This is a genomic window from Paraburkholderia strydomiana (genome assembly GCF_031456815.1).
In the GTDB taxonomy this organism is placed as follows: domain Bacteria; phylum Pseudomonadota; class Gammaproteobacteria; order Burkholderiales; family Burkholderiaceae; genus Paraburkholderia; species Paraburkholderia caledonica.
In genome coordinates this window covers 344,908-402,578 of record NZ_JAVDVL010000004.1, presented here as the reverse complement: position 1 = coordinate 402,578, position 57,671 = coordinate 344,908, and the positions used below count along the sequence as shown (strand labels likewise).

The window sequence follows — 57,671 nt, the reverse complement described above, 5'->3', positions numbered from 1 at the left end:
CGATTCCGTGGGGTTTCTCGTGGGGCCAATGCCGGCTGTTGCTGACCGGCTGGTACGGTTTCGGCACGGCGGTGGCCGCTTATCTCGACGACGCGCCGAGCGATGCCGAGCGCGGACGCCGTCTCGCGCAACTGAAGAAAATGCACAAGACCTGGCCGTTCTTCTCGACGCTGCTCTCGAACATGGACATGGTGCTCGCGAAGACCGACCTTGCGGTGGCCTCGCGCTACGCGGCGCTCGTCACCGACAAGAAGCTGCGCAAGCATGTGTTCGAGCGGATCGTCGCGGAATGGGAGCGTACGTCCAAAGTGTTGTCGGAGATCACCGGCAAGAGCGAACGGCTCGCGGAAAATCCGCTGCTCGCGCGCTCGATCAAGAACCGCTTTCCGTACCTCGATCCGCTTAATCACCTGCAGGTCGAATTGCTCAAGCGTTACCGCGCGGGCGACACCAACGCGCGCGTGCGGCGCGGGATTCATCTGAGCATCAACGGTATCGCGGCGGGGTTGCGCAATACCGGTTGACGGTTCGACCGGTTGACGATTCGGAATGGCAGTGGCGCTTGCAAGCGCCGCTGCCATCTCCGCATGCCTTCTCAAACCGCTTCGACCATCAACGCGTCCAGCTTGAAAGAGCCGTCTTCCTTTACGTCGAAATACTGCCGCACTTCATCCGGCGAATTGCGCCACAGCGACTGGATCGCCACCACGCGCTCCTCAGGCGTGCGCATGCGCGCCACCCACGAACTGAATTCGATGTCGATGCGCCAGCGCTCGCGAATCGAGGCCTTGAACCCCGCGGCTTCGAAGAGCGCGATCCATTCGTCAGCGCGGTAATCGCGAATATGTGAGCCGTCGCGCAGGAGTTCGATTGCCTGGATATGCGTGTCCAGCAACGGATGGTCGATACCGGCGATGTCGATGAACAGCACCCGGCCGCCCGGCTTCAGCACGCGCCGCACTTCGGCGAGCGCCAGCGCCACGTCGTGCCAATGATGCGCGCTCATCCGGCTGATGACCCAGTCGAACGCGTGATCGGCGAACGGTAATTTCTCGGCCGCGCCCTGCTGCGTGCGAATGTTCGCGAGGCCGCGATCCTTCGCGGCGCCTTCCACCGTGGCGAGCATCGGCGCGGCGATGTCGTAGGCGACCACTTCTTTGGCATGCGGCGCGACCGCGAAACTCGCGTGGCCCGCGCCGCAGCCCATGTCGAGCACCGTCGCGTCCGGCGTCGCCGCGATCGACTCGGCAAGCGTCCCCAGATCCGCGCCGGTTGCGTGGGTCGGACTCGTCAAATAGGCGGCGGCCGTCGACCCGAAGGCGTCGGCGACCTGATCGTGATGCTTCATGAGTAGCTCCGGTTGTCTGCGTGGGACTGTGTCGTGTGGGTCCGCGTTTCTGGTGCTGGCAGCGCGGCCTGCCGTTCGAGCCGCTACGCCGCTACAATAGAGCCCGCCGTGTACCAGTACAAGTTAAGCAATTATTCTGGTATCTATACCACCCTCCTCACGCCGTACCAAACGAATGACCACGCGAACGAGCACGCCCTCTTCCGCCGACAACCCGCCGCCGCTCGATGCCACGCCCGCCCGCGCGCTGGGCGACTTCATCCGCGCGCACCGCGAGCGGCTGTCGCCGCAAGCGGTCGGCCTGCCGCCCGGCCCACGCCGCCGCACGCCCGGCTTGCGGCGCGAGGAAGTCGCGCAGCTGTGCGGCGTGAGTCCGACCTGGTACACATGGATCGAGCAAGGGCGTCCGGTTTCTGCTTCCGCGGACGCGCTCGCACGTATCGCCGTCGCGCTGCAACTGTCGCGGGCCGAGCGGGCGTATCTGTTCGAGCTCGCCGCCCAGCGCGATCCGGCCGAGCCCGACCCGGCCGCCGCCGATGCGCCCGCGACACTGCTCGAAACCGTGCAACTCGTAGACGCGCCCGCCTATGTGCTGGACCGTCAATGGAATGCGCTCGCCTGGAACGAACGCGCGGCCGATCTTTTCGTCGGCTGGCTCGACGGTTCGCATGACCGCAATCTGCTGCGCTACACGTTCACGGAACCGGCGGCGCGCGGGTTGATCGTCGACTGGGACACGCGCGCGCGGCGTCTCGCCGCCGAGTTTCGGGCGGATTCGATCCGCCATCTGAACGACGCGCCAACGCGTGCGCTGATCGATTCGCTCACCGCGGCGAGCGACGCGTTTGCGCGCTTCTGGGCTTCGCAAGACGTCGGAGGCCGCGAAGGCGGACGGCGCGAATTCAATCATCCGCGAGACGGGCGGCTCGTCTACGATCAGATTACGTTCAAGCCCGCGCATCGCGAAGATCTCAAGCTGGTGGTGCTGGTGCGCGAATAGGCCGTGGCACGAGCCGCCATGCAGGCCGCAGGCCAGCGCGTCGTATGAGCAGGCGTGCGAGCCGCGATGAGCCGGCGGCCGCGGGTCCGTCGTCGGCGCGGCGTTGCGCCAGTGTTAAAATCCCTGTCTTTCCATGCTTCGACGGTGCGCTTGCAGACATGCCAGGCGCATCCGCGTCGGCAGCTTTTTACCGCTCGCCCGATCGCCATTTAACTGCTGCATAACTGCCGCTTAATTGCCCAAAACCATGACGTCCCAACTGCACAAAAAAGGCGAAGCCTGGTCGGCTCGCTTCTCGGAGCCGATGTCGGAGCTCGTCAAACGCTATACGTCGTCGGTTTTCTTCGACAAGCGTCTCGCGCTCGTCGACATTGAAGGGTCGCTTGCGCACGCCTCGATGCTGGGCGCGCAAAAGATCATCGCCGCCGAAGACCTCGCCGCGATCCAACGCGGCATGGCGCAGATCAAGGGCGAAATCGAGCGAGGCGAGTTCGAGTGGCAACTCGACCTGGAAGACGTTCACCTGAACATCGAAGCGCGCCTCACCGCGCTGATCGGCGACGCCGGCAAGCGTCTGCACACGGGCCGCTCGCGTAACGACCAGGTCGCGACCGACATCCGCCTGTGGCTGCGCGGCGAGATCGACCGCATCGGCGGGTTGCTGAAGGAACTGCGCACGGCGCTGCTCGACATGGCGGAGAAGAACGCGTCGACCATCATGCCCGGCTTCACGCACTTGCAGGTCGCGCAGCCGGTCACGTTCGGTCATCACCTGCTCGCCTACGTCGAAATGTTTTCTCGCGACGCCGAGCGCATGCTCGATTGCCGCAAGCGCGTGAACCGTCTGCCGCTGGGCGCGGCGGCACTCGCCGGCACGAGCTATCCGATCGACCGTCACGCGGTGGCAAAGACGCTCGGTTTCGACGGCATCTGCGCAAACTCGCTCGACGCTGTGTCCGACCGCGACTTCGCAATCGAATTCACGGCGGCGTCGGCGCTCGTCATGACGCACATCTCGCGCTTCTCCGAAGAACTCGTACTGTGGATGAGCCCGCGCGTCGGCTTTATCGACCTGGCCGACCGCTTCTGCACGGGTTCGTCGATCATGCCGCAGAAGAAGAACCCCGACGTGCCCGAACTCGCGCGCGGCAAGACCGGCCGTGTGAACGGTCATCTGATGGCGCTGCTCACGTTGATGAAAGGCCAGCCGCTCGCGTACAACAAGGACAATCAGGAAGACAAGGAACCGCTGTTCGACACGGTGGACACCGTCGCCGATACGCTGCGCATCTTCGCTGAAATGGTCGCGGGCATTTCGGTGAAGCCGCAAGCCATGCGCGACGCCGCATTGCAAGGATTCTCGACGGCAACCGATCTCGCCGACTACCTCGTCAAGCGCGGCCTCGCGTTTCGCGACGCGCACGAAGCCGTCGCGCTGGCCGTGCGGATCTGCGCGGATCGCGGCTGCGATCTCGCGGACCTCACGCTCGATGAAATGCGCGCGGAATTGCCGAACGTCGCGCATCTGATCGGCGACGACGTGTTCTCGTACCTCACGCTCGAAGGCTCGGTTGCAAGCCGCAATCATCCTGGCGGCACCGCGCCCGAGCAGGTGCTGGCCGCGGTCAAAGCGGCACGGCAAGCGTTGAACTGACACGCGTCGAGTTGCGCGAACGCGCCGGCATGGGCGCCTTCATGCACGGCGGATTGCGAAGGCGAACTCGTTGGCGAGTTCGCCTTTTTTGCTGGCGCCTAAGTCGAGATACCGGGGCGAACGCGGATTGAAACGCGGCGGTTTTTGACTACGATCTAAACAGGTTCTGCCCTCTTTAGTGGTTCATCATGCTTACCCGCACGCGCCTCCTTCGCCCCATGACTGAATGCCGCGCTCGCCGCGGCTGCGCATGGTCACTGTCTCTACGCGGCACCGCATACACTGCGTTGCTCGCACTTGCCGTCGCCGGTTGCACGTTCACCCCGCCGCCGCCACGCGCGGCCGTCGCAACGCCGCCCGCCGCAGTCAACAGCGCGACACTCGATCAATATCGCGAGGCGGTCGCGCAGCGCATCGTCGAGCGCAATCCTTCGTATGTACTGCGCGGCAAGCCGCAAGCGATGCTGCGCTCGCTCGTCGTGGTGTCGTTCACCGTCGATCGCAACGGGCACGTGGTGGCGTCGTCGGTGTATCGCACGAACGGCGACGACGAAGCGGAAAGCACCGCGCTCGCCACGTTGCGACGTGCATCACCGCTGCCATTGCCGCCGGGCAAATTGCTGAACGGCCGCGGCCAGCTCGAACTGTTCGAAGATTGGCTCTTCAACGACGACGGCAAGTTCCAGTTGCGCGAACTGGCTTCGCCGCAATCGCTGACCATCGACTGAACGCGGCCTGGCCGATCGGCCAGCCGCCTTGCTGCGCGCTCGCCGCGCTCGCTATAATTTTCCGATTCCCTCGCCGGAGCCTCCGGCACGGTGCAGGCCGCCCGCTCATCCGCCGGCGCGGCTTGCAGCCACCTGTCGCGGCGCCGCGTCATCCACGCGCGCCACGCAAACGCCTTCGCTGCGTGGCGGCGTGATCGCCATGCACGCGCACAAGGCCGCATTCGCGCGCGAGTCCTCACGACCAACGCTGTATGCTGCGGGTTCGTCGCCCGTCAGCGTGATGGCCGACGCGAGTTCGACTCAAGCGCACGAACCTGAACAAAGATGCCGATTGACCGCGCCGCTGCGCAGCCACACTGCGCCCCTATCGAGCGAGGCAACGCGGCATCACGATACATGGAGACCCTGCATGTCCACATCGCCGATTTCCGCGGCCGAGCCCAATGCGGCCGGCCACACCAACAGCGCGCGGATCATCTTCGCGAGCTTCATCGGCACCGCGATCGAGTTCTATGATTTCTACGTCTACGCGACCGCCGCGGCGCTCGTCATCGGCCCGGTGTTTTTTCCGCATGGCTCGGCGACGGCTCAGGCCCTGTCGGCCTTCGTCACGTTCGGCATTGCGTTCGTCGCGCGGCCGATCGGCTCGTTCCTGTTCGGCCATTTCGGCGACCGCATCGGCCGTAAATCGACGCTCGTCGCGTCTTTGCTCGTGATGGGCGTCTCGACCACGCTGATCGGCTTCGTGCCGGGCTACGACTCCATTGGCAGTCTTGCACCGATCCTTCTGTGCATCTTGCGTTTCGGCCAGGGCATTGGCTTGGGCGGTGAATGGGGCGGTGCGGCGCTGCTCGCCACCGAAAACGCGCCTGCCGGCAAGCGCGGCTGGTTCGGCATGTTCCCGCAACTCGGACCGTCGATCGGCTTTCTCGCGTCGAACGGCCTCTTCTTCGCGCTTGCGATGTCGTTGAGCGACGCGCAGTTCCGGAGCTGGGGCTGGCGCGTGCCGTTCCTCGTAAGCGCGGTGCTGGTCGCGCTCGGGCTTTACGTGCGGCTCAAGATCGCGGAGACGCCGGCCTTCCAGGCCGCCATTGAGCGTCAGGAGCGCGTGAAGGTGCCCATCGCGACGCTGCTGTCGCGGCATTGGGTGCCCACGCTGCTGGGCGCGCTCGCGATGGTGGTCTGCTACACGTTGTTTTATAACGCGACCACGTTCTCGCTGTCGTATGGCGTGTCGGTGCTGCACATTCCGCGGCAAACCTTCCTCGGGCTGCTGTGCATCGCCGTGGTGTTCATGGCGCTTGCCACGCCGCTGTCCGCGTGGGCAAGCGACCGCTATGGCCGCAAGCCGGTGCTGATCGTGGGCATCGTCGCAGCGGTCCTGTCGGGCTTCACCATGGCGCCGCTCCTCGGCAGCGGACAAACGCCGCTGGTGCTGCTGTTCCTCGTCATAGAGCTGTTCCTGATGGGCGTGACCTTTGCGCCGATGGGCGCGCTGCTGCCCGAACTGTTTCCGACCAACGTCCGTTATACCGGCGCGGGTGTGTCGTACAACCTGGGCGGGATTCTCGGCGCATCGGTTGCGCCGTACATCGCGCAAATGCTGGCTGCGCGCGGCGGGCTGCCGTGGGTGGGCGCGTATGTGTCGATCGCCGCGGCCGTCAGCATGATCGGCGTGCTGTGCATGCGCGAGACGCGCGACTCGCGCTTGATGTGACGCGGCGATAGACAGGGAGGGGACCTCGGCGGGTTGATCGCTGAAGCCCCCGCCTGGCGGCGGTTTCGCTGAGTGAATCCCCTGCCTTGCGCGCCTTTTTGACTTGCCTATACTCGACCTGAATGACCCTATGGCAAGCAGGGAGGCCCGGATGAACCTTCACTTACATAATGCCGACGTCGTGACGATCATCGCGCTCGCGTTGTTGTGTTCGCTGCTGCTGGCGCTGCGCTTTCGTCCCGCCACCTGGAAAGGCATTGTCGTCGAGGCGCTGGCGGCGAACGCGGCAGCCATTACCGCTGTGATCGCGTTCGAGATGCTGGTGGCCTGACGCCCGCACCGTCAGTTGCGGACGGGCTTTGCGCCGGCCGCGAGCTTAACGGTAGTAATAGCCGTGATGGTGGTAATAGCCTCCACCGCCGTAGTAGTAGCCCGGCGCCGGCGCGACAACGCAGCCGCCAAGCAGGGTTGCGAGTACGGTGCCGGCGATCATGGTCAGGAGCAGGCGTTTCATGTTGTTCTCCATCGAGTCAGGTTCGTTCGAGAAATCTCGAATGACTCGATTGAACACGACGTGCGGCTGCCAGAACGTTGCCAGTTGTAAGGGAAGATCACGCGCGTGTTACACGTTCGCCGATCCGCGCGACTCGTCCGGACACATGGCAATGCACGCTCACGTCCGATGAAAACACCGCCTATACTGACTTGAAGATGTCGGTCGGTAATGAGCCTTGAGTGTATTGCCTCGCGGCCTTCCTGAAGGCGGGAGCGGCGTCTTCCAGGCGCGGCTCGCGAGCGCCACTCAGCCTTGTTCACCAACACGCGCAACGGGCGCGAGCGCTCCGCCGACCAACGAAAAGCGACAGATTTAACAACCGTGTAATGAGCGCTTTGCGTCTCGCACGGTTGCGCAGCAAGCCGAATCGTTTTCGCCCAGCGTTCCCCGACGCGGGCGTTTATAGGGGCGTCACGTCATAGTGCCGGTGACATAGGCACTCTGCGCGCGACGCCCTTTTCTTTGAGCAAACGATTGCGATTGAGGCTGCGCTCAAGCCGCGGCAAAACCCTGCCCGGCGACGGCGGGCGGCTCGCTGTGTACGTAGTCGATGGCATCGAGCACGGCGCTGATGGGCGGCACCGAAAGGCCGTCGCCAACCGAGATCGAGCGGAACGGTGCTTCCACGCCGCAATGCTCAGGCGACGTCGATACGAAAACCATGACCGTGCGCTTCAGCAGCGCATGTGCGAGGTGGACAAAACCGGTGTCTGCGCCGACCACCAACGAGCACGCGTCGATCATTTGCGCGATTTCCGTCACGGTCATCTTCGGCAGGACCTTCGAGCCTGGCACTTGCGCGGCGATCTGCTCGGCCTCGATGCGCTCGCCTTCCGAACCCCACGGCAAGACCACGCGAAAGCCGCGTTGCGAAAGCTCGGTGCCGACCACCGCCCAATGCGAGATCGGCCACTTCTTGTCGTCTTTCGACGTCGCATGAAAAAGCGCGGCGACGGGCGCGCGCTCACCTTCGAACGGCGGTCTCGCCGGCTCCGGCAACTTCAGGTCGTAGACTGGCGGGCCTTCAACTTCGTAGCCGAGAGCCTCGCCCGCGCTGATACGCATGCCATGCCACGCATTGCATTGCGGACGCGGACCAAAGCGCCCCGTGTACGCGAACGCAGCGCCCCGCTCGCCCAGGTCCTGAGACTGGTAGCCGATGCAACGCGACGAGCGGGCCAGAAACGCGATGATCGCGCTTTTGTACACGCCGTGAATGTCGATGATGTAATCGTAGCGATACGCGCGCAGCTCCGCGATGGACGCCGCGATCGCCTTGAAGTCGGCCCACCGGCGCGCTTTCTTGAAACGCCGCAGCGGCGCGAACAGTACACGGTCGATGCCCTTGCACCATTGCGCCGCTTCGGCGAATGCTTCGTCTGCGGCCCAATCCACTTGAACGCCAGGAAATGCGCGTTTGATATCCGCTACGACGGGCAGCGCTTGCACGATATCGCCGAGGGAGGTGACCTTGACGATAAGGACTCGCTTCATTGAGGGCCTTCGGTTGTTCAACGTCAAAATATTTTAGCCGACGAATGGAATAGTCTTTGCTGAAACGGGCAATGCGGCCGCCGGAAAACAATGCGGCGTCTTACATCGCGCGCCTTACAGCTTACCTTTTTACTTCATTTCACAAAGCTTTCATACGGTTTTACGTTTTCCGCGCGCTTTATACTTCATCCTTTGCACATCCAGATCTCATGTCGCGAGCGCAACCTCTTCTTTCTTCCGGGATCGTGCGTCGCGCGAGACGTCTTTGGCGCCAGTACGGCATTTTCTGGCTCGGGGCGATCGCGGTCGGGCTCGTGGCGGTGCTCTACGCGCGGCTGATCGACTGGGGCTACGAGGAATTCCGCACGGTGCAGCGCGAGCACGTGTGGGCGCCGCTCATCATCACCCCCGCAGTGGCGGCGCTCGCCGTATGGCTCACGCGCAAGTTCTTTCGCGGCGCCGAAGGCAGCGGCATTCCTCAGGTAATCGCCACGCTTCATTCGAAACCCGGCGAATATGGCGCGCGGCTCCTGTCGTTTCGCATTCTGTTCGGCAAGATTGTGGTGTCGTTTCTGGCGATACTCGGCGGATTTACGATCGGCCGCGAAGGTCCGACCGTGCAAGTGGGCGCGGCCCTCATGTTCAACCTGCGCAGGCTGTATCCGCGTTCGAACGCACTGATTGAGCGGCAACTGGTGCTGGCCGGCGCGGCAGCGGGTCTATCGGCGGCGTTCAATACTCCGCTAGCGGGCATCGTGTTCGCCATCGAGGAACTGACGCGCAGTTTCGAAGCCCGCGCGAGCGGCGTGCTGATTACCGCCATCATCATTGCCGGTGTGATCGCGCTGGGACTGAACGGCAACTATACGTACTTCGGCACCATTCAGATCGGCGCGCACTTTCCCGATCTGCTCGCGCTCGCGGTGCTGCTCACGGCCATCATCACGGGTATTGCGGGCGGCGTGTTCTGCTGGCTGCTGCTGAACACCGCGCGCTGGATTCCCGCGCCGCTGCGTCAATTGCACGGCGAGCGGCCCGTCGCGTTCGCCGCGCTGTGCGGCTTCGTGATCGCGGGAGTCGGCCTGGTTTCGGGCGGCACCACGTTCGGCAGCGGCTACGCGGAAGCGCGCGGTTTGCTCGACGGGCACGAACAGCTGTCGGTGTTCTATCCGTTCCTCAAAATGATTTCGATGGTCGGCTCGTACCTGCCGGGCATTCCAGGCGGCATCTTCGCGCCATCGCTGTCGATCGGCGCAGGCTTCGGCAATCTGCTGCACATGGTGTTCGGCTCCATGCAATTGCCGATGCTGATCGCCCTCGCCATGGTCGGCTATCTGGCCGCCGTCACGCAATCGCCGATCACGTCTTTCGTGATCGTGATGGAGATGATCAACGGTCACGCGCTCGTGATTTCGCTGATGGCCACCGCGCTGATTGCGAGCCGCGTGTCGCGCTTTTTTGCGCCGCCGCTATACGAGGCGCTTTCCGAGCGCTACATGGCGCCGCTGCCGCGCCCGGCGCCTGCTCCGGTGCCGGAAGTGCCCGCGGTGGATGCGCCAGAAGTCGACGCATCGGAGCCGGTGGCGGAAGTCATTGCCGCAGATAGTTCCAGCGAGACGTCCGCTGACAGTTCAGCTGATGCCTCCGCTCGCGCTTCCGCCGACGACCCGACCGCTCGACCCGCTGATAGGCCAGCGGATAGACCGACTGAAGGCGGTTCGCCCGCACCTCGTCCGTAAGCCGCGCTCGCCGACGTTCGCGCGGCGCGCATCGACTCTCGCCGACCGCGAACGCGAACGCGACCGCGACCAGCAGACTTATAAGGTCTGCGGAATCTCTATCTTGACCTCGAGCACCTCGAGGTCGTCCTGGCGCTCGAGACTCACGCGGATGTCGTCGTCGGAAATCCGCACATACTTTGAAATCACGGCGACCAGTTCGCGTTGCAACGCAGGCAGATAATCGGCGGGAGCATGACCGCCGGCGCGCTCGTGCGCGATGATCAACTGCAGGCGTTCCTTCGCTACCGACGCGGATTTCTTCTTCTCGCCCAGCAAAAACGAAAGAATCGACATAACGTGCGCTCCCCTTACTTGGTGCCGAAGAGGCGCTGCAGCAGCCCGGGCTTCTGGTAATCGGTAAAGCGAAGCGATTTCTGCTCGCCGAGAAAACGCGATACGACGTCTTTATAAGCTTCGGCCACGTCGGTGCCGTCGAGATGCACTGCAGGCAGACCCTGATTCGACGCGTGCAGCACCGCTTCGGATTCCGGGATCACGCCGATCAGGTCGATGCGCAGGATTTCCTGGATGTCGGTCAGCGACAGCATCTCGCCTTCGCTCACGCGCTTCGGGTTGTAGCGCGTGATCAGCAGGTGCTCCTTGATCGGCTCCTTGCCTTCAATCGCGCGCTTGGTTTTCGACGACAGGATGCCGAGAATGCGGTCCGAGTCTCGCACCGACGACACTTCCGGGTTCGTCACGATGAGCGCTTCGTCTGCAAAATGCATGGCGAGGAGCGCGCCGGATTCGATACCGGCCGGCGAGTCGCACACGATGTATTCGAAGTCCATCGCGATCAGGTCGTTGATGACCTTTTCGACGCCTTCCATGGTCAGCGCGTCTTTGTCACGCGTTTGCGAGGCCGGCAGAATGAAGAGGTTCTCGCACTTCTTGTCCTTGATCAGCGCCTGGTTCAGATTGGCTTCGCCCTGAATGACGTTGATCAGGTCGTACACGACGCGGCGCTCACAGCCCATGATGAGATCGAGATTGCGCAGACCGACGTCGAAGTCGATCACGGCGGTCTTGCTGCCACGCAATGCGAGGGCCGATGCAAAACTCGCGCTCGTGGTCGTCTTGCCCACGCCACCTTTGCCCGATGTCACCACAATGATTTTTGCCATTACCCTTACCTTGTGTTCGTCAAATTCGTCAATTATGTGCGGCCATATTTCGCCCCCGACGCCGCGCGCCGTCAACGTTCGGCGCAGCGGATCCGGCAGCGCTTACGTGAGCCGCAATGGTTCGATCATCAACTTTTCGTCTTCGAGCCAGATCTGCACCGGCTTGCCGAGCACATCGGCCGGCAGCGGGTTCTCGGTCGTCCGATAGATGCCCGCGATCGAGATGAGTTCCGGTTCGAGACACGTGCAGAAAATGCGCGCGTCGTGATTGCCTTGCACGCCTGCGAGCGCACGGCCGCGCAACGGTGCATAGATATGGATGTTGCCTTCAGCGATAACTTCCGCGCCGTAGCTCACGAGCCCGAGCACGACGAGATCGCCCTTTGCGTAGATGCGCTGACCCGAGCGCAGCGGCTTTTCCACCACCATGGTTTGCGAAGACGTGGCAAGACGCACCGGCTCGGCGGCCGGCGCAGGCGCGGGCTCAACCGATGCGGGTGCGGCCGTCTGATTCGCAGGCGCCGTGCTTGTGCCTGCGGTTGTGCCTGAGTTCGCACCTGAGTTTGCTGCGTCGGCCAAGTCCGCCGCCGATGCGCCCGCGGCTTCTTCGTCAGCCGATTTTGCGGAGGCGCCGCGGCGGTCGCGCGCTTCGAGCAACGGCAGCGCCGACTCCGCAGCCCACGACTGCTGCGTGTCGGCGACCACGCCAACGGGACGCATGCGCACGCTCTCGAGCAACTGCGCGATCTCGGCGAGCGGCACGCGTTCGTTGCCGGCGAGCCGGCGCACGTCTATCGCGACGACGTCGTTAGCGAAAAATTCGGGGGTCGCCTCGAAGCGCCGGGTCAGCTCGGCACGCATGGCATCGAGGTCGGTTGTCTTGACCACAAACAGGAGCGTGTCGACGGAACCGCTGCGGAGTTCGAAAAAGGGCGATTTCTTGGGCGACATAACGTTCGGCAAAAATTTTGCGTATTTTACAGGCGTCCGCGCGCGCGGCGAGATTTTTTGCCGGACAACGAGCGGCTGGATGTTCAGATGTGCCTGCGCGGAAACGATCGAACCGCGCGGCACATGAACGGGCGAGGCGGGAACGCTGCTGGAATGCGGACGGAAATGCGGATGAAAATGCAGATGGCGATGCGGACAGCGACGCGGACGGGAATTCGAAACAGGCGGCGGACGGTTGCGCTACTCGGCAGTTCACTGGTCGACTGCTGTCGACGTGGACGGCACGTGGCGAACCAGCAGACTTTCGACCTGCTCTGGCGCACGCGCGACGCGCCGATGTTCGCCGGTCGGCCCGAAACCGAGCGCTTCGTAAAAGCGCATCGCGTTGCGATTCGAGTCGGCGACCCATGCGTAGATTTCCGCCGCGCCCTCGTTGGCAAGCCAGCCGCTAGCCGTATCGACCAGCAACTCTCCACCGCGCAGATGCCGGACCGCAGGCGCGACCCACAGTTCGCACACGAACGCGCGGCGCTCATCGGCTTCTTCGAAGTGCGCTTCGACCAGTCCGGCCGGATGACCCTCGGTGTAGAGAATGAAAGTGCTGATGGCGGCAGAAACCGCGTGTTCCGCGGCGACGGCGTCAAAGCTCGCGGCGTCCGCGGACAATGCGTCTTCTAGCGTTGCGCCGAACGCATAGGGCGCCTCACGCAGGGACGCTGTACGAAGTTCGCGAAAAACGGCGCCCTGATCAGCGGTGATACGGCGAACGGTCAGTGACGGACTCATGCAGACGAAAACCCCTTGAAACCTTAAGCCGTAGCTTTAACCGAACCGGCGCGAGAGTCAATTCATTCTTTGACGGGCGATCTTATCGCGCAAGCCGGTTCACGCAAAGCGCGCAGGCAACCCCGAGCATTTCGCGCGCCCGGCGCCTGGCGACTGGCGCCATACCCGTCGACGTCATGCGCAGCGCGTTTGCCTCACGGTGCTGCGTAGCCGCCGGTGCCGTCCGGCCAGGGCGTGAGGAGTTCGTAGCCGTCGTCGGTGACCGCGATCATGTGTTCCCACTGCGCAGACAGCGAGCGGTCTTTCGTGACCACCGTCCAGCCGTCGCGCAATACCGTGGTACCGGCGCGGCCCGCGTTGATCATCGGCTCGATCGTGAAGACCATGCCGGGCTTCAGACGTATGCCTTGCCCCGGCTGGCCGTAATGCAAAACCTGCGGGTCTTCGTGATAAACCTTGCCGATGCCGTGGCCACAGTAGTCGCGCACGATCGAAAAACCATCGCGTTGCGCGACCTTCTGGATCGCGTGGCCGACATCGCCAAGCGTCGCTCCCGGCTTCACTTCGCGAATGCCCGCAAGCATTGCCTCATAGGTCGTGTCGACCAGTTGACGAGCCACCGTGCTCGGCTGGCCGACGCAATACATGCGGCTCGTGTCGCCGAAGTAGCCGTCTTTGATGATTGCCACGTCGATATTGATGATGTCGCCGTCTTTCAGCACTTCGCTGCGGTTCGGAATGCCGTGGCAAACCACCTGATTGACCGAGGTGCACACCGTCTTTGGAAAACCCAGATAACCGACGTTGGCCGGAATCGACTTTTGCGTGTTGACGATGTAGTCATTGCACAGTGCGTCCAGCTCGTCGGTGGAGACACCGGCCTTCACGTGCTCGGCGATCATGGCCAGCACGTCGGCCGCAAGGCGGCCAGAGATACGCAGCTTGGCAATGTCGTCAGGAGTCTTGTAGGTAATGGCCATGTATTCGGTCGATGGGTTCGCAGGTAGGTCGATATTCAATCGAACGGCCAATTGTACAGAGGATCGGCGCGGGGGCCGGGCAAAGCGGGGAAGAGGATGATGAGTCAGCGGGTTGACGACTCAGCGGCAGGTGGAATTCCCCGCGCGCAGCGATAAGTTAGCATCGCTTATGAATGCCAGACTCATATCCGACGTCAGAACGACGGATCATTTGACACGCCGAAACGAAAACAGGCCCCGAAGGGCCTGTTTTCTGAATCTGGCGGAAAGGGTGAGATTCGAACTCACGGTACCCCTAAAGGTACACCGGATTTCGAGTCCGGCGCATTCGACCACTCTGCCACCTTTCCGTGTTTTCCGACTTGCCACAACGAGGCGGTTTTGCCAGATCCAAGCGGGTCGCTGCTTGGGAGAGAAAGATTATAGAACAGCTGATCTGGATTTCCAAGTACCTCGCCGAAAAAATTTCGACGAATCCCGGCGATCAAATCACGCGGTTGGCGTCCACCCGACGCGAATCAGGCCGCCTGCACTTCCAGCCGCTCGACGCCGCCAAGGTATGGCCGCAGCGCCGCCGGCACCGTCACGGAGCCATCGGCGTTCTGGAAGTTCTCGAGCACGGCCACGAGCGTGCGTCCCACCGCGAGACCCGAACCGTTCAGCGTATGAACGAGTTCCGGCTTGCCTTGCGCGTTCCGGTAGCGCGCCTGCATCCGGCGAGCCTGGAACGACTCCGTGTTCGAACAGCTCGAAATTTCGCGATAGGTGTTCTGCGCCGGCAACCAGACTTCGAGGTCGTAAGTCTTGGTCGCCGAGAAGCCCATGTCGCCCGTGCACAGCGTGATCACGCGGTACGGCAATTCCAGCTTTTGCAGAATCGTCTCGGCGTGGCCGACCATCTGCTCCAATGCGTCATACGACGTTTCCGGCGCCACGATCTGCACCATTTCAACCTTGTCGAACTGATGCTGACGGATCATGCCGCGCGTGTCGCGCCCATACGAGCCCGCCTCCGAACGGAAGCACGGTGAATGGGCGGTCAGCTTGATCGGCAATGCGCCCGCTTCGACGATGCTGTCGCGCACCGTGTTCGTCAGCGAAATTTCCGACGTGGAGATCAGATACTGCGTGACCGTGTTTTCGCCGCCGCCCTTCTCGACGCGGAACATGTCGTCGGCGAACTTGGGCAGCTGGCCGGTGCCGTACAGGATTTCCGGATTCACGATATACGGCGTGTAAATCTCCGTATAGCCATGCTGCTGCGTGTGCGTGTCGATCATGAACTGCGCGAGCGCACGATGCAGCCGTGCAATCTGCCCACGCAGCATCGTGAAGCGCGCGCCCGACAGCTTGGCGCCGGTCTCGAAATCGAGGCCGAGCGGCGCGCCGACATCCACGTGATCCTTGGCTTCGAAATCGAACTGACGCGGCGTGCCCCAGCGGCGTACCTCGACGTTGTCCGCTTCGTCGCGTCCTGTCGGCACGCTCTCATGCGGAAGATTCGGCACGCCAAGCAGTAGATCCGACAGACGTTTTTGAATGTCGTCGAGCTTTGCCGCCGACGCCTTCATCTCGTCGCCGATGCCGCCGACTTCCGCCATCACGGCCGAAGTGTCCTCGCCCCGCCCTTTCATCGCGCCGATCTGCTTCGACAGGCTGTTGCGGCGCGCCTGCAGTTCTTCGGTGCGAGTCTGGGTGTCGCGGCGTTCCGCTTCGAGCGCGGTAAAGGCCGCCACGTCGAGGGTATAGCCGCGGTCGGCGAGGCGCTTCGCGACGCCGTCGAGGTCTTTGCGCAGCAACTGGATGTCGAGCATGGGATGGGGCGGTATTCGTTGTATGAAGGTGGGATTTTAGCGCACCGGCGGCACCGGACAGGCTCAACTCTTCTTGGGCTTGTTCTCGTTGCGCCACTGCGCGTCGAGTTCGGCAAGACGCGCCATCTTGTCGCCTATCTTGCCTTCGAGGCCGCGCGGCGTCGGCGTGTACCAATGCGGATCGCGCATGTTCTCGGGCAAATACGTCTCGCCGGCCGCGTATGCATCCGGTTCATCGTGTGCGTAGCGATATTCGTGGCCGTAGCCGAGCTCCTTCATGAGCTTGGTCGGCGCGTTTCGCAGATGCACCGGCACGCCGCGCGACTTGTCCTTGCTCACGAAGCGGCGCGCCTCGTTGTACGCGTTGTAGCCGGCATTCGACTTCGGCGCGACGGCCAGGTAGATGATCGCCTGCGCGAGCGCCAGTTCGCCCTCGGGCGTGCCGAGTCGCTCGTAGGTCTCGGCGGCGTCGAGCGCAATGCGCGCGGCGCGCGGGTCGGCCAGACCGATGTCCTCCCACGCCATCCGGACGATGCGGCGCGCCAGATAGCGCGGGTCCGCGCCGCCGTCGAGCATGCGGCAGAACCAGTAGAGCGCGCCGTCCGGGCTGCTGCCGCGCACCGACTTATGCAACGCGCTGATCTGGTCGTAGAAAGCGTCGCCGCCCTTGTCGAAGCGGCGCAGATTCTCGGCGAGCGCGCTGCCGAGCAATGCGCCGTCGATCTCCGTGGTCTTCTGCTGCGAAGCCGCGCGCGCGACGATCTCAAGGTTGTTTAGCAGCTTGCGGCCGTCGCCGTCGGCGGAACCGATCAGCGCATCGCGCGCTTCGTCGGTAAACGTCAAGCCGCCGAGTTCCTGTTGCGCGCGCTCGAGCAGTTCGCCCAACTCTTCCTCGGTGAGACTTTTGAGCACGTAGACGGCCGCGCGCGACAGCAACGCGCTGTTCACTTCGAACGACGGATTCTCCGTAGTCGCGCCGATGAACACGAAGAGCCCCGACTCGACATGCGGCAAGAACGCGTCTTGCTGACTCTTGTTGAAGCGATGCACTTCGTCGACGAACACTAGCGTCTGATGCCCGTTCGCGCGATGAATCTGCGCGGTCTCGACCGCCTCGCGAATATCCTTCACGCCGGACAGCACCGCCGACAACGCGATGAATTCCGCGTGAAACGCGTCGGCCATGAGCCGCGCGAGCGTGGTCTTGCCGACGCCCGGCGGGCCCCAGAGGATCATCGAATGCGCTTCACCGGATTCGAATGCGACCCGCAGCGGCTTGTTCGGGCCGAGCAGATGCTTCTGACCGATTACTTCGTCGATATTGCGGGGCCGCAGGCGTTCGGCGAGCGGAACATTGGCACGGGTTTCTTCGAACATGACGTTTTGGGGATAATCTCGGCTTTTCCGGACGCGGCCCGCACGATGGACCGTGTGATGATCGGCCTGAAGGCGGCATGCTGCCGGACGAGAGCGCAAAACCCGCACGAGCAAGGCGCGAGGCGTGGGAAACGTCCTGCATTATGACAGTGACCGCGCGAGGACGAGCGGCGCGCATTCTGAACATGCACGCTGACTCGCATACAAGAGCAACCGGAACAGCAACAGCAACACGACTCAGGGACAAGACCCGATGGCACAAGATCCACTCGCCGGCGACGCCGGTTCCACCTACGCGCCGCTCACGCCGGTCCCCGACGCGCGCCGCGCCTTCCGTACCGGCGACGCGTTCGCGCTCTGGTTTTCGCTCGGCATCGGCCTGCTGGTCGCGCAAGCCGGCGCGCTGCTAGTGCCGGGGCTGTCGCTGCCGCACGCGCTGCTGGCCATCGTGATCGGCAGCGCGATCGGCGTGGTTCTGCTCGCGCTCGCGGGCGTGATCGGCACGGACACCGGGCTCGCGGCGATGTCCTCGCTGCGTCCGACGCTCGGCGTGCGCGGCGCGTCGGTGCCGGCTGTGCTGAACGCGGTGCAACTGGTCGGCTGGGGTTCGTTCGAAGTCATTGTCATGCGCGATTCCGCCGACGCTCTTGCCAAGCAGGCATTCGGTCTTTCCATGCCGCTCGTCTGGACCATCATCTTCGGCTTGCTCGCGACGCTGCTCGCAATCAGCGGCCCGCTCTCGTTCGTGCGGCGCTTTTTGCGCACGTGGGGCATCTGGCTGCTGCTCGCCGGCGCGGCATGGCTCACATGGAGCCTGCTCGCGCAGCACGATCTGAGCGCGATGATGCGCCGCCCCGGCACTGGCGAGATGTCGTTCGGCGGCGCTATCGACCTCGTGGTGGCGATGCCGCTTTCCTGGTTACCGTTGATCGCGGACTACACGCGCTTCGGCCGCCGCGCCGGCGACACGTTCCGCGGCACGCTGCTCGGCTATGGCATCGCGAACATCTGGTTCTATGCATTGGGCGCGATCTACGGTCTGGCCGCCGGTGGCGGCGACGCGCTGCTGACAAGCGCGCTTGCGCAAGCCGGCGGCGGGCTTGCGTTGCTGCTCATTCTGATCGACGAAGTGGACAACGCATTCGCCGACATTCATTCAGCGGCGGTGTCGACGGGCACCTTCTGGGCGCGCGGCAGTGTGCCTATGCTGTCGGCGGCGTTCGGCGCGCTGTGCACATTGATCGCGCTGCTTATACCGATGGCGAAGTATCAGAACTTCCTTCTGTTGATCGGCTCGGTGTTCGCGCCGCTTTTCGGTGTGGTGCTGGTCGATCACTTCATCGTGCGCAAGCGCCGTATAGAAGCCGCCATGCTCGCCGACGTACGCGGCCGTTACGGCTTCTCGGGCGGCTGGCATCTGAGCGCGTTCATTGCGTGGGCGATCGGCATTGCCGCTTATCAGGCGATCAACCAATGGCTGCCTAACCTCGGCGCGACGCTGCCCGCGCTGGTGATCGGCGCGGTGTGTTATCTCGCGTTCGTGTCGACGCGTAAAACCGCGTACGCGTGAGCGGCTCAATGCGCCGTAATTGAAGAAAAGGCCTGCATTTGCAGGCCTTTTCTGTTGCATCCGCCGCGCATCGCAGCGGATGGCGACCAAGCTCAGCGAGCAGCAGTCCGGTACTCGACGCCCGGCAGCACGCACAACAACTCGAACGCGAGGTTCGCGGCGAGCAGCGCCGTCGTGCCAAACGGATCGTACGGCGGCGCCACCTCCACCAGATCGCATCCGACGATATTCAAGCCGCGCGCGCCGCGAATGATTTCGAGCGCCTGCGGCACGGTCAGTCCGGCAATTTCAGGCGTGCCGGTGCCGGGCGCAAAGGCCGGGTCGATACCGTCGATGTCGAACGTGATATAGACCGGGCCGTCGCCCATGCGCTCGCGCACGCGCGCCATTAGCGGCGCAAGCGACTGGTTCCAGCATGCCTCGGCCTGCACGACGTCGAAGCCCTGATCGCGGCACCAGTCGAAATCTTCTGCCGCGTAGCCCGTGCCGCGCAGACCGATTTGCACGACGCGCTCGCAGTCGAGCAGCCCCTCTTCGACCGCGCGACGAAACGGCGTGCCGTGGGCAATTTTCTCGCCCATCATCGTGTCGTTGACGTCGGCGTGGGCGTCGACGTGAATCAGGCCAACCTTGCCGTGCTTGCGATGAATCGCCCGCAAAATAGGCAACGCGATGGTGTGATCGCCGCCAAGGGTGACCGGCTTGCAATCGTGCTGAAGTATCTCGTCGTAAGCGGTTTCGATCCGGGCGATCGAATCGTGCAGGTTGTACGGATTGATCGCGACGTCACCCAGATCGGCCACGCGCAGAGAATCGAATGGCGCCGCGCGCGTTGCCATGTTGTAAGGGCGCAGCAGCACCGATTCGCTGCGAATCTGGCGCGGTCCGAAGCGCGCGCCAGTGCGGTTGGACGTGCCCAGGTCGAACGGCACGCCGACGAAACATGCGTCGAATCCCTCCGCCGAGCCCACGTTCGGCAGGCGCATCATCGTGGCAATGCCGCCAGAGCGCGGCATTGCATTGCCGGACAGCGGCTGCGGCCGTTCACCGGCTTCAGGAGAAATGAAAGAAGAAGTATTCATCGTGGCTCGGCAATGGAAAGGAGACGCAGCTTTTCGGAATCTGAGAACCGGCTATATTGCGTGCGCTCATGCGTTCCGAAGGCACTCCGAACGCCTGAAAGCCGGGTGAATCTCCATTCTTGAGCACTTCCCGTCAACTTAAAATAGCCGCGCAGTAACCTTTACATCGATCTGCGGCGATGTATCCTGACGCATGTTCTCTCAACTAACCGACCTCGATTTACGACTCATCCGCGTGTTCCTTGCGATCGTCGACGCGGGCGGCGTCTCGTCGGCCCAGGCCACGCTCAACGTCGGCCAGTCGACCATCAGCACGCAACTCGCCACGCTCGAAACGCGCCTCGGGTATCGGCTGTGCGAACGCGGCCGCGGTGGCTTTCGGCTGAGCGCGCGCGGCGAACAGTTCGCCGACGCGGCTCGCGCGCTGCTCGGTGCCGTCGACAGCTTCGGCATGCAGGCGCGCAATGTCGGACGCAAGCTCGTGGGCACCCTCGACATCGGCATGATCGGACACACGCCCGTATCGGCAAGTGCGCGCATTAGCAACGCGATCGGCCGGTTTCGCTTGCGCGATCAGTCGGTGCGATTTTCGATTCTGGTGCGCTCACCCGGCGAGCTCGAAGAGTTACTGCTCAATGGGCGGATTCAGGTGGGCATCGGGTATTTCTGGCATCGCGTGCCGTCGCTCGAATACACCGAGGTGTTTGCCGAAGACCAGTTCGCGTATTGCGCGAAAGGACATCCGCTGTTTGCTTCAGCGGGTGGCGTGTCGCCCGAGCAAGCTGCGACGCACGAATGGGCGTGGCGCAGCTATCCGTTGCCCGAAGCCGAAAGTTCGACCACGCCGCACAACGTCACCGCGGTCGCGGACAACATGGAAGCGGTCGCGATGCTCGTGCTATCCGGGCATCACCTCGGCTACCTGCCCGGGCACTTCGCGGCGCCGTTCGTCGAGCAAGGACTGCTCGCCGCGTTGAACCCGGAGCTAATGCGCTATCGCGTCGCGTTTCATATGGTCACGCGGACGCGGCAGCATAGAACGGACATTGTCGAAGCGTTCATCGACGATATGAAGGCAGCCCATGCCGTCGAAGCGAAAGCGTAGCGCGGTCGCTGCGTTGTACCGGTAATAAAAAAGCCGCGCGTTCAGCGCGGCTTCTCTCGCAAACATCAATGCACGGCGAGCGGTTAGCCGTTGATCACGTCAGCGCCTTTCGGCACGGTAAATTTGAACGCATCCGCGGGCAGCGGCGGATTCTTCTGGATGTTCGAGAAGGTCAGCAACGTCACGTTGCCGAATACGTCGTGCAATTCCATTGCTTGCAGATTGCCGTCCTTGAAGCCGATGCCCACGCGCTGAAATTGCGTGTCTTTCGCTTTCGGCGTGAGTTCGAGCCAGTCGATGCCAGCCTTGACACCCGCATCGCGCAACGTGAAGTTCTTGTCCAGATCGTTGCTGCCGAACAGGATTGCCGCCGGGCTCGCACCGAGCGCGCCGCCGAGGCTTCTCACCGTCACCTGGTTCAGATCCTTGTCGTACACGTAAAGCTTGTCGCCGTCCGCCTGCAGCAATTGCGAGTAGGGTTTTTCGTATTGCCAGATGAACTTGCCGGGACGCGCGAACGTGAATGTTCCGCTCGACGTACCGTTCTTGCCGCCGCCCGTGGTGGACAGCACGCCGCTTGCGCCGCTCGCTGCTTGCGCCTTGCTGGGCGCGCGTACTTCCTGCTGCACGAAGGTGCCGCGCGCCGAGTGAACCTGCGCGACGAACGCCTTCAATTGCTCTGTGCCGCTCGCGAACGCCTGCGAAGCGACGAGCATCGTCGCGCCGATCGCGGCTGTACCGACGCCGCGTGCGATTGCCCGGGCGAACCGGCCGACGCTGCTGGATGCATGCTGCTGCACAAATAGCTGCATATGATTTTTCTCCCTTGATTTGAATTCGTTGAGCGACTGCTTTGTCTGGCCTTGATTGACTCTGATCGGCTCTGATTGCGGCGCATCGACATGAGCAGTGTTTGCCGATGGCCGTGAGCACAACGTGACGCTTGCTGTGCGAGGCTCGGGGTGAACGCATGAGACTTCGGTCCCTGCGGTCTGTTGCGCTGAGCCTCAAACCGAGCTTAGGCAGGCAGGCTTAAACGAGCCTTAGAAGTCGGCGTCGAAGAGGACCCTGAACCTGGTTCTTCGCGGCGGATCTTTGAAGCGGACCTTTGAAGCGGACCTTTGAAGCGGACCTTTGATGTCCACATTGAAAGCGGACGTTCAAAGCCGACCATGAAGCAGGCCGCTGCAGCCATTGGGACCACGCCTCAGAAGCCCATCCGCGAAGCAGGCCCGGCAAGCGGAAAAAACTTCCCGCCATAACGCCTACTCCGCCTCTCGCGCCGGTGCCAGAATTTCGCGATTACCGTTCGACGACATCGCCGACACCACGCCTGAATTTTCCATTTGCTCCAGCAGGCGCGCCGCGCGGTTATAGCCGATGCGCAAATGCCGCTGCACCAGTGAAATCGACGCGCGCTTGTTTTTCAGCACCACGTCCACTGCCTGATCGTAGAGCGGATCTGATTCGCCGTCGCCTGATCCACCCGCTCCGGCGCCCGCCGAGCCCTCGTCGCCCTCACCGGTCACGCCGCCTTCGAGAATGCCTTCGATATAGTTCGGCTCGCCCTGCTCCTTGAGCTTGTCGACGACGCGGTGCACTTCTTCGTCCGACACGAACGCGCCGTGCACGCGGACCGGCAAGCCGCTGCCCGGCGGCAGGTAGAGCATGTCGCCCATACCGAGCAGCGATTCCGCGCCCTGCTGGTCGAGAATCGTGCGCGAGTCGATTTTTGACGACACCTGGAACGCCATCCGCGTCGGCACGTTAGCCTTGATGAGCCCGGTAATCACGTCGACCGACGGACGCTGCGTGGCGAGAATCAAGTGAATGCCGGCGGCGCGCGCCTTTTGTGCAATTCGCGCGATCAGTTCCTCGACCTTCTTGCCGACCACCATCATCAGGTCTGCCAGTTCGTCGATCACGACGACGATGTTGGGCAGGCGCGTGAGCGGCTCCGGTTCGTCCGGGGTGAGGCTGAATGGGTTCGGCAGCTTTTCTTCGCGCTTGGCGGCTTCGTCGATCTTGTTGTTGTAGCCGGCGAGGTTACGCACGCCGAGCTTGCTCATCAGCTTGTAGCGCCGCTCCATTTCGGCGACCGCCCAGTTCAGCGCGTGACCCGCCTGACGCATGTCGGTCACCACCGGACAGAGCAGATGCGGAATGCCTTCGTAGACGCTCATTTCGAGCATCTTCGGATCGATCAGGATCATGCGGACCTGGTCGGCGCTCGCCTTGTAGAGCAGCGACAGGATCATTGCGTTGATACCGACCGACTTGCCCGAACCGGTCGTACCCGCGACGAGCAGGTGAGGCATCTTCGCGAGGTCCGCGCATACGGGCTTGCCGCCGATATCCTTGCCGAGCCCCATGGTGAGCGGCGATGCGGCGTCCGCATACACCGCCGAGCCGAGAATTTCGGACAGGCTCACGGTCTGGCGGCGCTGATTCGGCAGTTCGAGCGCCATGAAATTCTTGCCCGGAATCGTCTCGACGACGCGGATCGATACCAGCGACAGCGAACGCGCGAGGTCTTTTGCGAGATTCACGATCTGGCTGCCCTTCACGCCAGTGGCCGGTTCGATCTCGTAGCGCGTGACGACCGGACCCGGATACGCGGCGACGACGCTCACCTCGACGCCAAAGTCCTTGAGCTTTTTCTCGATCAGACGCGAGGTGAATTCGAGCGTATCCGCCGAGATGGTTTCCTGCGCGGCGGGCGCCGGATCGAGCAGCGAGATAGGCGGCAGCGTGGAATCGCCGGGCAGATCGGTGAAAAGCGGCACTTGCCGTTCTTTCTCGACCCGCTCCGACTTGGCGGGCGTGACGACCGGCGGCACGATCACGACGGGCTCGTGCTCCTCGATACGCACGCGGCCCTTCTCGACCTTACCTTCGCGCTTCACCGCCGCGGCTTCGCCCAGCTTGCGGTCGCGGCCCGCCTCGCGGCGCAGCTTCGCGAAGGTCACAGCCGAAATGATGGACTCCCCGAGCTTCTCCGACACCGACAGCCACGAAAACCGGAAATACAACGACAAGCCAATGCCGAGCACGATCAGCAGCGCGAGGGTGCCCCCCGTGAAACCGAGCGCATGCGACACGCCGCGCGCGACCGCTTCGCCGATCACGCCACCAGGCGCGCGCGGCAATTGCACCTTGAGCGACCACATACGCAGCGCCTCGATGCCGTCGCAGGCAAGCAGCACGAGCATGAACGCAAAGGCGTCCGCGAGCCAGCTGGCATCGCGCGGCGCGTCTTCCTGCAACTCTTCGTGACGGGTGATGCGCTTGTAGTTCGCGGAGATATGGCGGCCGAGCAGCACGATCCACCAGTAAGCGGAGAGGCCGAACAGCAGCAGCAGAATGTCCGAGGTCCACGCGCCTACGCGGCCCGCCCAGTTGGCGATGTGATCCACCTGCGCGGCGTGCGTCCAGCTCGGATCGCGCCGGCTGTAGCTGACGAGCGCCATCAGCAGGAAAACGCCGAGCGCGACCTGCAGAATCCAGCGGATTTCGGTGAAGAGACGCGACATGCGGTGCGGCAATGCCTGCGCGCTCGCGGTATAAGGAGCTTTTGCCATTGATCCTGTTGCTTGTGTGGCCGATCCGGTGTGGCGGGGCGCAGCCGAGCCGCGCTGGACGCGGCTGCGGGCGCGACACCGGCGACCCGAAACTTCGATCCGGCCTATTGTAAACGCAGTGCCCCGCGCGAGGCTGTAAATGACGGTAACCTGGCCGATTGGCCACACGCAGGCGTCCCAATCAACGCGCGACCGGCTCGAGAGCACGCGCTATGGGCTATCGCCGCGATCAGAAAGCTTCATGGAGCAGCCCGCCGCCCCGCCCTTTATAATGCCCGACTGATACCCATCTACAGTTTCAGCCAAGTCGCGCAGCCTCGCATGGGCGAGCAGCGCGCCGTAAAAGGATTCGATCATGCCCGCAACTTCCACGAAACACGCCAAGGTTCTGATTCTCGGTTCCGGTCCCGCCGGTTACACGGCAGCGGTCTACGCGGCGCGCGCGAACCTCGCGCCGGTGCTCGTCACGGGTCTCGCGCAAGGCGGCCAGCTGATGACCACGACCGACGTGGAGAACTGGCCCGCCGACGCCAACGGCGTGCAAGGCCCGGAACTGATGGCACGCTTTCTGGAGCACGCTGAGCGCTTCAACACCGAAATCATCTTCGACCACATTCACACGGCCAAGCTGAACGAAAAGCCGATCCGCCTGATCGGCGATTCGGGCGAATACACGTGCGACTCGCTGATCATCTCGACGGGCGCGTCGGCGCAATATCTCGGCCTGCCGTCAGAAGAAGCGTTCATGGGCAAGGGCGTGTCGGCCTGCGCCACCTGCGACGGCTTCTTCTACAAGCAACAACATGTGGCCGTGATCGGCGGCGGCAATACCGCCGTCGAAGAAGCGCTGTATCTGTCGGGCATCGCGAAGAAGGTCACGGTGATCCACCGTCGCGACAAGTTCCGCGCCGAGCCGATCCTGATCGACCGCCTGCTCGCCAAAGAGAAGGAAGGCGTCGTCGAGATCAAGTGGAACCATACGCTCGACGAAGTCACGGGCGACCAATCCGGCGTAACCGGCTTGCGCATCAAGCACACGCAGACTGGCGAGACGACCGACATCGCGTTGCAGGGCCTGTTCGTCGCGATCGGCCACAAGCCGAACACGGACATCTTCGAAGGCCAACTGGAGATGAAGAACGGCTACATCATCACGAAGGGCGGCCTGAACGGCTTCGCAACCGCTACCAGCGTGCCGGGCGTGTTCGCCGCCGGCGACGTGCAGGACCACGTGTATCGTCAGGCCATCACGAGCGCAGGCACCGGCTGTATGGCAGCGCTCGACGCGCAACGCTATCTGGAAACCATCAACGAGATGGCCGGCGAGCACGCAATGAGCCAGGAAGCGGAGCGTTGATCGGCTGCGTCTCTTCGCGAACGCAACGGTAAAATGGCGGCTGGGCCTTGCCCGGCCGCTCGCTCGATCAAAGGCCGCGGCTCCCCAGCCAGCGGCCTTTTGCATTCAGAGCTGCGCCACGGCCATGCAAGACGCCGCTTGATCTACCTTCGATCGATTCTCGATCGACTCATTTTCCGCGTGTATTGCCGCTATGCCCAAGAACCAGCCTCACCCGAACGAGCCCAAGCGTGCCAGCGCCGCCGCGCGACCCGCGCCGGAACCGGCGGCCTCCGCCGCCAGGCCGGCAATCGAGCCGGCTGCGGGTCTGGCGGGCCTAGGCGCGCTGCGCGATGCGTTGAAGGTCGACAGCGAGCGGCGCGAGCGTGAACGCGCAGCCGCGGCGGCTGCACAGCGCGAAGCGGCTGCAGACGCCAATCTGTTTCGCCGCGAAATCGGTGAAGTCGCGCCGCTCGCGGTGCCACCGCGCGCATCGTTGCCGCGCAATCCTCCGCCGCCGCTGCCGGTGCAAACCCGGCTCGACGAAGAAGCCGTGCTGCACGAAGCGATTTCCGACGAGTTCGACCCCGAGGTCTTGCTCGACACTGACGAAACGCTCTCCTATTGCCGCCCGGGCGTGAGCCAGGAAGTCGTGCGAAAACTGCGGCGCGGCGACTGGATCGTGCAGGCTCAGATCGACCTGCACGGAATGCGGCGCGAGGAAGCGCGCGAGGCTCTGGCTGAGTTCATCCGCGAATCGGTAAAGCGCGGCTTGCGCTGCCTGCGCGTGATTCACGGCAAGGGTTTGGGCTCGATCGGCAAGGAACCCGTGCTCAAGGGCAAAGTGCGCGCGTGGCTCGTGCAGAAGAGCGAAGTGATCGCGTTTTGCCAGGCACGTCCGCATGACGGCGGCGCAGGCGCTGTGGTCGTGCTGCTGCAGCCGGGCGCTACGCCGGCTCACGCAAGAGCTTTGGCGGAGCCACGGTGATCCATCCCAGGCTGACGCTCGCGCTGACCTTCATGGAGGCGCTGGCGATTTTCGCGTACGCCATCTCCGGTTTTATCGAGGCCAAGACCCGTCGGCTCGACGCCGTGGGCACCTTTCTCGTCGCCATCGCCACCGCGTTTGGAGGCGGCACACTGCGCGACGTCCTGCTCGAGCGCCGTCCGTTCTATTGGGTCGAGCATCAGGAATATCTGATCGCGATTTTCGCGATGTCGCTGTTCGCCCCCACACTGCTGAAAGCCACCTCGCGCCTGCTGTCCGAGCGCGTACTGCTGGTGGCCGACGCGATCGGCCTCGGGCTTTTCAGCATTGCCGGGACCTCGATCGCGCACGACGCCCAGATGCCGTGGTTCACGTCCGTGCTGATGGGCGTGGCAACGGGCGTGTTCGGCGGCGTGATCCGCGACGTGCTGTGCAACGAAGTGCCGTTGATCCTGCGCGACTCGCGGCCGTACGCGACATGCGCTTTTGTCGGCTGCTGGCTGTATGTGCTGCTGGATTATGTGAATTTCGACACCGTGTATAGCGTGCTGATCGCCACCGCGTTTATTCTGCTGTCGCGGCTCGCCACCTTCCGGTTCAACGTGCGATTGCCGCATTAGCTCTAGCCGCCGCCCGCCACACCCGATGCGGACAACATTAATTCGAGCCTATACACTTCACGTCGAACCTATTTCCGCCAATCACTCACAAGGCCAAACATGGACCGTTTCGAAGCGATGGAGATATTTACGCGTGTGGTGGAAGCGAACAGCTTCACCAAAGTATCCGAATCGCTCGACCTGCCGCGCGCCAAAGTCAGCCGGACGATTCAGGCGCTGGAAGAACACGTCGGCGTACGGCTGTTGAACCGCTCGACCCGCCAGGTCAGCGTTACCGAAGACGGCGCGCTCTTCTACGACCGCTGCGTGCGCATTCTGGCCGAAGTCGCCGACGCGGAGTCGTCGCTGTCGAACAAGCGCGAGAATCCGGTGGGCACGATTCGGGTCGATACGTCCGGCACCCTCGCCCGTGCGCTGCTTTTGCCCGCGCTCGACGACTTCTACCAGCGCTACCCTGAAATCGACGTGCGGCTCGGTCTCGCCGACCGCAACATCGACCTGATACAGGACGCCGTAGATTGCGTCATTCGCATGGGCACGCCGGAAGAGTCCAGTCTCGTCGCACGGCGTATCGGCCAGGCGCGCATCGTGACGTGCGCGTCGCCGGCGTATCTGGAGAAACACGGCACGCCCACCACGCTCGATGAGTTGAGTGGACACCACGCAGTCAACTATGTTTCCGCGCGAACCGGCAAGACGTTTCCGTTCGAATACGAAGTGAACGGTGAGATCGTCAAGGTCGCGATGAAAAGCGTGCTCGCGGTGAACGACGGCTCGGTCTATATTCGCGCGGGGGCGCTCGGCCACGGCATTATCCAGCCGTCGCGCTTCATGGTCGCGCATCTCATCGAGCGTGGCGTACTCAAGGAAATCCTCACGAACTACACGAGCCCCAGCACACCGCTGTCGATCCTTTACGCGCATCGCCGTAATCTGAGTTCGCGGCTGCGCGCATTCACCGAATGGGTGACGGAGCTCGTGCGCAACAACCCGGATCTGCGCATACCGGACGCTTGACGCCCTTCAGCGAAAAGCCCCTTGTGTCTCGCGACACAAGGGGCTTTTTTTCATTCAGACCGACAGCAGCAGTCAGATCCGGCTCAGGCGATCCGCTCTTCATTCGACGGATCGAACAACACCGCCTTCGACGTATCGAACAGCAGCGTCGTGTTCGTCAACGGCTGCGGGTTCGAAGCCGGGTGCACGCGGCTCACCACGCGCTTGCCGTTGACTTGCGCGAAGACGAGCGTGTCCGGACCGGTCGGCTCGATCACGTCGACCTTCACTTCGATCTGTTGCAGCCGTGCGTGGTCGCCGTGCGCGCCGCGCGCATCGGTAATGCGCTCCGGGCGCAAGCCGAGAATCACGTCACGTCCGACATGCGACTTGACCTTTGCCGAATCGAACGGCAGGTTCAACGCCGTGCGAGTGACGCCCGTATCCAGTTCGATGCCGACGCCCGCGCCCTGCTCGACGAGCTTGCCCTGGATGAAGTTCATCGGCGGCGCGCCGATAAAGCCCGCCACGAACAGGTTCGACGGCGAGTCGTAAATTTCCTGCGGGGCGCCGAACTGCTGCACAATGCCGTCCTTCATCACCGCGATGCGATCGCCGAGCGTCATTGCTTCGATCTGATCGTGCGTCACGTAGACGATCGTCGTGCCGAGACGCTGATGCAGCAGCTTGATCTCCGAACGCATCTCGATACGCAGCTTGGCGTCGAGGTTCGACAGCGGTTCGTCGAACAGGAACATCACCGGGTCACGCGCGAGGGCACGGCCCATTGCCACGCGCTGACGCTGGCCGCCGGACAGCTGGCCGGGCTTGCGATCCAGCAGGTGCGTGATCTGCAGCGTGTTCGACACACGGTCGACGATCTGCGCCTGCTCCTGCTTCGGCACCTTGCGAATGTTCAGGCCGAACGAGATGTTCTCGCGCACCGTCATGGACGGATACAGCGCGTACGACTGGAACACCATCGCGATGTCGCGATCTTTCGGCGACAGGTTGTTCACGGTCTTGCCGTCGATCTGAATCTCGCCTTTGGTCACGGTTTCGAGACCGGCGATCATGTTGAGCAGCGTCGACTTACCGCAGCCCGAGCCGCCGACGAGAATCAGGAACTGGCCGTCTTCGATGTCGATATTGACACCCTTCAGAACCGGCACCCCGTTCGGGTAAGTCTTGTACACGTCACGGATGGAAAGGCTTGCCATGCTGTGAATCCTCTTGTCTCTGGTACTGCTTGAAAACGTCTTGTCGGTGACGGCGGTGCTAGGTGCCTTTCATGCACGAAGCAGCCGCCGCGCTCGGATGGTCTAGCCTGGGTTCAACCCTTCACCGCGCCTGCCGTCAGGCCGCGCACGAAATAGCGCCCGGCGACGATGTAGACCAGCAAGGTCGGCAACGCGGCGATGATCGCGCCGGCCATGTCCACGTTGTATTCCTTCACGCCGGTCGAGGTGTTCACGAGGTTGTTCAGCGCCACCGTGATCGGCATGGAATCGACGCCGGAGAACACGATCCCGAACAGGAAGTCATTCCAGATCTGCGTGAATTGCCAGATCAGGCACACCATGAAAATCGGCAGCGAGACCGGCAGCAGGATCTTCGTGAAGATCGTGAAGAAACCCGCGCCGTCGATGCGCGCCGCCTTCACGAGTTCAGCCGGAATGCTGACGTAGAAGTTGCGGAAGAACATGGTAGTGAACGCGATACCGTAGATCACGTGCACGACCACCAGACCGGTCGTGGTGTTCGACAGGCCGAGAAAGCCTTCGAAACGCGCCATCGGCAAAAGGATCGCCTGAAACGGAATGAAGCAGCCGACCAGCAGCATCGTGAAGATCGGATCGGCGCCGCGAAAGCGCCAGTGCGTGAGCACATAACCGTTGAACGCGCCGATGATCGACGAGATCAGCACGGCCGGAATCACCATGCGCACCGAGTTCATGAAGAACGGCTGCATGCCGTCGCAGCGCACGCCGGTACACGCACCGCTCCACGCCTTGATCCAGGGCTCCACGGTCCAGTGCGAAGGCGGCGTAAGCAGGTTGCCGGTGCGCAACTGGTCGATGTCCTTAAACGACGTCGACAGCATCACGTACAGCGGAAACAGGAAGTACAGGGCAAACAGGACCAAGGCCGCGTAAATGACGGCACGGCTGATCGTCATCTTAGGCTGCATTGCGGGTGCTCCTCGATTCCAGATACATGAGCGGCACGAGCACGGCCACGACGGTTGCGAGCATCATCATCGACGATGCCGCGCCGACGCCGAGCTGCCCGCGATTGAACGAAAACGTGTACATGAAAATGGCAGGCAGCGACGACGAGGTGCCAGGACCGCCCGCCGTCAAGGCGACGACCAGGTCGAATGTCTTGATCGTGATATGGCAGAGAATCAGCAGCACTGAGAAGAACACCGGACGCATGCTCGGAATCACAATCTTGCGGTAGATGGTGGGCAGATTCGCGCCGTCCATCTGCGCGGCCTTGAAGATTTCACCGTCGACACCGCGCAGACCGGCAAGGAACAGCGCCATCACGAAGCCGGTGGACTGCCACACCGCCGCGATAACGACGCAGAAAATCGCCTTGTCGGGGTCGCCGAGCCAACTGAACGAAAAGCTCGTCCAGCCCCAGTCGTGGAAAACCTTTTCGAGGCCGATGCTCGGCGTCATGATCCATTGCCACGCCGTGCCGGTCACGATGAACGACAACGCCATCGGATAAAGAAACACGGCGCGCAGCGCGCCTTCATTGCGGATCTGCTGATCGAGCAGGATCGCAAGGAAGAGACCGAGGCCGATACAGATGCCGATGAACGGAATGCCGAACCAGCCGAGATTGGCTGCCGACGTCCAGAACACGTCGTTATCGAACAGTTCGCGATAACGGTCGAGACCGACAAATTCATAACGCGGCATCAGCCGCGAATTGGACAGCGACAGATAGCCTGTGATGGCGATAAAACCATAGACGAATACCAGACTGATCACGACGCTGGGTGCGAGCACCAGCTTCGGGATCCAGCGATCGGCAAGGGCCGCCATGGGCGACACGCGGCGGGCGGCGCTGGCCGTTTTCCCGTTTCCGCTGATAGAAGCAGTCACTACTCGACTCCTGCTGAAACTGTACCGCCTGGCCACTCGCATCGACGCACACGGCCAACCGGCAACGTGAGAACGTGACAAACGCGAAGCCGCAACGGCATAGGTGTGACTCTATGAAACCCAGAGTGAAACCGCTTGCATCGGGCTGCATCGGCTAAAGCGCACATCGCGCGACGCGAACCGATCCCTCAGCGGCGCGAAGCGGCGCGTCCGGTCCCGGACGCGCCGCTTCGCTACTTCACTTACTTGGTCTTCGCTGCCTTCGCGAGCGCCGCAACTGCGCTCTTCGAATCTTGCTGCGAGTTCATGAACTTCGTGACCACGTCGGAGATTGCACCGGCTGCTGCATCGGGTTGAGCCATGCCGTGTGCAAGCGACGGCACATAGCCGCCCGACTTGATCGCGACCTGTTCATCCGCATACGACTTCTTCGCGCAGTCGTCGAACTTCGCCATCGACACGCCCAGACGAACCGGAATCGAACCCTTGTTCAGGCTGAACTGTTCCTGGAACTCCGGCGACATGATGGTCTTCGCGAGCGCCAGTTGGCCCGGCGTTGCTGCCTTCTGGCCTTTCTGCTGGAAGAACACGAACGAGTCGACGTTGAACGTGTAAGCCTTTTCCGTGCCCGGCACTGCTGCGCACACGTAGTCCGAGCCCGACTTCTTGCCGGCGTTGGCGAATTCGCCCTTCGCCCAGTCGCCCATGAACTGCATGCCGGCCTTGCCGTTGATGACCATTGCCGTAGCCAGGTTCCAGTCACGGCCCGTGCGGCCCGCGTCGAAGTAGCCCTGGATCTTGCGGACCGTGTCGAACACGCCGACCATCTTGTCCGAAGTCAGCGTCTTTTCGTCGAGGTCGACCAGCGCCTTCTTGTAGAAGTCCGCGCCTTGCGACAGAACCACGTCTTCCCACAGCGTCAAGTCTTGCCACGGCTGGCCGCCCATCGCGATCGGCTGGATGCCTGCCGCCTTCATCTTGTCGGCCACGGCGAAGAACTCAGGCCACGTGGTCGGCACCTTGCCGCCCGCCTTGTCGAGCGCTGCCTTGTTGATGTACAGCCAGTTCACGCGATGCACCGAGAACGGCGCAGCGACGTAGTGGCCGTCCGCGTGCATGATCTTGTCGATTTCCGGCGGCAGATTCTTCTTCCAGTCGCCGGCGACGGAGTCGATCGGCACCAGCACGCCTTGCGAAGCCCAATCCTGAATCAGCGGGCCCTTGATCTGCGCAGCGCTCGGTGCGTTGCCCGAGATCACCTGCGTCTTGAGTGCCGTCATGGCAGCCGCGCCCGCGCCACCTGCAACCGCAAAGTCCTTCCACGTGTAACCCTGCTTCGTCATGTCGTCCTTGAGGACGCCGACGGCTTTCGATTCACCGCCCGAAGTCCACCAGTGCAACACTTCGACCGACTCGGCAGCTTGCACGGCCGAGACGCCACACATCAGACCTGCGGCGCACAAAGCGCCCATGATCGCGCGAAATTTCATTGCTTATCTCCTCCAGACACCTGAACAAAAAACAAATGGCCCCTGATGTCGCCAGGGTGCTGTGGTTGGTTCAAACAGGCAAAACACTGGGCGATCGAGCACGGTCGGGCGCATGCGCGAGGCATGTGCCGGCGGACCGATGTCCGGCCGCTGGAAGCTCAAGAGATGAGTGGTTCGGGATGCAACTGACTGTCTCCTCTTTTGATTTTTGCCTGCCCGCTTCGCGCGGCAGACTCGAGGTGCCTTGCACGTCAACCGAGGAATCTGCTTGCCGGCCCTGCACTGCCCGGCTTTCCGTAACGGCTGCCGGGACAGGCTGGCCTATGCCGGCACGCAATGTCCGTTAACATGCAGGGGACGCCTGCCGATTCGCGAAAACGCGCAACTGACCTGACAGCGCACGCTTTTTTCATCGAATTAGCGCTACCTCTTGATTTGGATTGTAGTTAAACTACAATTCAGTGTCAAAAAATATTTTATCGGACTACGGTCGCCTTTTTCACGGCAGTGAACGGTCAGCGCGGCGGCCCCAGGACATCGACGGAGACTCATGCAAACCGATTCAAGCTTCACCTTCGTTCTCTTCGGCGGAACCGGCGATCTGTCGATGCGCAAGATTCTCCCCGCACTGTATGAAGCGCACCGTGCGGGTGGCATGCTGGCCGACAGCGGCAAGATCGTCGCGGTGGCGCGCCATGCTGCGGATCGCGGCGAGTACATCCAATGGGTCAACGAGCACGTCAAGCCGCATGTGTCGAAGAACGGTGTCGACGAAACGGCATGGTCCAGCTTTCTCGAACGCATCGAGTTCGTGAAGATCGACCTGGGCAATCCGGAAGACTTCGCGTTGCTGCGCGATGCGGTGAAAGACCTGCCCGGCATTCGCGTGTTTTATCTGGCTACCGGTCCGTCGCTGTTCGTACCGATCTGCCGCGCGCTCGCGTCGGTGGGCCTTAACGAAAACGCGCGCATCGTGCTGGAAAAGCCGCTTGGCTACGACCTCAAGTCGTCGAATGCAATTAACGATGCGGTCGGCGAAATCTTCGCTGAAGAACAGATCTACCGTATCGACCACTACCTCGGCAAAGAACCCGTGCAGAACCTGCTGGCGCTGCGCTTCGGCAATGCGCTGTTCGAACCGCTGTGGCGCCGCGAGTGGGTGGAAAGCATTCAGATCACGATCGCGGAAGAACTCGGTGTCGAGGCGCGCGGCGATTTCTACGACAATACCGGCGCACTGCGCGACATGGTGCAGAACCATTTGCTGCAACTGCTTTCGATCGTCGCCATGGAACCGCCGCATTCGATGGACTCCGACTCGGTGCGCGACGAAAAGCTCCGCGTGCTGCGCGCGTTGAAGCCAATCAATCCGCTCGACATCGGCAAGGTCGCGGTGCGCGGCCAGTACCATTCCGGCGTGATTCGCGGCACCGCGGTCCCCGCCTATGCGACGGAACCGGGCGTGAAGCCGAACAGCACGACCGAAACCTTCGTCGCGTTGAAGGTCGAGATAGAAAACTGGCGTTGGGCCGGCGTGCCCTTTTTCCTGCGCACGGGCAAAAGGCTTGCGGACCGCGTCGCGGAGATCGTCGTGAACTTCCGTGCGGTGCCGCATTCGGCGTTGGGTGCTTCGGCGTTGCGCGCAGGCGCTAATCGTCTGGTGATCCGCTTGCAGCCGAACGAAACGATTCGTCTGTACTGTCTTGCGAAGCAGCCCGGCGAAGGCATGAATCTCGCAAGCGTCCACCTGGATCTCGCGTTCGACCAGTTCTTCCGCGAAGGGCAGATGGAAGCGTACCAACGCCTCCTGCTCGACGTGATCAACGGCCGTCTCGCACTCTTCGTGCGGCGCGACGAACAGGAAGCCGCGTGGCGCTGGGTCGAACCGATTCTGAACGAATGGAAGGCTTCGAACAAACCGCCGAAGCCTTATGCTGCGGGCACATGGGGTCCTGCCGCCGCGAGCGCGATGCTTGCGCAGCACGGCACCTGCTGGCTCGAAGAAGAGAACTGATTCGCGGCGGATTTTCGCAGCTCTAACAAAAAAGCAGCACGGAGGAGAAGTGATCGAGCTTCACGCTTTCGACGATCAACGCGCCCAATCCGACGCGTTGGCGAAGGCCGTAGGCGACGCGTTGCATGCATCGCTGGCCGCACAGACGGCAACGTCAGACGCCGGTATATCCGGCGCGTCCACAGCCGGTACGTCCACAGCCGGCGTGCGCCCGGCCCTGCTCGCCGTGTCCGGCGGCAGCAGTCCGCGCCCTTTCCTGCAGACGTTGTCCACCCAAAGCTTCGACTGGCCGCACATTGCGGTGACACTCGTCGACGATCGCTGGGTGCCCGAGACGGACAGCGCGAGCAACTCGCAACTGGTGCGCGCCACGTTGCTGCAGAACGCCGCGAAGAACGCGACGTTCTGGCCGCTCGTCGACACCTCGCAGGATCTGCACGCCCACGTCGCCGCGCTGAACGCCGACGCGCGTTTCGCCAACGTGCCCGACGTCGCGATACTCGGCATGGGCGAAGACGGCCACACCGCGTCGATCTTCGCTGATGCGCCTGAATGGGATCACGCCATCAGCACGACTGAGCGCTTCGTCGCCGTGCATCCCGGCAGCGCGCCGCATGCACGCGTGAGCTGGTCACTCTCCGCGCTCAAGGAAGTGAAGCACCTGTTTTTGCTGATTGCCGGACCGCGCAAGATGGACGTGCTGAACGCCGCCGCATCTTCGCTACAAAAAAATGCCATCTCGCAGTTGGCAAACGACAAGGGAGTGAGACTCGATGTCTACTGGTGTGCAAACTAAGGCTGTTCCGGGCGCGGGCCAGCACGCCGATGGACCGAGGCTGCTGGCCGACATCGGCGGCACGAATGCGCGCTTTGCGCTGGAAACCGGACCGGGCGAGATCGGCTCGGTGCACGTCTACCCGTGCGCGGATTACCCCGGCGTCGCTGAAGTTATCAAGAAGTACCTGAAAGACACGAAGATCGGCCGCGTGAATCACGCGGCGATCGCGATTGCGAACCCGGTCGACGGCGATCAGGTCAGCATGACGAATCACGACTGGAGCTTTTCGATCGAAGCCACGCGCCGTGCGCTCGGCTTCGACACGCTGCTCGTCGTGAACGACTTCACCGCACTCGCCATGGCCCTGCCCGGCCTGACGGATGCGCAACGCGTGCAGGTCGGCGGCGGCACGCGCCGTCCGAACAGCGTGATCGGCCTGCTCGGTCCGGGCACCGGCATGGGCGTGTCGGGCCTGATTCCTGCCGACGACCGCTGGATCGCGCTTGGCAGCGAAGGCGGTCACGCCACATTCGCGCCGGCCGACGAGCGCGAAGACATCGTGTTGCAGTACGCGCGCAAGAAATGGTCGCATGTGTCGTTCGAACGCGTGGCCGCGGGGCCCGGCATCGAAGTCATTTACCGTGCGCTGGCAGGCCGCGACAAGAAGCGCGTCGCGGCAAACGTCGATACCGTCGAGATCGTCAAACGTGCGTTGGAAGGCGAGCCGCTTGCGGCTGAATCCGTCGACGTGTTCTGCGGCATACTCGGCACCTTTGCGGGCAATATCGCGGTGACGCTCGGCGCGCTCGGCGGCATCTATATCGGCGGCGGCGTCGTCCCGCGGCTCGGCGAATTTTTCGCGCGCTCGTCGTTTCGCAAACGCTTCGAGGCGAAAGGCCGCTTCGAGGCATATTTGCAGAACGTGCCGACCTACGTGATTACCGCGGAATATCCGGCGTTTCTCGGCGTGTCCGCGATCCTCGCCGAGCAGTTGTCGAATCGCGCGGGCGGCAGTTCGTCGGCGGTATTCGAGCGAATCCGGCAAATGCGCGACGCGCTGACGCCGGCCGAGCGCCGCGTCGCCGATCTCGCGCTGAACCATCCGCGTTCGATCATCAACGACCCGATTGTCGACATCGCCCGCAAGGCCGACGTCAGCCAACCGACTGTGATCCGCTTCTGCCGCTCGCTCGGTTGTCAGGGTTTGTCGGACTTCAAGCTGAAGCTTGCGACGGGTTTGACCGGCACCATTCCGGTGAGCCACAGCCAGGTGCATCTCGGCGATACGGCGACGGACTTCGGCGCGAAGGTCCTCGACAACACCGTGTCGGCCATTCTGCAATTGCGCGAGCATCTGAACTTCGACCAGGTCGAACGCGCGATCGATCTGTTGAACGGCGCGCGGCGCATCGAGTTCTACGGACTCGGCAATTCGAACATCGTCGCGCAGGACGCGCACTACAAGTTCTTCCGCTTCGGCATTCCGACCATTGCGTACGGCGATCTGTACATGCAGGCCGCTTCGGCTGCGTTGCTCGGCAAGGGCGACGTGATTGTCGCCGTGTCGAAGTCGGGCCGCGCGCCCGAACTGCTGCGCGTGCTCGACGTCGCGATGCAGGCAGGCGCGAAGGTGATCGCGATTACGTCGAGCAACACGCCGCTCGCCAAGCGCGCGACGGTCGCGCTCGAAACCGATCACATTGAAATTCGCGAGTCGCAACTGTCGATGATTTCGCGAATTCTGCATCTGGTGATGATCGATATTCTCGCGGTCGGCGTGGCAATTCGCCGCGCAGTGCCGAGCGCGGACGTGGCGGAGACGGTGGCGAAAGCACGTCAAGGTGCCGACGACGACGCGACCGCAGTGCTCGACTGGCTCAGTCACGGCGCGGCTTCGTCGGCGCGCGACTGATGCCGGTTTGATCTTTGTATGAAGGCCGCGCCATGCCGTGGCCTTCGCCCAACTTCTGAAATCCGGACCGAAGCATTGCGTGTGCGAGTACGCGCTTCAATGGCGCGACTCGAACAACAAGCGATAATAGAAACTCCATCGCTCACGGCAAAGCACACCGATGATCATCCGTCCGCATCTCCATTGGTTCCGCATGTTGCTCGCCTGGCGCGGCTCGGTGCTTCCGCAGTTGCTTCCCCGGCTCTTCCTTATTTTCGCGATCTCGGTCGTTGCGGTCGCGGCGCACGATCATCTGCTGCCCATCTCGCTGAACCTCAACACGACTGCGCCGTTCTCGCTCATTGGGATCGCTCTCGCGGTGTTTCTCGGCTTTCGAAACAACGCCAGCTATGACCGCTGGTGGGAAGCGCGGAAGCTCTGGGGCCAATTGCTGAACGACGCGCGTTCGCTCGCTCGCCAGGCACTGACCTTGCGAACGACGCAGTTGCCGAAAGAAAACCTGGCCGAGTTTTTCGCCGCGTTGGGCGCGTTGCCGCACGCACTGCGCCATCAGCTTCGCAGGAGCGATCCGCGCGATGACCTCGCCGCACGCCTGCCGCCTGCGCTGTTCGAACGCGTTATGACATCGCGCTACAAACCGGCAACGTTGATGTTGATTCTTGGCGAATGGGTGCAGCGCGAGGCGCAAAAGGGCTCAATTGATGCGATGGCCGTACTCGCGTTCGACCGGAATCTGAATGGCTTGTCGGATGTGATCGGTGGGTGCGAGCGCATCGCGTCGACGCCGTTGCCGTTTGCCTACTCGGTGATGATTCACCGCACGGTGTACTTCTTCTGCGCGTCGTTGCCGTTTGGACTCGTCGACAGCATCGGCATTTTTACGCCGGTGTTCGCGGTGTTCGTCGCGTACACGTTCATGGCGCACGAAGCAATCGCGTCGCAAATCGAGGAGCCGTTCGGCACCGACGACAACGACCTTGCGCTGAGTACCATGTCTCTCATCATTGAAGACGCTCTGCGCGATATGCGCGGCGAACCCGCGGTCGCGCTGCCCGACCTGCAAGCCGAAAGCTACGCGCTAACCTGAGCGTTTCGATGAGGCAGCGGTTGTCCGCTCGCAGGTCTAGTCGTTGCCGACTGTTTCCGACAAACGCTTGAGCGTTGCCACACGCGCACCGATGATGTCGATGCGGCCGCGTTCGTCGACGACCGGCGTCGTCGCGTTCAGATACGCGGTCCACGCCTTCTGTGCGCGCGTCAGCGTGGGACGCGAGCGCGCCGGCATCTTTGCCTGCAGACGGCGATAGTAGCGATTCAGGTCGAACATAGCGTGTTCGCAGCGCGCGTCCGCACGGCAAGCGCGCAGACGGCCCGGAGGATCGCCGCCACCCGCACCCGCTTTCGCGACCGCACTGCGCAGCGCGAGAGCCCGGTCACGCACCGGCTGCAATTGCATATCGGCTTCGGCAAGCACATACATCGTGCCGCGCGTGGTGGCGAATACCGCCGCGAGCAGTTGAGTTTCCGCATCGCGCGAAGCCTGCCAGCTTGCCTGACTCTTTTCCCACTGCTTGCGCCGCGCCGGCGGCAACTCCGGCTGCAGCTGCTGCCATGCGTTGTCCATGGCGGTCTTCCAGCCGATACGCGCAGTTTCCATGCACTGCACCTGCCCCATCGTCGACGACATATCGCTGCGTGCCAGACAAGTGCGCATCGCCGCATCGATCGGATCGGCTGCGGCGACTTCCGCACGCGCGGCGAGCGGCGCGACGCCGAGCAGCAGCGCGCAGGTCAACGTGCGCATCAGCGCGCGCTGTGCCGCTCGCACCCAAGCCGACGCACGCGACTCGCGTCGCCGGCCTCGGTCGCTTCCGAGGAACGTCATGAAGCGCATTGTCAGACGCGTACGCAATCGACGAAATATTCGATGCGTCCGTTGATCATCTCGCCGACGAGCCCGTGAATGTCCGTGTGGAAACCCGGGAAACGCTCGTTGAATTCACGCGCGAATCGCAGATAGTTGACGATGGTCTTGTTAAAGCGCTCGCCCGGAATCAGCAACGGAATGCCCGGCGGGTACGGCGTCAACAGAATCGAGGTGACACGACCTTCGAGTTCGTCGATGGGTACGCGGTCGATCTCACGGTGCGCGAGCTTCGCGAACGCGTCGGACGGCTTCATCGCCGGCTCCATGCTCGACAGGTACATCTCGGTCGTGAGACGCGCAATGTCGTTCGCGCGGTAGACGCTGTGGATCTGCTGGCACAGGTCGCGCAAACCGACACGCTCATAAGTCGGATGCAGCGCGACGAAGTCCGGCAACACGCGCCATAGCGGCTGGTTGTTGTCGTAGTCGTCCTTGAACTGCTGGAGCTCGGTCACCATCGAATTCCAGCGGCCCTTCGTGATGCCGATCGTGAACATGATGAAGAACGAATACAGCCCGGTCTTCTCGACGATGATGCCGTGCTCGGCGAGGTACTTCGTCACGATCGCGGCCGGAATGCCCGTCTCACCGAAACCGCCGTCCATGTCCAGACCCGGCGTGACGATGGTCGCCTTGATCGGATCGAGCATGTTGAAGCCTTCGGCAAGCGGTCCGAAACCGTGCCAGGAATCGTTCGGGCGAAGCATCCAGTCTTCGCGCGAGCCGATGCCTTCGTCGGCGAACTGGTCCGGGCCCCAGACCTTGAAGAACCAGTCGTCGCCGTATTCCGTGTCGACCTTGGTCATCGCGCGGCGGAAGTCCAGCGCTTCCGCAATCGACTCTTCGACCAAAGCGGTGCCGCCGGGCGCTTCCATCATGGCCGCGGCCACGTCGCACGAAGCGATGATCGCGTATTGCGGGCTCGTCGACGTATGCATCAGATACGCCTCGTTGAAGCGGTGCTTGTCGAAGCGGCTGTTCTTCGAATCCTGCACGACGATCTGCGACGCCTGCGAAATGCCGGCCAGCAGCTTGTGCGTGGAGTGCGTGGCAAAGACCATTGCGCCGATGCGCGGGCGGCCCGCGCCGATCGCATGCATGTCCTGATAGAACTCGTGGAACTCGGCATGCGGCAGCCACGCTTCGTCGAAGTGAAGCGTGTCGAGCCACTCGCCCAACATTTCCTTTATCATCTCGACGTTGTAAATCACGCCGTCATACGTGCTTTGCGTGATCGTCAGAATGCGCGGCTTGAGGTCGGGATTTTTCGCCAGCGCTTCGCGTGCGAACGGATTCGCCTCGATCTTTCTGCGGATGTTTTCCGGCTCGAATTCCGACCGCGGAATCGGGCCGATGATGCCGAAGTTGTTGCGCGTCGGCGTGAGGAAAACGGGAATCGCGCCGGTCATCGTGATCGCGTGAAGGATCGACTTGTGGCAGTTGCGGTCGACCAGCACGATGTCGCCCGGCGCGACCGTGCCGTGCCAGACGATCTTGTTCGAGGTCGACGTGCCGTTGGTCACGAAGAACACATGGTCCGCGCTGAAGATGCGCGCGGCGTTGCGCTCGGAAGCCGCAACGGGGCCGGTGTGATCGAGCAGTTGACCGAGTTCGTCCACGGCGTTGCAGACGTCCGCGCGCAGCATGTTTTCGCCGAAGAACTGATGGAACATCTGGCCGAGCGGGCTCTTCAGGAACGCAACGCCCCCCGAGTGGCCGGGACAGTGCCACGAATACGAGCCTTCGTCCGCGTACTGCACCAGTTCCTTGAAGAACGGCGGCGCGAGCGAGTCCAGATAAACCTTGGTCTCGCGGATGATATGGCGCGCGACGAACTCCGGCGTGTCCTCGAACATATGGATGAAGCCGTGCAGTTCGCGCAGGATGTCGTTCGGCAAGTGGCGGGACGTACGCGTTTCGCCGTACAGGAAGATCGGAATGTCCGCGTTACGGCGGCGCACTTCCGTCACGAACGCGCGCAGCGCGACGATGGCGGCCGCCAGTTCCGGCGTTTCCCCTTCGACCACGACGTTTTCGACGTAGGGCAGCAACTCGTCGTCGTCGATGGAAAGGATGAAGCACGACGCGCGGCTCGACTGCTGCGCAAACGAAGTCAGATCGCCGTAGCTCGTCAACCCGAGCACTTCCGCGCCTTCTTTCTCGATTGCTTCGGCCAAAGCCCGGATGCCGGAACCCGAGATGTTCTCGGAGCGGAAATCTTCGTCGATGATGACGACGGGAAAACGGAACTTCATGGGCGATTCTCCAAAAAGAACGACCGCTGCACTGGATAGATTGCAGCGGTCACCCTGTGTACCTGGTGGGTCAATGCGCTGCCGACGTCACGTCTTCGGCAACGTGACCCCGTGCTGACCTTGATATTTGCCGCCGCGATCCGCGTACGACGTTTCACAAATCTCGTCGCTTTCGAAAAACAGCACCTGGGCGACGCCTTCGTTCGCGTAGATTTTCGCAGGCAAAGGTGTCGTATTTGAGAATTCGAGCGTGACGTGACCTTCCCATTCCGGCTCGAACGGCGTGACGTTCACGATGATGCCGCAGCGCGCGTAAGTGGACTTGCCGAGACACACGGTCAGTACCGAGCGCGGAATGCGGAAATACTCGACCGTGCGGGCGAGCGCGAACGAATTAGGCGGGATGATGCAGACGTCGCCTTTGAAGTCCACGAACGATTTCTCGTCGAAATTTTTCGGATCGACAATGGTCGAGTTGATGTTCGTGAAGATCTTGAATTCGTCGGCGCAGCGAATGTCGTAGCCGTAGCTCGATGTGCCGTAACTGACGATCTTCCGGCCGTCTTCGGAGACGCGAACCTGATCGGGCACGAACGGCTCGATCATTTTGTGCGACTCGGCCATGCGCCGGATCCACTTGTCGGATTTGATGGTCATAGGTGAACGCTGCTCGACGTGAATAACAGGAGTGTGACGGATAACAACCCGGCGCGTGCCGGGCACGTTGCGGCCGGTTGTCCCACTTTCAAGGCCGGGTTTTGCCGGTGCGCTCCGCAAGAAGCTGCCCGGGGCCGTACTGGCGATGACGCCGGCCGGCCGCCGCGGCGAAAGGCGCTTATTTTACGCGATCACGAGGATGGTGCCGCATATACGCGCCACTGATGAGCGCGAGGGAGCCGCCTGGGTTTGCTTTGATCCGCTCTCGTCCGCGTTTCGGCCGCTTCAGGCAGCCTGGCCACAGGCAGGGGCAACAGGGCAACTACGCGGTGATCCGTCATTGGCGGATCAAACCGCAAGCGAGTGCGGGACCCGCGCCATGCTGCGGATACGCGTAGGGATCGGTTGCGTCGTGATGGAGCAGCACCGCGCGTTGCAGGACCGAACGGATACCGTCGAGCGAGACGTCCGGGGCGACGATGAAGCCGGTTGCCACGCCGTTCGCGTCCGCATGAATGTTGCCGAGGTCGCCTTCGACGCGCGCACCCGCCTTCAGACGCTCGGCAGCCGGCGAGAACACCTGGCCCGCGCTGGAGCCGTCGGTTGCGTTGCAGTCGCCGCGCTCGTGAACCTGAAGCGCGTGATCGCTGTTAGGCGGCAAGCCCGCGAGATTGTAGGTAACCTGAACGCCGTCCGAGCGCTCGATGAACGTAACGAGGCCGCGCGCCTGATTGCCCACGGTGGGCAGCAACTGCGCGTCGGCGCGCTTTTCCTGTGGTCTCAGGAAAGCGCTGCACCCGCATAACAGCATACTGCTGGCAGTCAGAACGATGAAAGCATGCACCGCCTGCCAGTCGATTCGTTTTCCCATGCGATCCTCGTGCCGGCTGGCGGCCGCCCCTGCGGTTGCCGAGCCGAACCTGTGAAGTCGACATGATACCGCGAGACCAGGCGCAAATAGACGCCCCCGGCCCCCTTTCGCCCGTCGTTTGAAGGGCTCGTCAGGTGTTCTGCACGACGATGTTGGGAAACTTGGACGTCATGTCGCGGGCGCGCTCGGCGATATGAACCGCGACCTTCCGCGCGATCGTGCTGTAAATCTCCGCAATGCGCCCTTGCGGATCGGCCACTACCGTCGGCCGGCCAGAGTCGGCCTGCTCGCGGATCGCAATGTCGAGCGGCAGGCTGCCGAGCACGTCGACGCCATATTCCTTACCCATGCGCTCGCCGCCTCCCGAGCCGAAGATATGCTCTTCATGGCCGCAATTCGAGCAGATATGCATGGCCATATTCTCGACGATGCCGAGAATCGGAATGCCGACTTTCTCGAACATTTTCAGGCCCTTGCGGGCGTCGAGCAGCGCAATGTCCTGCGGCGTGGTGACGATCACCGCGCCGGTCACGGGCACGCGTTGCGAGAGCGTTAACTGGATGTCCCCGGTGCCCGGCGGCATATCGACGATCAGGTAATCGAGATCGCGCCAGTTGGTCTGCCGCAGCAGCTGTTCCAGTGCCGACGTAGCCATCGGGCCGCGCCACACCATCGGGTTGTCCTGCTCGATCAGAAAGCCGATGGAGTTGGCCTGCAGACCGTGGCCCGTCATCGGGTTCATGGTCTTCTCGTCCGGCGATTCGGGGCGCCCTTCGATGCCCAGCATCAGCGGCAGCGAGGGTCCGTAGATATCCGCGTCGAGTATGCCGACCGACGCGCCCTCGCTAGCCAGCGCCAGCGCGAGGTTAACGGCGGTCGTGCTCTTGCCGACGCCACCCTTGCCCGACGCCACGGCCACGATATTTTTAACATTCGGCAAGAGTTTCACGCCGCGCTGCACCGTATGCGCCGCGATTTCCTGCGACAACTGAATGTGCGTCTGCGCCACGCCCGGCACGGCCTGCAACGCGTCGGCGAACTGCTTGCGGATGGCCTCGAACTGGCGCATGGCCGGATAGCCGAGTACCACCGCGACGTTAACCGTGTCACCCTCCACGGCTACGTTTTTAATGTTCCTGGCTGCGGCATACGGCCGGCCGGTGTTGGGGTCAGTGACGGCTGCGAGGGCAGCGTCGACCAAAGCCCGATCGATACTCATTGACACTCCAAGGGAACACCTGCGGCGCGGCGCAATCGAAGCTTCGGCCACGCGCCGGAATTGCAAGAAATTGTTAGACAGCATTGCGAAAACCAGGCGTGCCGGGCACCCTTTGGGCCGGCGGTCGCCGTGGGGCCGCATCGCTGCGTGCGCCAGGCTTTATTGTAGTGGCTCACGTCGAGCGCTGCCGGAAGACCCTTCTTCATTGTCGGACCGGGACTGAAGAACGCGTGGGGTTTTCCGCCTGGCTTGCGTGTCCCTTGGGTTGTTCGCACTGTCGAGCAGTCTGTTCTGGTGCCGTGACGTTCGCCACGCAGGCTCTAGCGCCACGGACGCTTCACCCGCGCGCGTTACTCGCGCGCTTTATTCGCGTCATTCGCTTTACTCGAAAGGAATCAAAAATGAATGCAAAAATCACGACTCGCCTGGCCATTCTCGCCGTTTCGGGCTCCCTGCTCGCAGGTTGCGCCAGCCAGCAGGGCACTAACACGGCAGTGGGTACGGGCGTAGGCGCCGGCACCGGCGCGGCGCTGGGCGCAATTTTCGGCGGCGGCAAGGGCGCGGCTATTGGCGCCGGCGTCGGCGCAGCGGTGGGCGGCATCACCGGCTACAACTGGCAATCCATTCACAACAAGCTGTCGGGCGCCACCAAGGGCACGGGCACGCAGATCACCGAGCAGCCGGACGGCTCACTCAAGCTGAACATTCCGAGCTCCGTCACGTTCGACACCAACAGCTATGCGATCAAGCCGTCGTTCGCGCCGGTGCTGGATCAGCTGACGCAAACGCTGCAGCAGAATCCGGAAGTGATCGCCCAAGTGGTCGGCCACACCGACAGCACGGGTCAACCGGCTTATAACCAGACGCTGTCGGTCAATCGCGCGCAAAGCGTGACCGGCTATCTGGCGCAACGCGGCGTCGCGCCGCAGCGTTTGTCGGCACAAGGCATGGGCCAGAACCAGCCGATCGCCGACAACAACACCGAAGCCGGCCGTGCAGCAAACCGTCGCGTGGAAATCTATCTGCGCGCCACGGCTCAGCACACGACGCAATAACAGCAACGCACGATTGAGCAGGGGAATTGGGGCCGGAGATTCGCAGCACCGGGCTGACCGGCGTTGCCGATTCAGTTATCCGGTGGCCGGCAGCCTGATGCTGAGCCGGCTGTAAAAACGCCGCGCGGAAAATCTCTCGCGAGGACGAAAAAATTTCGAACTCTCCCGAAATTCCGCTGTCTGTCTTTACGGTACGTGGCTGGCGAAGCCGCCGCGTCACCATTCTCCTCTTGTCGTTGTTGCTCCGGGGTTAATCGCCCCGGTTTTTTTTGGGCGCTCGCTTTTCGCAGTGCCCGAGGCAGCGCGGCATCTGCGCGCCCGCGCGAGCCACGCCCGCAGGCGCCTGCCCTGCTAGAATCGACCTTTCGTCCCACCGCAGGCTCCCACCATCCTTATGTCAGCACCCGCAACCGATCTCACTGCAGGCGCGCCGTCGGCCCGCCGCCAGGTTCTCGTCACGTCGGCCCTTCCTTATGCGAACGGGCAAATCCATATTGGCCATCTGGTTGAATATATCCAGACGGACATCTGGGTCCGCACGCTGCGAATGCACGGGCACGAGGTCTATTACGTGGGCGCCGACGACACACACGGCACGCCGGTCATGCTGCGCGCGGAACTGGAAGGTTTGACGCCGAAGCAGCTGATCGACCGCGTCTGGCAGGAGCACAAGCGCGACTTCGACAGCTTCGGGATCTCGTTCGACAACTATTACTCGACCGATTCCGAAGAGAACCGCGTCCTGAGTGAGAACGTGTATCTCGCGCTGAAGGAAGCGGGTTTGATCGACGCCCGCGATATCGAACAGGCGTACGACCCGGTCAAGGAAATGTTCCTCCCGGACCGCTTCATCAAGGGCGAATGCCCCAAGTGCGGCGCGAAAGACCAGTATGGCGACAGCTGCGAAGTGTGCGGCTCGACCTATCAGCCTACCGAGCTCGTCAATCCGTACTCGGTGGTCTCGGGCGCCACGCCGATTCGCAAGACATCGACGCATTACTTCTTCCGCCTGTCCGATCCGCGCTGCGAGAATTTCCTGCGCGCGTGGGTGGGCGGCCTCGCCCAGCCGGAAGCGACCAACAAGATGCGCGAGTGGCTGGGCGACGCCGGTGAAGCGAAGCTCGCCGACTGGGATATTTCGCGTGACGCGCCGTATTTCGGCTTCGAAATTCCGGGCGCGCCGGGCAAATACTTCTACGTGTGGCTGGATGCGCCGGTCGGCTACTACGCGAGCTTCAAGAACCTCGCCCAGAAGCGCGGGCTGGACTTCGACGCGTGGGTTCGCCCGGGCTCGAAGGCCGAGCAGTATCACTTTATCGGCAAGGACATTCTGTATTTCCACACGTTGTTCTGGCCGGCCATGCTCGAATTTTCGGGCCACCGCACGCCGACCAACGTGTTCGCGCACGGCTTCCTGACCGTGGACGGCGCGAAAATGTCGAAGTCGCGCGGCACTTTCATCACTGCGCAAAGCGTGATCGACACCGGCCTGAACCCGGAATGGCTGCGATACTACTTCGCGGCCAAGCTGAACAGCACGATGGAAGACCTCGACCTGAATCTCGACGACTTCCAGGCGCGCGTGAACAGCGATCTGGTTGGCAAGTACGTGAACATCGCGAGCCGCGCCGCCGGCTTCCTGATCAAGCGCTTCGACGGCCGCGTGCAGGACAGCGCGATGCAGCACCCGCTGCTCGCGTCGCTGCGCGCCGCCGTACCGCAGATCGCCGCGAACTACGAAGCTCGCGAGTACAACCGCGCGCTGCGCCAGACCATGGAACTGGCCGACGCGGTCAACGCCTACGTCGACACGGCGAAGCCCTGGGACCAGGCGAAAGATCCGGCCAATGCCGTCGCGCTGCACGAAACCTGCAGCGTGAGCATCGAGGCGTTCCGCCTGCTGTCGCTTGCGCTCAAGCCCGTGCTGCCGAAGCTCGCGGAAGCGGTTGAAGCGTTCCTCGGCATCGAGCCGCTCGTGTGGGCCGACGCGAATGTACCGCTCAGTTCGGCGCGCCCGATCAACGCGTACAAGCATTTGATGACGCGCGTCGACCCCAAGCAGATCGAAGCCTTGCTGGCAGCCAATCGCGACTCGCTGCAAGCCACGCCGGAAGCGGGTGCGCCGGCTGCGGACGCGAAGGCGAAGTCGAAGGCCGCAAAGGCTACCCCTGCGGACAAGGACGACACGCCCGAAGTCATCTCCATCGACGACTTCGCGAAGATCGATCTGCGTGTCGCAAAGATCGTCGATTGCAAGGCGGTCGAAGGTTCGGACAAGCTGTTGCAACTCACGCTGGACGTCGGCGAGGAGAAAACGCGCAACGTATTTTCCGGCATCAAGTCCGCGTATCAGCCGGAGCAACTCATCGGCAAGCTAACGGTGATGGTCGCGAACCTCGCGCCGCGCAAGATGAAGTTTGGCCTGTCGGAAGGCATGGTGCTGGCGGCGTCGGCGACCGACGAGAAAGCCGAACCTGGCCTCTACGTGCTGGAGCCGCACAGCGGCGCCAAGCCGGGCATGCGTGTGAAGTAACGCGCAAGCGCATACGTACGCACACACCCGCAACACGGTTAGCTGCAACAAGCAAAACGGCACGCTGTAAAAGGCGTGCCGTTTTTTTGCCTGCACTTTCATGCGCGGCGCATTGCGCTCCTCAAGACAGCAAGAGTGGCCAGAAGCAGATCACCACTTGATGCGGTCGTAGCGCCGCGTGTATAGCAGCTCGATCCCGTCGAATGTGCCGCCATAGGCCGCGACGGACCAATAGCGCGTCAGGTTGACGGTCGCCTTGACTGCGTTGCTCGCCGACTGCAGCCCCTGCTCATAGCCGATCACGAGCCATTCGTTGATCGCCTTCGACACCATCACGACCTGCGGGTCGGTCAATCCGACTTCGCTGCGGCCAATCGAAAACTCGTCGAGACCGAAAGTCTGCGCGATCCGCTTGCCGCTCGCACTGCCGAGCAACGCGAGCGCGGTCGTCATCGTGCTCTGCTGGCCGAGGTTGTTGCCCTGATCGGTGCCATGGCCAAAGAGCAGCCACGAGAGTTTTTCGTTATCGGGCACGTTCGGCTCTGACACGAGCTTCGCGACCGGGAAGTTCACGGTGCCCGTGACCGAGACGCCCGCTTCCACCTGCTGATTGCGGCGCATCGCCAGAATGTTGATGCCGGGGTTGGCGACCGGTCCGTTGAACGTGAAGAAGCCGCTCTCGATATTGAGCTTGCGGCCGAACGCGGTGTACGTGGAGCCTTGCGTCACGCGCACGTTGCCGACCGCGCGCAGCGGCAGGTTCGGCGCGCTCATCGCCGTGATGGTGCCGGTCAGGCCGAGGTCGGCCCCTTGTCCGCGAAACCGGAAGTTGTTGCCCAGGTTGATGTCGATGTTCGCACGCGGAGCAAATGGACCGACCGGCTTATTGCTGCCCGGCACCGGTCGCGGCCGCTCACCAGCCACCGTGCCGTCCGGGCGTACGACCACCACGTCGTCGCCGAGCTTGGGCGCGGATTGCTCCGGCAGGTCGAACAGCGCGTGGTCGACGGTAAACTTGCCGTTGATCGCCATGCCGCCCTGCGCGCCCGCGTTGGCGACGCTCGCGCTGCCCGTCAGCGACAGATTACGATCCGGCGCCGCAAAGAGTTCGAGTTTGTCCGCGACGATGCTCGCAGTCAGGTCGGGCTCCGCTCCGTCCAGACGCACCCGGCCGGTTGCGCGCAACGTCCCGCTCGCGCCGTGGAATTCGACCTGCTCGAAGTCGACGAGGTTGTGCGACAGCGCGACCCGTACGACGCCGTCCTTTAACTGCACGCCCTGGTCGACAAGCGTGGCGGAAAGCCCGTCGCCGAGCAGCGAACCCGTCAGGTTAGGCTTGGCGACGGTGCCGCCAAGCGCGAGCTTCAACGCGAGGTGGCCGTCGAGCAGATAGCTCGGCCCGAACAGCCCGCCGGTCGTTTTCAGCGACGGCACATTGGCGTTGACATTGCCGGTAAGCGCGCCCTCTTCGTTGACGCTCAGGAAGCCGTCGCGCTCAACCAGCGTGGTGTGCGCGTCGGCGTCGATCACGCCGATGCGGCTCGCCTGCGCATGCACCGTCGCGTTCAGATGATTGCCGCCGCTGAACTCGGCGCGCGCGGCGATATCGGAAATACCCAGCGACGCCAGCCCGCGGCCAATCTCGACGGTGACGTCGCCGCTCCGGCGACGCAACTGGATATGGCCGCTCGCCGTGGTGCCGAGCGCAAAGTCCCAGTCGCCGTCGAATATCAGATCGGTCTTGACGGCCGGCGGCGTGCCGGTGATCTCGCGCCGCAAGTCCTGCAGCCGCGCCACGGAAATGCCAGTCAGGTTGCCCGCCGACTGAACCTTGCCGTGGTCGAAAGAGAACGACTTCAGGCTCAACACCGCGCCTTCGAGCGTGAGCCGTGTCGCGCCGAGCGTCAGGCGGCGCGGCCCGGCGCTCACGGCAAGCGGCGACTCGAGATTCAACGCGGGCGTGCCGCGGTTTTGCAGACGTGTCACCGTGCCGTCCCAGCGCGTGCCGTCGCGCGCCTCGGTGAGCTTGCCGTTGGCCGCCAGCGTCAGATCCAGGGGGCGATCCTGCAGCTTGCCGGTGGCCGCGGCTTCGAGCGAGTGACTGGCGCGCGTGCCGGTGAGACGCGCGGTGAGCGTGGCGAGATCGACGCCGCCAGCGCTCACGTTGCGCGCGTCTGTCGTGAAGACGAGCGCGCCGTTCGCGCCGTCGCGCAGTTCGGCGTGACCTTCTGCATGACCGATACGGTTGCTGCTCAACACGACGCTGTCGGCCTTGTAGTTCAGCACCACGTTCGGATGCTCGAACGAGCCGGTGAGGTCGCCGTCGGCGGCGACGAGCCCGGCGAGGCCGAAGCCGAGGCGCTCGAGCGCCGGTGCGTCGATATGAAAGCGCAAGCGGTCGCCGCGTGCGCCGAAGCTCCCTTGCAGATCGACCTGGTTGCCCGCCACCGAAAGGTTCGCGCGGCTCGGCAAAATCCGCGAGCCCGCAAGTTGCACCGTGCCGCCGCCGGTCAGCGGCAGGCCGTCGTAGACACTTGGACCCAGCTTGAACTCGGCTTTGGTGGTGAAAACGGGCGCGAGCATGCCGGTCGCGGTCAGCGTGCCGTTGACTTTCGCCTCGATCTTGCGCGCTGGCGGCGCAGCGCGCTTCCGCGCGGGTGTCTTGCGCTCGATCACCTCTTTCTTCACGACGGCCTTGCCTGTGTTCTTCACGGCCGCCGCGGCCTTGTCGGCCGGAGCTGCGCTTTTGGCGCCGGCCGTGCTGCCGGCTTGCGCCGCGGCCTGCGCGGACAGCCGGCCCTTCGCCTCGCTCTGCGGCACTGCAGGTCCGTTGACTGGCGCGCGAGACGGCATTTGCGAGGCCAGCGTCAACGGATCGAAATCGGTGAGTTGCGCCTTCAGGTTGTAGCTGGAATTCGCGTCGTGCTTGAGGGCGCCGGACAGATCGATGCGGCCTTTGCCCGACGAGATACGCACGTCGTTGAAGCTGAGCCGCGCGGGGTCCATGGTCAGTTTGCCCTGCGCGCGCAGCGCCGCTTTGGGATCGGCCAGATCGAGCGTGACGGTTTGGATATCGTCGTTGAGCCTGATAGCGATCGGGCCGGACAGCTGCGTGGGCCGCACCGTCGCCTGAAGCGCGTTCAGGTCGAGACCGGCGACCTGCAGATCGAACTGGCCGCGCTTGCCGCTGAGCGCGCCGCTGCCGGTCAGCGTGGCGCTCTTCACGAGGCGTACGGCAAGATTCGAAATGCGCTGCGCGCTCGCGTCGAGGCGCACGTCGGCGTTGGCGTCGATGAGCGGCAGCAGGTGTTGATCGATCGCGCCGGGACGTGCGTTGACAATCGAGATATGGCCCGCCACTGCCAAACCGCCGGCGCTCTTGCCGGCCGTGTGCGGCTGGCTGGCGCCCGTGGAATGTCCTGCGGTTGCGCCTTGTGCGGAGTTCAGCGAAGTCGTTACGCTGGCTCCACTGGCTCCCCTGGCTCCACTGGCCCCGCTAGCCCCACTAGCCGCGCTCGCCCCAACCCCGCCCGCCTCCTGCCCCACCGGCTGCAGCTCCGCCCTCACGGCGAGATCGGCGAGCGGCGCGCCCGGCGCAAACGCCTGCGGATTGACGTGATCGAACGTCAACGTTGCGCGTTTGAGCGGCACCTCGCCGAACGGCGTCGCCTCGACTTGCGCGTGGCCGGCGAGCTTCATCCCGCTCGCGTCGAGCTCGGCGACGAGATTGGCCAGCGTGCCGCTCAGATGCCCGCCCACCTGCACGGCTTCTTCGTTGACCTTGCCCGAATAACCCACGTCGCCGGTCAGTGGAAACGGCCGCACGCCGTCGAGCTTTGCAGACGCCGTCACCGCGCCGAACGGCGTCTCTAGCCGCTCGACAGCGGCCTCGTGGTGACGGCCGTCGCTGCGTCCATGGAAAGCGAAGTGAGAAAACTCCGTTGTCGACGTGCCCTGGTGCAACAACAGCTTGTCCACTTGCACGTCGCGGATTTCCAGCTGCATCGGCAAGCGGAGATCTTGCGGGAGCTTCAGCGGCTCGCTGCTGCTCGACGGCGAGGCGCCGATGCGCGCGTCCACGGTGCCCACGTGCAGATAGTCGATCGTGAAACGCCACGGCTCGCGCATGAGCGCCCAACGGCCCGACACACGGTCGATCTGGATGTCCGTGCCGCTGCCGTCCAGCGCGCGCCAGCGCACTTCGCGCAGCCGCACGCCGTTCGCGAGCGCTCCGCTTTCCAGCGTGCCGCTCAGCTTGCCGCCCAGCAACTTGACCGCCGCCTGCCATGCATAGGCGGTGCCGCGTTCGGTGGTGAGCGCGCCGTACAGCAGGCCCAGCGCCAACGCGACGAGCAACACCAGCACCACGACCAGCGCGGCGAGCGTTTTCAACAGCAGGCGGCCGGCGCGGCGGCGCTTCGCCGGCGGCGGTTCCGGCGGTCCGGGCGGTTCAGCGCCCGGCGGCGGGTTGCCGGGCGGCTGCACGGGAGGTTGGGCGGAAACGTCCGTCGTCATGCGTGGTTCGTGTACAAGGAGGTGCGCATCAGAAGGCGATACCGAGCGTCAGATAGGGCCGCACACTTCTGTTGCGGATGCCGTATGCCACGTCGACATTGACCGGGCCCACCGGGCTGCGCCAGCGCGCGCCGACGCCCACGCCCGGGAAAAAAGTTTTCTCGCCCCAGGTGTCCGTTGCTGTGCCGACGTCGAAGAAGGCCGCCGCACCCCAGTCGTGCGTGAACCAATGCTGGTATTCCGCCGAAGCCGTAACCAGATATTTAGTCGGCAATACCGAACCCTGAACGTTGTTACCAATGCTCTGGTAGGAATAGCCGCGCACCGAGTTCGAACCGCCCGCACGAAACAGCAGCGAAGCCGGAATGCCGCTCGAACTGCCGCTCGTGAATACGCCGCCGAGCTCCGCGCGAAACACCATGAGGTCTTCCTTGCCGATCGGCAGGTACTGCTGGCCACGCGCGTAGCCGCGGATGAACGTCTGGTCGGTGAGCACACCCTTTACCGCGAAACCGGCCTCGACGTGGATCAGGTTGCCCTTGCGCGGGAACAGCGGGTCGTCGGTATTACGCCGGGTCCACGACCACGACGGCACCAGCGCGCGGCTCGTGGTCGGCTCGCCCACGTTCTGGTCGAGCCGGTCCTGATAGAACAGGATCGCATACGTGTAGTCGATGAACTGCGAAGTGCGAGTACGCTGCACACCACCGCGAATGCTGTAGATACGCGTGTCGGAAACGTCCGTGGTCGTGTAGGACGCCAGCACACTATTGGTCCACCCCCGATGTCCCGGCGGCATGGCAAGTTGAACCTGGCCGTACTGCTGGACCTGATCGACCCGGCCGTCGATGGTGAACGGCCACGCCTTGCCGAACGTGTTCAGATACGAGTACGCGCCTTGCACCAGCGCGCCGTTGTCGGTCGAATAGCCGACGCCGCCGCGAATGCTGTTGTACGGGTACTCCGACACCTTCACATGCAGCGGCGTTTCGACCGGCTTTGCCGGATCGCTGTCCACGTCGATCGCGACGCTCGCGTAATACGGCGTGTTCTGCAACTGCCGCTGCAATTCGGTAATGCGCTGCACGTCGTAGACGTCGCCCACCGAAATCGGATTCACATTCTCGACGATCTGTTCCGGATAACGCCGTGTGCCCGACACGTCCAGCTTGCCCATCGTGAAGGTAGGTCCACTTTCATACGCGACGGACAGCGTGGCCTCGTGCGTACGTGGATCGACGCGCGCCTCGGCGTGATAGATCTTCGCGCCCAGATAGCGGCGCGCCTGCAACGCCTTCAGCGACGCGTTCTTCGCGTCGTCCCAGCCGGCCTGCGAAAACGGGTCGCCCTCGTGCAGCGAAAATGCAAAGCGCGCGGCGTTTTCCTGCGCTGGGTCCTCAGTCAGCACCGGGCCGCGGAACGACAGGGAAATGGAGGTAATGACCGTTTGCGGGCCGGGATCGACGTTGACGGTCACATGCCTGGTTTTCTCGACAGTACGCACGTCCGTGCGCACGATCGGAGTGAAGTAACCTTGCGTGGCGGCCAGATCGCGCACCTGCTGGGGCGTGGCCGTGATCAGAAACTCGAACTGGTCGTCGCTGATGTCGGGACGCTTCGCGAACCGCGCAATGTCCAGGTGTTCTTCCAGCAGCTTGCGCAGTGAGCGCGGCGATGCTTCGACATCGACCTTGTAGCTCGCCGCCGCGCGCGCCGCGTATGCGGGACCGCCAGCCAGCGTCAGCATCAGGATGCCGAGGGCGAGCCACGCGCGCAGCCAGCGCCGCATTGGCGTACGCATTGACGTAGAAACGCCGCGGCCCCCGCCGGCTTTGCTGCGCCGCCCGCGCGGCTGTTGGATCGCACACCCCGCCAAACAGGACCTCCGGCCATGGTTGATGAATTTTGTCGTTCGGGCGCAGTGCCGCCGAAGCTCGCTATTTGACCACATCGGCGGCGCCGCGCTATCTCTAAACGCGCCCGCCAACGCCCGCGCGGCGCATGGCACGAGGCGCACGCGCCCGCCTTTGACGCGCTGCGCGGCGCGCGGGTTCCGGCTGTCCGCGCCGGACGCAATTTCGCAGACGATGCGTCAGCCGCCGGCTCGCTTTTTCGACCGCGCGCGGCGCATGCGCTAAAATTGCGGAATAGCAGCGGCAGCCGTGCGAAGACCACCGCGGCAAAGCCGCCATTTGCCCAACCACGCCCCAACCACGGACGTCGAGCCATGTATCAATCGGACATCACCCAGTTCCTGAACCAGCTCAAGCAGCAGAAGCCCAACCTGGAAGCCGAGCAACGTCGCGGCCGGGCCTTGCTGTGGGACAAGCAGCCGATCGACCTGGAAGAGCGCGCCGAGCAGAAAGCTTCGCGCGTCGAACAGACGCCTTACTCGTACTACCAGAACTTCTGAGCGGCTCCCCGCAACCAATGAATCCCGCCAACGAGGCACACGGCGCGCCGCCGGCTCCGTCCGACGCCGCGCTTGCCACGCCCGCCACCGATTCGACGCCCGACACCGTCGACGGCATTGCTTTCGCACGCCTATACGGCGAGCCGCTCTTCAAGCTGCCGACCGACCTGTATATCCCGCCGGACGCGCTCGAAGTGTTCCTCGAAACGTTCGAGGGCCCGCTGGATCTGTTGCTGTACCTGATCCGCAAGCAGAACTTCAACGTACTCGACATTCCGATGGCGGATGTCACGGTGCAATACCTCGGCTATGTCGACCAGTTGCGCCAGACCAATCTCGAACTCGCGTCCGAATATCTGCTGATGGCCGCCATGCTGATCGAGATCAAGTCGCGCATGCTGCTGCCCGTCAAGAAAGCCGACAGCGGCGAGGAAGCCGAAGACCCGCGCGCGGAACTGGTGCGGCGCCTGCTCGAATACGAGCAGATGAAGCTCGCCGCGCAGCGCATCGACCAGTTGCCGCAACTCGGGCGCGACTTCCTGCGCGCCGAGGTCTATATCGAGCAAAGCATCACGCCGCGTTTTCCCGACGTGAACAGCGAGGACCTGCGCGCCGCCTGGGCCGACGTGATCAAGCGCGCGAAGCTCGTCCAGCATCACAAGATTTCGCGTGAAGAACTGTCTGTGCGCGAGCATATGAGTTCGATCCTGCGGCAACTGCAGAACGCGCGCTTCGTCGAATTTTCCGACCTGTTCGATACCAGCAAGGGTGTGCCGGTCGTGGTGGTCAACTTCATCGCAATGCTCGAGTTGTGCCGCGAATCCCTCGTCGAAATTACTCAGGCCGAGCCGTTCGCACCTATCTACGTGCGCCTCGCCTATTTGCCGGCCTGAAGCGAAAACCGGTTGCGGCGCAGCGGGCCGGGCTTCATGCTCCAAAAAACGGCCGATCAGGCCTCGTTTCGGTGCGTCCGGCGGCCAAATCCACTACAATCCCGCGCTCCGAACCTGTCATTACCAGTGAGGCGGCGGGCCGCGCAATCGCCTGAGGCCTTTGCGTCAACCCAGTCTCGCGCCGCGCGAGGAATCCCTGTCCGATCATGAAAGTCATCAGCTCGATCCATGAATTGCGCGACCAGTTGCGCGGCCAGAATCGCACTGCCTTTGTGCCGACCATGGGCAATCTGCACGAGGGCCATCTGTCGCTGATGCGCCTCGCGCGCCAGCACGGCGATCCGGTGGTGGCGAGCATCTTCGTCAATCGTCTGCAGTTCGGGCCGAACGAGGATTTCGACAAATATCCGCGCACGATGGAAGCGGACATCGAAAAGCTGCAGAAAGAAAACGTCTACGTGCTTTTCGCGCCGACAGAACGCGACCTCTATCCCGAGCCGCAGGAATACCGGGTACACCCGCCGCACGATCTGGGCGACATTCTCGAAGGCGAATTCCGGCCGGGCTTTTTCCAGGGCGTGTGCACCGTCGTGATGAAACTGATGTCGTGCGTGCAACCGCGCGTGGCGGTGTTCGGCAAGAAGGACTACCAGCAGTTGATGATCGTGCGTCGCATGTGCCAGCAATTCGCGGTGCCGACCGACATCATCGCGGCTGAGACGGTGCGCGATACCGACGGTCTTGCGCTCAGCTCGCGCAACCGCTATTTGCAGCCGGACGAGCGCACCGAGGCGCCGATGCTGGCCGCCGAGCTCAATCGCGTGCGCGACGCAGTGCTCGCAGGCGAGCGCGACTTCACGGCGCTGGAGCGCGCGGCGATGGCGTCACTGACCGCCCGCGGCTGGCAGCCTGACTACATCGCAGTGCGCAAGCGCTCGAATCTGCTGCCGCCGGGTCCGCAAGACGCGAACGCGGAACTCGTCGTGCTGGCCGCCGCCAAGCTCGGTGCGACCCGTCTTATCGACAACCTCGAAATCTGAGCCGTCTGGAACACTATGCAACGCAACATGCTGAAGTCGAAGATTCACCGCGTCGCGGTCACGCACTGCGAACTGCACTACGAAGGTTCGTGCGCGATCGACGAAGACCTGCTCGAAGCGGCGAACATCGTCGAAAACGAACGGATCGACATCTGGAACATCAACAATGGTGAGCGCTTCTCGACCTATGCGATCAAGGGCGAGCGCGGCAGCGGCATGATTTCGTTGAACGGCTCGGCCGCGCGGCGCGCGCAACTGGGCGACCTGGTGATCATCGCGGCCTTCGCGGTGGTCGACGAAGCGGAGTTGAAGGCAGGCTGGAAGCCCGACCTCGTGTTCGTCGACGAGAACAACAAGATCAAGGGCAGCCGCGATCACGTGCCGACGCAGGC

The 57,671-nt window shown here is 63.1% G+C and carries 48 protein-coding genes and 1 tRNA gene (2 of these 49 only partly in view); 23 read left to right on the top strand and 26 right to left on the bottom strand.

Annotated elements, in window-relative coordinates:
- Positions 1 to 524 carry the end of a phosphoenolpyruvate carboxylase gene (ppc, locus tag J2W46_RS14230; RefSeq protein WP_310354492.1) on the top strand. It extends 2,686 nt beyond the left edge of the window, so only the last 524 of its 3,210 coding nucleotides appear in the window; the start codon falls outside the window, past its left edge; the stop codon is at positions 522 to 524.
- 71 nt (positions 525 to 595) lie between these two features.
- On the opposite strand, the gene J2W46_RS14225 is transcribed toward ppc, so the two are convergent.
- Complete coding sequence (locus tag J2W46_RS14225; RefSeq protein WP_204520404.1) at positions 596 to 1,348, bottom strand: class I SAM-dependent methyltransferase; 753 nt, start codon at positions 1,346 to 1,348, stop codon at positions 596 to 598.
- A gap of 175 nt (positions 1,349 to 1,523) precedes the next feature.
- On the opposite strand from J2W46_RS14225, the gene J2W46_RS14220 reads away from it, so the two are divergent.
- The 5 genes from J2W46_RS14220 to J2W46_RS14200 all read left to right on the top strand — a co-directional run bounded on the left by J2W46_RS14220 (position 1,524) and on the right by J2W46_RS14200 (position 6,778).
- On the top strand, positions 1,524 to 2,348 hold the full coding sequence (locus J2W46_RS14220; protein WP_204520403.1) for a helix-turn-helix transcriptional regulator: 825 nt from the start codon (positions 1,524 to 1,526) through the stop codon (positions 2,346 to 2,348).
- A gap of 247 nt (positions 2,349 to 2,595) precedes the next feature.
- Positions 2,596 to 4,002, top strand: coding sequence for an argininosuccinate lyase (argH, locus tag J2W46_RS14215; RefSeq protein ID WP_027804187.1), 1,407 nt, complete (start codon positions 2,596 to 2,598; stop codon positions 4,000 to 4,002).
- A gap of 188 nt (positions 4,003 to 4,190) precedes the next feature.
- On the top strand, positions 4,191 to 4,730 hold the full coding sequence (locus tag J2W46_RS14210; protein WP_310354487.1) for an energy transducer TonB family protein: 540 nt from the start codon (positions 4,191 to 4,193) through the stop codon (positions 4,728 to 4,730).
- 409 nt (positions 4,731 to 5,139) lie between these two features.
- Positions 5,140 to 6,447, top strand: a complete 1,308-nt coding sequence (locus J2W46_RS14205) for an MFS transporter (RefSeq protein WP_020065218.1) — start codon at positions 5,140 to 5,142, stop codon at positions 6,445 to 6,447.
- Positions 6,448 to 6,598: 151 nt separating this feature from the next.
- Positions 6,599 to 6,778 (top strand): hypothetical protein, encoded by a 180-nt coding sequence (locus tag J2W46_RS14200; RefSeq protein ID WP_020065217.1) that lies wholly within the window; start codon positions 6,599 to 6,601, stop codon positions 6,776 to 6,778.
- Between the two features lie 45 nt (positions 6,779 to 6,823).
- Here the strand turns inward: J2W46_RS14200 and J2W46_RS14195 are convergent, their stop codons facing one another.
- Together J2W46_RS14195 and waaC are read right to left on the bottom strand one after the other, a co-directional pair.
- On the bottom strand, positions 6,824 to 6,961 hold the full coding sequence (locus tag J2W46_RS14195; RefSeq protein ID WP_165572639.1) for a hypothetical protein: 138 nt from the start codon (positions 6,959 to 6,961) through the stop codon (positions 6,824 to 6,826).
- Positions 6,962 to 7,495: 534 nt separating this feature from the next.
- Complete coding sequence (gene waaC, locus J2W46_RS14190) at positions 7,496 to 8,497, bottom strand: lipopolysaccharide heptosyltransferase I (protein WP_310354484.1); 1,002 nt, start codon at positions 8,495 to 8,497, stop codon at positions 7,496 to 7,498.
- Between the two features lie 209 nt (positions 8,498 to 8,706).
- Between waaC and J2W46_RS14185 the strand changes: the two genes are divergently transcribed.
- Positions 8,707 to 10,236 (top strand): chloride channel protein, encoded by a 1,530-nt coding sequence (locus tag J2W46_RS14185; RefSeq protein ID WP_310354483.1) that lies wholly within the window; start codon positions 8,707 to 8,709, stop codon positions 10,234 to 10,236.
- A 78-nt stretch (positions 10,237 to 10,314) separates the two neighbouring features.
- Here the strand turns inward: J2W46_RS14185 and minE are convergent, their stop codons facing one another.
- The 8 genes from minE to J2W46_RS14145 all read right to left on the bottom strand — a co-directional run bounded on the left by minE (position 10,315) and on the right by J2W46_RS14145 (position 17,310).
- Entirely contained in the window at positions 10,315 to 10,572 is a 258-nt protein-coding gene (gene minE / locus J2W46_RS14180; RefSeq protein WP_020065213.1) for a cell division topological specificity factor MinE, read from the bottom strand.
- 14 nt (positions 10,573 to 10,586) lie between these two features.
- Positions 10,587 to 11,402 carry a septum site-determining protein MinD gene (gene minD / locus J2W46_RS14175; RefSeq protein WP_007175863.1) on the bottom strand — a complete coding sequence of 272 codons (816 nt, stop codon included), beginning with the start codon at positions 11,400 to 11,402 and terminating at the stop codon, positions 10,587 to 10,589.
- 102 nt (positions 11,403 to 11,504) lie between these two features.
- Positions 11,505 to 12,353 (bottom strand): septum site-determining protein MinC, encoded by an 849-nt coding sequence (gene minC / locus J2W46_RS14170; RefSeq protein WP_310354481.1) that lies wholly within the window; start codon positions 12,351 to 12,353, stop codon positions 11,505 to 11,507.
- A gap of 252 nt (positions 12,354 to 12,605) precedes the next feature.
- Positions 12,606 to 13,139 (bottom strand): GNAT family N-acetyltransferase, encoded by a 534-nt coding sequence (locus J2W46_RS14165; protein ID WP_310354479.1) that lies wholly within the window; start codon positions 13,137 to 13,139, stop codon positions 12,606 to 12,608.
- Positions 13,140 to 13,333: 194 nt separating this feature from the next.
- The gene (gene map, locus J2W46_RS14160; RefSeq protein ID WP_288823699.1) at positions 13,334 to 14,119 is read right to left on the bottom strand and encodes a type I methionyl aminopeptidase; all 786 of its coding nucleotides are present in this window, start codon (positions 14,117 to 14,119) and stop codon (positions 13,334 to 13,336) included.
- A gap of 260 nt (positions 14,120 to 14,379) precedes the next feature.
- Positions 14,380 to 14,469, bottom strand: a tRNA-Ser gene (locus tag J2W46_RS14155).
- 168 nt (positions 14,470 to 14,637) lie between these two features.
- Positions 14,638 to 15,933, bottom strand: coding sequence for a serine--tRNA ligase (gene serS / locus J2W46_RS14150; RefSeq protein WP_310354477.1), 1,296 nt, complete (start codon positions 15,931 to 15,933; stop codon positions 14,638 to 14,640).
- Between the two features lie 63 nt (positions 15,934 to 15,996).
- Complete coding sequence (locus J2W46_RS14145; protein WP_020065207.1) at positions 15,997 to 17,310, bottom strand: replication-associated recombination protein A; 1,314 nt, start codon at positions 17,308 to 17,310, stop codon at positions 15,997 to 15,999.
- Between the two features lie 253 nt (positions 17,311 to 17,563).
- Here J2W46_RS14145 and cytX point away from each other — a divergent pair, with 253 nt between their 5' ends.
- Positions 17,564 to 18,880 carry a putative hydroxymethylpyrimidine transporter CytX gene (cytX, locus tag J2W46_RS14140; RefSeq protein WP_310354475.1) on the top strand — a complete coding sequence of 439 codons (1,317 nt, stop codon included), beginning with the start codon at positions 17,564 to 17,566 and terminating at the stop codon, positions 18,878 to 18,880.
- 92 nt (positions 18,881 to 18,972) lie between these two features.
- Here the strand turns inward: cytX and speB are convergent, their stop codons facing one another.
- Positions 18,973 to 19,962 carry an agmatinase gene (gene speB, locus J2W46_RS14135; protein WP_310354473.1) on the bottom strand — a complete coding sequence of 330 codons (990 nt, stop codon included), beginning with the start codon at positions 19,960 to 19,962 and terminating at the stop codon, positions 18,973 to 18,975.
- Positions 19,963 to 20,155: 193 nt separating this feature from the next.
- Between speB and J2W46_RS14130 the strand changes: the two genes are divergently transcribed.
- The gene (locus tag J2W46_RS14130) at positions 20,156 to 21,067 is read left to right on the top strand and encodes a LysR family transcriptional regulator (RefSeq protein WP_310354472.1); all 912 of its coding nucleotides are present in this window, start codon (positions 20,156 to 20,158) and stop codon (positions 21,065 to 21,067) included.
- An 83-nt stretch (positions 21,068 to 21,150) separates the two neighbouring features.
- Here the strand turns inward: J2W46_RS14130 and lolA are convergent, their stop codons facing one another.
- The 3 genes from lolA to J2W46_RS14115 form a co-directional block, all read right to left on the bottom strand.
- Positions 21,151 to 21,879 (bottom strand): outer membrane lipoprotein chaperone LolA, encoded by a 729-nt coding sequence (lolA, locus tag J2W46_RS14125; protein ID WP_087751350.1) that lies wholly within the window; start codon positions 21,877 to 21,879, stop codon positions 21,151 to 21,153.
- A 453-nt stretch (positions 21,880 to 22,332) separates the two neighbouring features.
- The gene (locus J2W46_RS14120; RefSeq protein WP_310354469.1) at positions 22,333 to 24,648 is read right to left on the bottom strand and encodes a DNA translocase FtsK; all 2,316 of its coding nucleotides are present in this window, start codon (positions 24,646 to 24,648) and stop codon (positions 22,333 to 22,335) included.
- Between the two features lie 210 nt (positions 24,649 to 24,858).
- The gene (locus tag J2W46_RS14115) at positions 24,859 to 25,005 is read right to left on the bottom strand and encodes a hypothetical protein (RefSeq protein ID WP_310354467.1); all 147 of its coding nucleotides are present in this window, start codon (positions 25,003 to 25,005) and stop codon (positions 24,859 to 24,861) included.
- On the opposite strand from J2W46_RS14115, the gene trxB reads away from it, so the two are divergent.
- The 4 genes from trxB (at position 25,004) to J2W46_RS14095 (ending at position 28,609) form a co-directional block, all read left to right on the top strand.
- Positions 25,004 to 26,005, top strand: coding sequence for a thioredoxin-disulfide reductase (gene trxB / locus J2W46_RS14110; RefSeq protein ID WP_020065201.1), 1,002 nt, complete (start codon positions 25,004 to 25,006; stop codon positions 26,003 to 26,005). The genes J2W46_RS14115 and trxB overlap by 2 nt on opposite strands.
- A gap of 193 nt (positions 26,006 to 26,198) precedes the next feature.
- Positions 26,199 to 26,972 (top strand): Smr/MutS family protein, encoded by a 774-nt coding sequence (locus tag J2W46_RS14105; protein WP_310354465.1) that lies wholly within the window; start codon positions 26,199 to 26,201, stop codon positions 26,970 to 26,972.
- Positions 26,972 to 27,592, top strand: coding sequence for a trimeric intracellular cation channel family protein (locus J2W46_RS14100; protein WP_027804182.1), 621 nt, complete (start codon positions 26,972 to 26,974; stop codon positions 27,590 to 27,592). Before J2W46_RS14105 ends, J2W46_RS14100 begins: the two co-directional genes overlap by 1 nt.
- Before the next feature lie 99 nt (positions 27,593 to 27,691).
- On the top strand, positions 27,692 to 28,609 hold the full coding sequence (locus J2W46_RS14095; protein WP_087751353.1) for a LysR family transcriptional regulator: 918 nt from the start codon (positions 27,692 to 27,694) through the stop codon (positions 28,607 to 28,609).
- 83 nt (positions 28,610 to 28,692) lie between these two features.
- Here the strand turns inward: J2W46_RS14095 and J2W46_RS14090 are convergent, their stop codons facing one another.
- The 4 genes from J2W46_RS14090 to J2W46_RS14075 form a co-directional block, all read right to left on the bottom strand.
- Positions 28,693 to 29,808, bottom strand: coding sequence for an ABC transporter ATP-binding protein (locus tag J2W46_RS14090; protein ID WP_131318373.1), 1,116 nt, complete (start codon positions 29,806 to 29,808; stop codon positions 28,693 to 28,695).
- A gap of 113 nt (positions 29,809 to 29,921) precedes the next feature.
- Positions 29,922 to 30,779, bottom strand: a complete 858-nt coding sequence (locus tag J2W46_RS14085) for a carbohydrate ABC transporter permease (protein WP_087751355.1) — start codon at positions 30,777 to 30,779, stop codon at positions 29,922 to 29,924.
- Positions 30,769 to 31,707, bottom strand: coding sequence for a carbohydrate ABC transporter permease (locus J2W46_RS14080; RefSeq protein ID WP_027775665.1), 939 nt, complete (start codon positions 31,705 to 31,707; stop codon positions 30,769 to 30,771). Before J2W46_RS14080 ends, J2W46_RS14085 begins: the two co-directional genes overlap by 11 nt.
- A 242-nt stretch (positions 31,708 to 31,949) precedes the next feature.
- Positions 31,950 to 33,197: an ABC transporter substrate-binding protein gene (locus tag J2W46_RS14075; protein WP_020065193.1), complete on the bottom strand. Its 1,248-nt coding sequence runs from the start codon at positions 33,195 to 33,197 to the stop codon at positions 31,950 to 31,952.
- Positions 33,198 to 33,747: 550 nt separating this feature from the next.
- Here J2W46_RS14075 and zwf point away from each other — a divergent pair.
- The 4 genes from zwf to J2W46_RS14055 all read left to right on the top strand — a co-directional run bounded on the left by zwf (position 33,748) and on the right by J2W46_RS14055 (position 38,988).
- Entirely contained in the window at positions 33,748 to 35,211 is a 1,464-nt protein-coding gene (gene zwf, locus J2W46_RS14070) for a glucose-6-phosphate dehydrogenase (protein WP_088172948.1), read from the top strand.
- A gap of 49 nt (positions 35,212 to 35,260) precedes the next feature.
- Entirely contained in the window at positions 35,261 to 36,007 is a 747-nt protein-coding gene (pgl, locus tag J2W46_RS14065) for a 6-phosphogluconolactonase (RefSeq protein ID WP_020065191.1), read from the top strand.
- Complete coding sequence (locus tag J2W46_RS14060) at positions 35,985 to 37,901, top strand: bifunctional transcriptional regulator/glucokinase (RefSeq protein WP_027804181.1); 1,917 nt, start codon at positions 35,985 to 35,987, stop codon at positions 37,899 to 37,901. Before pgl ends, J2W46_RS14060 begins: the two co-directional genes overlap by 23 nt.
- A 160-nt stretch (positions 37,902 to 38,061) precedes the next feature.
- Positions 38,062 to 38,988, top strand: coding sequence for a bestrophin family protein (locus J2W46_RS14055; protein ID WP_310354461.1), 927 nt, complete (start codon positions 38,062 to 38,064; stop codon positions 38,986 to 38,988).
- A 36-nt stretch (positions 38,989 to 39,024) separates the two neighbouring features.
- On the opposite strand, the gene J2W46_RS14050 is transcribed toward J2W46_RS14055, so the two are convergent.
- The 5 genes from J2W46_RS14050 to apbC all read right to left on the bottom strand — a co-directional run bounded on the left by J2W46_RS14050 (position 39,025) and on the right by apbC (position 44,830).
- Positions 39,025 to 39,705 (bottom strand): lysozyme inhibitor LprI family protein, encoded by a 681-nt coding sequence (locus J2W46_RS14050; protein WP_310354705.1) that lies wholly within the window; start codon positions 39,703 to 39,705, stop codon positions 39,025 to 39,027.
- 92 nt (positions 39,706 to 39,797) lie between these two features.
- Entirely contained in the window at positions 39,798 to 42,083 is a 2,286-nt protein-coding gene (locus tag J2W46_RS14045) for an arginine/lysine/ornithine decarboxylase (protein ID WP_020065187.1), read from the bottom strand.
- Between the two features lie 87 nt (positions 42,084 to 42,170).
- On the bottom strand, positions 42,171 to 42,740 hold the full coding sequence (dcd, locus tag J2W46_RS14040) for a dCTP deaminase (RefSeq protein ID WP_006048517.1): 570 nt from the start codon (positions 42,738 to 42,740) through the stop codon (positions 42,171 to 42,173).
- Between the two features lie 337 nt (positions 42,741 to 43,077).
- Positions 43,078 to 43,611: a superoxide dismutase family protein gene (locus J2W46_RS14035; RefSeq protein WP_020065186.1), complete on the bottom strand. Its 534-nt coding sequence runs from the start codon at positions 43,609 to 43,611 to the stop codon at positions 43,078 to 43,080.
- 130 nt (positions 43,612 to 43,741) lie between these two features.
- The gene (apbC, locus tag J2W46_RS14030) at positions 43,742 to 44,830 is read right to left on the bottom strand and encodes an iron-sulfur cluster carrier protein ApbC (RefSeq protein WP_310354459.1); all 1,089 of its coding nucleotides are present in this window, start codon (positions 44,828 to 44,830) and stop codon (positions 43,742 to 43,744) included.
- A 401-nt stretch (positions 44,831 to 45,231) separates the two neighbouring features.
- On the opposite strand from apbC, the gene J2W46_RS14025 reads away from it, so the two are divergent.
- Positions 45,232 to 45,885 carry an OmpA family protein gene (locus tag J2W46_RS14025; RefSeq protein WP_020065184.1) on the top strand — a complete coding sequence of 218 codons (654 nt, stop codon included), beginning with the start codon at positions 45,232 to 45,234 and terminating at the stop codon, positions 45,883 to 45,885.
- A 394-nt stretch (positions 45,886 to 46,279) separates the two neighbouring features.
- Positions 46,280 to 48,418, top strand: a complete 2,139-nt coding sequence (metG, locus tag J2W46_RS14020) for a methionine--tRNA ligase (RefSeq protein WP_310354457.1) — start codon at positions 46,280 to 46,282, stop codon at positions 48,416 to 48,418.
- A gap of 150 nt (positions 48,419 to 48,568) precedes the next feature.
- On the opposite strand, the gene J2W46_RS14015 is transcribed toward metG, so the two are convergent.
- Positions 48,569 to 52,933, bottom strand: coding sequence for a translocation/assembly module TamB domain-containing protein (locus J2W46_RS14015; RefSeq protein ID WP_310354455.1), 4,365 nt, complete (start codon positions 52,931 to 52,933; stop codon positions 48,569 to 48,571).
- 28 nt (positions 52,934 to 52,961) lie between these two features.
- A complete protein-coding gene (locus J2W46_RS14010) occupies positions 52,962 to 54,809 on the bottom strand; it encodes an autotransporter assembly complex protein TamA (protein WP_310354453.1) in 1,848 nt (615 codons plus the stop codon).
- A gap of 351 nt (positions 54,810 to 55,160) precedes the next feature.
- On the opposite strand from J2W46_RS14010, the gene J2W46_RS14005 reads away from it, so the two are divergent.
- From J2W46_RS14005 to panD, 4 genes are all read left to right on the top strand, one after another.
- A complete protein-coding gene (locus J2W46_RS14005; RefSeq protein WP_007175923.1) occupies positions 55,161 to 55,346 on the top strand; it encodes a DUF3460 family protein in 186 nt (61 codons plus the stop codon).
- Between the two features lie 17 nt (positions 55,347 to 55,363).
- Positions 55,364 to 56,239, top strand: a complete 876-nt coding sequence (locus J2W46_RS14000; RefSeq protein ID WP_310354451.1) for a segregation and condensation protein A — start codon at positions 55,364 to 55,366, stop codon at positions 56,237 to 56,239.
- A gap of 206 nt (positions 56,240 to 56,445) precedes the next feature.
- On the top strand, positions 56,446 to 57,279 hold the full coding sequence (panC, locus tag J2W46_RS13995) for a pantoate--beta-alanine ligase (RefSeq protein WP_087751364.1): 834 nt from the start codon (positions 56,446 to 56,448) through the stop codon (positions 57,277 to 57,279).
- Positions 57,280 to 57,294: 15 nt separating this feature from the next.
- Positions 57,295 to 57,671 carry the 5' portion of an aspartate 1-decarboxylase gene (gene panD, locus J2W46_RS13990; RefSeq protein WP_008924033.1) on the top strand. 10 nt of this gene lie beyond the right edge of the window, so the window shows 377 of its 387 coding nt (coding positions 1–377); the start codon lies at positions 57,295 to 57,297; its stop codon lies off the right edge, out of view.

Excerpts from the sequence above, each read along its gene's own strand:
- J2W46_RS14225 (WP_204520404.1), bottom strand. The coding sequence starts at position 1,348 with ATGAAGCATCACGATCAGGTCGCCGACGCCTTCGGGTCGACGGCCGCC.
- J2W46_RS14220 (WP_204520403.1), top strand. The coding sequence starts at position 1,524 with ATGACCACGCGAACGAGCACGCCCTCTTCCGCCGACAACCCGCCGCCG.
- argH (WP_027804187.1), top strand. The coding sequence starts at position 2,596 with ATGACGTCCCAACTGCACAAAAAAGGCGAAGCCTGGTCGGCTCGCTTC.
- J2W46_RS14210 (WP_310354487.1), top strand. The coding sequence starts at position 4,191 with ATGCTTACCCGCACGCGCCTCCTTCGCCCCATGACTGAATGCCGCGCT.
- J2W46_RS14205 (WP_020065218.1), top strand. The coding sequence starts at position 5,140 with ATGTCCACATCGCCGATTTCCGCGGCCGAGCCCAATGCGGCCGGCCAC.
- J2W46_RS14200 (WP_020065217.1), top strand. The coding sequence starts at position 6,599 with ATGAACCTTCACTTACATAATGCCGACGTCGTGACGATCATCGCGCTC.
- J2W46_RS14195 (WP_165572639.1), bottom strand. The coding sequence starts at position 6,961 with ATGAAACGCCTGCTCCTGACCATGATCGCCGGCACCGTACTCGCAACC.
- waaC (WP_310354484.1), bottom strand. The coding sequence starts at position 8,497 with ATGAAGCGAGTCCTTATCGTCAAGGTCACCTCCCTCGGCGATATCGTG.
- J2W46_RS14185 (WP_310354483.1), top strand. The coding sequence starts at position 8,707 with ATGTCGCGAGCGCAACCTCTTCTTTCTTCCGGGATCGTGCGTCGCGCG.
- minE (WP_020065213.1), bottom strand. The coding sequence starts at position 10,572 with ATGTCGATTCTTTCGTTTTTGCTGGGCGAGAAGAAGAAATCCGCGTCG.
- minD (WP_007175863.1), bottom strand. The coding sequence starts at position 11,402 with ATGGCAAAAATCATTGTGGTGACATCGGGCAAAGGTGGCGTGGGCAAG.
- minC (WP_310354481.1), bottom strand. The coding sequence starts at position 12,353 with ATGTCGCCCAAGAAATCGCCCTTTTTCGAACTCCGCAGCGGTTCCGTC.
- J2W46_RS14165 (WP_310354479.1), bottom strand. The coding sequence starts at position 13,139 with ATGAGTCCGTCACTGACCGTTCGCCGTATCACCGCTGATCAGGGCGCC.
- map (WP_288823699.1), bottom strand. The coding sequence starts at position 14,119 with ATGGCCATTACCTACAAGACTCCTGACGACATTGCCAAGCTGCGTATC.
- serS (WP_310354477.1), bottom strand. The coding sequence starts at position 15,933 with ATGCTCGACATCCAGTTGCTGCGCAAAGACCTCGACGGCGTCGCGAAG.
- J2W46_RS14145 (WP_020065207.1), bottom strand. The coding sequence starts at position 17,310 with ATGTTCGAAGAAACCCGTGCCAATGTTCCGCTCGCCGAACGCCTGCGG.
- cytX (WP_310354475.1), top strand. The coding sequence starts at position 17,564 with ATGGCACAAGATCCACTCGCCGGCGACGCCGGTTCCACCTACGCGCCG.
- speB (WP_310354473.1), bottom strand. The coding sequence starts at position 19,962 with ATGAATACTTCTTCTTTCATTTCTCCTGAAGCCGGTGAACGGCCGCAG.
- J2W46_RS14130 (WP_310354472.1), top strand. The coding sequence starts at position 20,156 with ATGTTCTCTCAACTAACCGACCTCGATTTACGACTCATCCGCGTGTTC.
- lolA (WP_087751350.1), bottom strand. The coding sequence starts at position 21,879 with ATGCAGCTATTTGTGCAGCAGCATGCATCCAGCAGCGTCGGCCGGTTC.
- J2W46_RS14120 (WP_310354469.1), bottom strand. The coding sequence starts at position 24,648 with ATGGCAAAAGCTCCTTATACCGCGAGCGCGCAGGCATTGCCGCACCGC.
- trxB (WP_020065201.1), top strand. The coding sequence starts at position 25,004 with ATGCCCGCAACTTCCACGAAACACGCCAAGGTTCTGATTCTCGGTTCC.
- J2W46_RS14115 (WP_310354467.1), bottom strand. The coding sequence starts at position 25,005 with ATGATCGAATCCTTTTACGGCGCGCTGCTCGCCCATGCGAGGCTGCGC.
- J2W46_RS14105 (WP_310354465.1), top strand. The coding sequence starts at position 26,199 with ATGCCCAAGAACCAGCCTCACCCGAACGAGCCCAAGCGTGCCAGCGCC.
- J2W46_RS14095 (WP_087751353.1), top strand. The coding sequence starts at position 27,692 with ATGGACCGTTTCGAAGCGATGGAGATATTTACGCGTGTGGTGGAAGCG.
- J2W46_RS14090 (WP_131318373.1), bottom strand. The coding sequence starts at position 29,808 with ATGGCAAGCCTTTCCATCCGTGACGTGTACAAGACTTACCCGAACGGG.
- J2W46_RS14085 (WP_087751355.1), bottom strand. The coding sequence starts at position 30,779 with ATGCAGCCTAAGATGACGATCAGCCGTGCCGTCATTTACGCGGCCTTG.
- J2W46_RS14075 (WP_020065193.1), bottom strand. The coding sequence starts at position 33,197 with ATGAAATTTCGCGCGATCATGGGCGCTTTGTGCGCCGCAGGTCTGATG.
- zwf (WP_088172948.1), top strand. The coding sequence starts at position 33,748 with ATGCAAACCGATTCAAGCTTCACCTTCGTTCTCTTCGGCGGAACCGGC.
- J2W46_RS14060 (WP_027804181.1), top strand. The coding sequence starts at position 35,985 with ATGTCTACTGGTGTGCAAACTAAGGCTGTTCCGGGCGCGGGCCAGCAC.
- J2W46_RS14055 (WP_310354461.1), top strand. The coding sequence starts at position 38,062 with ATGATCATCCGTCCGCATCTCCATTGGTTCCGCATGTTGCTCGCCTGG.
- J2W46_RS14050 (WP_310354705.1), bottom strand. The coding sequence starts at position 39,705 with ATGCGCACGTTGACCTGCGCGCTGCTGCTCGGCGTCGCGCCGCTCGCC.
- J2W46_RS14045 (WP_020065187.1), bottom strand. The coding sequence starts at position 42,083 with ATGAAGTTCCGTTTTCCCGTCGTCATCATCGACGAAGATTTCCGCTCC.
- dcd (WP_006048517.1), bottom strand. The coding sequence starts at position 42,740 with ATGACCATCAAATCCGACAAGTGGATCCGGCGCATGGCCGAGTCGCAC.
- J2W46_RS14035 (WP_020065186.1), bottom strand. The coding sequence starts at position 43,611 with ATGGGAAAACGAATCGACTGGCAGGCGGTGCATGCTTTCATCGTTCTG.
- apbC (WP_310354459.1), bottom strand. The coding sequence starts at position 44,830 with ATGAGTATCGATCGGGCTTTGGTCGACGCTGCCCTCGCAGCCGTCACT.
- J2W46_RS14025 (WP_020065184.1), top strand. The coding sequence starts at position 45,232 with ATGAATGCAAAAATCACGACTCGCCTGGCCATTCTCGCCGTTTCGGGC.
- metG (WP_310354457.1), top strand. The coding sequence starts at position 46,280 with ATGTCAGCACCCGCAACCGATCTCACTGCAGGCGCGCCGTCGGCCCGC.
- J2W46_RS14015 (WP_310354455.1), bottom strand. The coding sequence starts at position 52,933 with ATGACGACGGACGTTTCCGCCCAACCTCCCGTGCAGCCGCCCGGCAAC.
- J2W46_RS14005 (WP_007175923.1), top strand. The coding sequence starts at position 55,161 with ATGTATCAATCGGACATCACCCAGTTCCTGAACCAGCTCAAGCAGCAG.
- J2W46_RS14000 (WP_310354451.1), top strand. The coding sequence starts at position 55,364 with ATGAATCCCGCCAACGAGGCACACGGCGCGCCGCCGGCTCCGTCCGAC.
- panC (WP_087751364.1), top strand. The coding sequence starts at position 56,446 with ATGAAAGTCATCAGCTCGATCCATGAATTGCGCGACCAGTTGCGCGGC.